This window comes from Bradyrhizobium sp. USDA 241 (assembly GCF_049739505.1).
In the GTDB taxonomy this organism is placed as follows: Bacteria; Pseudomonadota; Alphaproteobacteria; order Rhizobiales; family Xanthobacteraceae; genus Bradyrhizobium; species Bradyrhizobium liaoningense.
Map to the genome: position 1 here is coordinate 57672 of NZ_JBMGPZ010000004.1, position 57349 is coordinate 115020.

At 60.4% G+C, this 57349-nt stretch carries 53 protein-coding genes, 1 tRNA gene and 4 pseudogenes (2 of these 58 only partly in view); 31 read left to right on the top strand and 27 right to left on the bottom strand.

Translation table 11 applies throughout. The features are described 5' to 3' along the window. The 4 genes and pseudogenes from istB (ABIF91_RS09935) to ABIF91_RS09950 form a co-directional block, all read left to right on the top strand. Window positions 1-344, top strand: the final stretch of a protein-coding gene (gene istB / locus ABIF91_RS09935; protein ID WP_011090937.1) for an IS21-like element ISFK1 family helper ATPase IstB. The gene continues 418 nt to the left of window position 1, outside the view; only the last 344 of its 762 coding nucleotides appear in the window; its start codon lies beyond the left edge, outside the window; it ends in the stop codon at window positions 342-344. 92 nt (window positions 345-436) lie between these two features. Continuing rightward, window positions 437-889 (top strand): annotated as a pseudogene (locus ABIF91_RS09940) (IS21 family transposase); the annotation flags it as partial. A 4-nt stretch (window positions 890-893) separates the two neighbouring features. After that, window positions 894-1661, top strand: coding sequence for an IS21-like element IS1631 family helper ATPase IstB (gene istB / locus ABIF91_RS09945; protein WP_038952109.1), 768 nt, complete (start codon window positions 894-896; stop codon window positions 1659-1661). A 194-nt stretch (window positions 1662-1855) separates the two neighbouring features. Continuing rightward, a pseudogene (locus tag ABIF91_RS09950) lies at window positions 1856-2050 on the top strand (IS5/IS1182 family transposase); the annotation flags it as partial. 391 nt (window positions 2051-2441) lie between these two features. Here the strand turns inward: ABIF91_RS09950 and ABIF91_RS09955 are convergent. The 3 genes from ABIF91_RS09955 to ABIF91_RS09965 all read right to left on the bottom strand — a co-directional run bounded on the left by ABIF91_RS09955 (window position 2442) and on the right by ABIF91_RS09965 (window position 7099). Further along, on the bottom strand, window positions 2442-2648 hold the full coding sequence (locus ABIF91_RS09955; protein ID WP_018645234.1) for a cold-shock protein: 207 nt from the start codon (window positions 2646-2648) through the stop codon (window positions 2442-2444). 740 nt (window positions 2649-3388) lie between these two features. Then, window positions 3389-5512 (bottom strand): prolyl oligopeptidase family serine peptidase, encoded by a 2124-nt coding sequence (locus ABIF91_RS09960; RefSeq protein WP_424579125.1) that lies wholly within the window; start codon window positions 5510-5512, stop codon window positions 3389-3391. A gap of 457 nt (window positions 5513-5969) precedes the next feature. After that, window positions 5970-7099 (bottom strand): IS3-like element ISRj2 family transposase gene (locus ABIF91_RS09965; RefSeq protein ID WP_129557670.1). Its coding sequence is split into 2 segments (ribosomal slippage): window positions 5970-6847 and window positions 6847-7099, totalling 1131 coding nucleotides; the frame shifts between segments, so codons are not numbered across the junction. Between the two features lie 70 nt (window positions 7100-7169). Between ABIF91_RS09965 and ABIF91_RS09970 the strand changes: the two genes are divergently transcribed. The 4 genes and pseudogenes from ABIF91_RS09970 to ABIF91_RS09985 all read left to right on the top strand — a co-directional run bounded on the left by ABIF91_RS09970 (window position 7170) and on the right by ABIF91_RS09985 (window position 11294). Further along, window positions 7170-8435 (top strand): IS256 family transposase, encoded by a 1266-nt coding sequence (locus ABIF91_RS09970; protein WP_424579355.1) that lies wholly within the window; start codon window positions 7170-7172, stop codon window positions 8433-8435. Between the two features lie 30 nt (window positions 8436-8465). Further along, window positions 8466-9068 (top strand): annotated as a pseudogene (locus ABIF91_RS09975) (IS630 family transposase); the annotation flags it as partial. A 63-nt stretch (window positions 9069-9131) separates the two neighbouring features. After that, complete coding sequence (locus tag ABIF91_RS09980; protein ID WP_038952271.1) at window positions 9132-10400, top strand: IS256 family transposase; 1269 nt, start codon at window positions 9132-9134, stop codon at window positions 10398-10400. Between the two features lie 372 nt (window positions 10401-10772). Then, entirely contained in the window at window positions 10773-11294 is a 522-nt protein-coding gene (locus tag ABIF91_RS09985; protein WP_424579126.1) for a hypothetical protein, read from the top strand. A gap of 10 nt (window positions 11295-11304) precedes the next feature. On the opposite strand, the gene ABIF91_RS09990 is transcribed toward ABIF91_RS09985, so the two are convergent. Together ABIF91_RS09990 and ABIF91_RS09995 are read right to left on the bottom strand one after the other, a co-directional pair. Further along, window positions 11305-12573, bottom strand: a complete 1269-nt coding sequence (locus ABIF91_RS09990) for an IS256 family transposase (protein WP_038952271.1) — start codon at window positions 12571-12573, stop codon at window positions 11305-11307. Window positions 12574-12669: 96 nt separating this feature from the next. Continuing rightward, window positions 12670-12993: pseudogene (locus ABIF91_RS09995) on the bottom strand (transposase); the annotation flags it as partial. 654 nt (window positions 12994-13647) lie between these two features. Between ABIF91_RS09995 and ABIF91_RS10000 the strand changes: the two are divergent. Then, window positions 13648-14408, top strand: a protein-coding gene (locus tag ABIF91_RS10000) for an IS5 family transposase (protein WP_110115998.1) whose coding sequence is annotated in 2 segments (ribosomal slippage) — window positions 13648-13987 and window positions 13987-14408 — 762 coding nt in all. Because the reading frame shifts where the segments join, the coding sequence is not laid out codon by codon here. 607 nt (window positions 14409-15015) lie between these two features. Here the strand turns inward: ABIF91_RS10000 and ABIF91_RS10005 are convergent. Together ABIF91_RS10005 and ABIF91_RS10010 are read right to left on the bottom strand one after the other, a co-directional pair. After that, window positions 15016-15942 carry an ArdC family protein gene (locus ABIF91_RS10005; protein ID WP_424579127.1) on the bottom strand — a complete coding sequence of 309 codons (927 nt, stop codon included), beginning with the start codon at window positions 15940-15942 and terminating at the stop codon, window positions 15016-15018. Between the two features lie 10 nt (window positions 15943-15952). Then, on the bottom strand, window positions 15953-16339 hold the full coding sequence (locus tag ABIF91_RS10010; protein ID WP_424579128.1) for a DUF2958 domain-containing protein: 387 nt from the start codon (window positions 16337-16339) through the stop codon (window positions 15953-15955). Between the two features lie 407 nt (window positions 16340-16746). Between ABIF91_RS10010 and ABIF91_RS10015 the strand changes: the two genes are divergently transcribed. Then, entirely contained in the window at window positions 16747-17289 is a 543-nt protein-coding gene (locus tag ABIF91_RS10015) for a hypothetical protein (RefSeq protein WP_424579129.1), read from the top strand. After that, entirely contained in the window at window positions 17276-17581 is a 306-nt protein-coding gene (locus tag ABIF91_RS10020) for a hypothetical protein (RefSeq protein WP_424579130.1), read from the top strand. The genes ABIF91_RS10015 and ABIF91_RS10020 overlap by 14 nt, the downstream gene beginning before the upstream one ends. Before the next feature lie 12 nt (window positions 17582-17593). On the opposite strand, the gene ABIF91_RS10025 is transcribed toward ABIF91_RS10020, so the two are convergent. From ABIF91_RS10025 to ABIF91_RS10035, 3 genes are all read right to left on the bottom strand, one after another. Next, window positions 17594-18535 carry a hypothetical protein gene (locus tag ABIF91_RS10025; RefSeq protein WP_424579131.1) on the bottom strand — a complete coding sequence of 314 codons (942 nt, stop codon included), beginning with the start codon at window positions 18533-18535 and terminating at the stop codon, window positions 17594-17596. Between the two features lie 166 nt (window positions 18536-18701). Continuing rightward, window positions 18702-19007 (bottom strand): hypothetical protein, encoded by a 306-nt coding sequence (locus ABIF91_RS10030; protein ID WP_424579132.1) that lies wholly within the window; start codon window positions 19005-19007, stop codon window positions 18702-18704. Between the two features lie 44 nt (window positions 19008-19051). Beyond that, complete coding sequence (locus ABIF91_RS10035; protein ID WP_028181452.1) at window positions 19052-19624, bottom strand: hypothetical protein; 573 nt, start codon at window positions 19622-19624, stop codon at window positions 19052-19054. A 398-nt stretch (window positions 19625-20022) separates the two neighbouring features. Here ABIF91_RS10035 and ABIF91_RS10040 point away from each other — a divergent pair, with 398 nt between their 5' ends. Beyond that, the gene (locus ABIF91_RS10040) at window positions 20023-21240 is read left to right on the top strand and encodes a hypothetical protein (RefSeq protein WP_155252054.1); all 1218 of its coding nucleotides are present in this window, start codon (window positions 20023-20025) and stop codon (window positions 21238-21240) included. A gap of 546 nt (window positions 21241-21786) precedes the next feature. Then, window positions 21787-21990, top strand: coding sequence for a cold-shock protein (locus ABIF91_RS10045; RefSeq protein WP_028181454.1), 204 nt, complete (start codon window positions 21787-21789; stop codon window positions 21988-21990). 746 nt (window positions 21991-22736) lie between these two features. Here ABIF91_RS10045 and ABIF91_RS10050 read toward each other — a convergent pair. Beyond that, window positions 22737-23021: a DUF3892 domain-containing protein gene (locus ABIF91_RS10050; protein WP_028181455.1), complete on the bottom strand. Its 285-nt coding sequence runs from the start codon at window positions 23019-23021 to the stop codon at window positions 22737-22739. A gap of 179 nt (window positions 23022-23200) precedes the next feature. On the opposite strand from ABIF91_RS10050, the gene ABIF91_RS10055 reads away from it, so the two are divergent. Both ABIF91_RS10055 and ABIF91_RS10060 read left to right on the top strand, forming a co-directional pair. After that, window positions 23201-23584, top strand: a complete 384-nt coding sequence (locus tag ABIF91_RS10055; protein WP_050995255.1) for a hypothetical protein — start codon at window positions 23201-23203, stop codon at window positions 23582-23584. A gap of 469 nt (window positions 23585-24053) precedes the next feature. After that, window positions 24054-25183, top strand: a protein-coding gene (locus ABIF91_RS10060) for an IS3-like element ISRj2 family transposase (RefSeq protein WP_424579356.1) whose coding sequence is annotated in 2 segments (ribosomal slippage) — window positions 24054-24312 and window positions 24312-25183 — 1131 coding nt in all. Because the reading frame shifts where the segments join, the coding sequence is not laid out codon by codon here. 302 nt (window positions 25184-25485) lie between these two features. On the opposite strand, the gene ABIF91_RS10065 is transcribed toward ABIF91_RS10060, so the two are convergent. Continuing rightward, window positions 25486-25875: a DUF3892 domain-containing protein gene (locus ABIF91_RS10065; RefSeq protein WP_155252151.1), complete on the bottom strand. Its 390-nt coding sequence runs from the start codon at window positions 25873-25875 to the stop codon at window positions 25486-25488. Between the two features lie 119 nt (window positions 25876-25994). On the opposite strand from ABIF91_RS10065, the gene ABIF91_RS10070 reads away from it, so the two are divergent. The 4 genes from ABIF91_RS10070 (at window position 25995) to ABIF91_RS10085 (ending at window position 29352) form a co-directional block, all read left to right on the top strand. Beyond that, window positions 25995-26726 (top strand): hypothetical protein, encoded by a 732-nt coding sequence (locus tag ABIF91_RS10070; RefSeq protein WP_245285587.1) that lies wholly within the window; start codon window positions 25995-25997, stop codon window positions 26724-26726. 416 nt (window positions 26727-27142) lie between these two features. Then, entirely contained in the window at window positions 27143-27841 is a 699-nt protein-coding gene (locus ABIF91_RS10075) for a hypothetical protein (RefSeq protein ID WP_155252150.1), read from the top strand. 96 nt (window positions 27842-27937) lie between these two features. Beyond that, window positions 27938-29119, top strand: a complete 1182-nt coding sequence (locus ABIF91_RS10080; RefSeq protein ID WP_424579133.1) for a hypothetical protein — start codon at window positions 27938-27940, stop codon at window positions 29117-29119. Continuing rightward, window positions 29080-29352 (top strand): hypothetical protein, encoded by a 273-nt coding sequence (locus ABIF91_RS10085; RefSeq protein ID WP_424579134.1) that lies wholly within the window; start codon window positions 29080-29082, stop codon window positions 29350-29352. The genes ABIF91_RS10080 and ABIF91_RS10085 overlap by 40 nt, the downstream gene beginning before the upstream one ends. 20 nt (window positions 29353-29372) lie before the next feature. Here ABIF91_RS10085 and ABIF91_RS10090 read toward each other — a convergent pair whose 3' ends face one another. Beyond that, window positions 29373-30641: an IS256 family transposase gene (locus tag ABIF91_RS10090; RefSeq protein WP_038952271.1), complete on the bottom strand. Its 1269-nt coding sequence runs from the start codon at window positions 30639-30641 to the stop codon at window positions 29373-29375. A gap of 122 nt (window positions 30642-30763) precedes the next feature. On the opposite strand from ABIF91_RS10090, the gene ABIF91_RS10095 reads away from it, so the two are divergent. After that, window positions 30764-30892, top strand: a complete 129-nt coding sequence (locus ABIF91_RS10095; RefSeq protein WP_283805434.1) for a hypothetical protein — start codon at window positions 30764-30766, stop codon at window positions 30890-30892. 395 nt (window positions 30893-31287) lie between these two features. Then, window positions 31288-31674 (top strand): hypothetical protein, encoded by a 387-nt coding sequence (locus ABIF91_RS10100; protein ID WP_028182182.1) that lies wholly within the window; start codon window positions 31288-31290, stop codon window positions 31672-31674. On the opposite strand, the gene ABIF91_RS10105 is transcribed toward ABIF91_RS10100, so the two are convergent. The 7 genes from ABIF91_RS10105 to ABIF91_RS10135 all read right to left on the bottom strand — a co-directional run bounded on the left by ABIF91_RS10105 (window position 31595) and on the right by ABIF91_RS10135 (window position 38707). After that, entirely contained in the window at window positions 31595-32935 is a 1341-nt protein-coding gene (locus tag ABIF91_RS10105; RefSeq protein ID WP_080660114.1) for a type II toxin-antitoxin system HipA family toxin, read from the bottom strand. The two genes, ABIF91_RS10100 and ABIF91_RS10105, sit on opposite strands and share 80 nt — an antisense overlap. Beyond that, a complete protein-coding gene (locus ABIF91_RS10110) occupies window positions 32925-33260 on the bottom strand; it encodes a helix-turn-helix transcriptional regulator (protein ID WP_028182183.1) in 336 nt (111 codons plus the stop codon). Before ABIF91_RS10110 ends, ABIF91_RS10105 begins: the two co-directional genes overlap by 11 nt. Window positions 33261-33415: 155 nt before the next feature. Next, entirely contained in the window at window positions 33416-34603 is a 1188-nt protein-coding gene (locus tag ABIF91_RS10115; protein WP_424579135.1) for a hypothetical protein, read from the bottom strand. A gap of 37 nt (window positions 34604-34640) precedes the next feature. After that, window positions 34641-35024 carry a hypothetical protein gene (locus tag ABIF91_RS10120; protein ID WP_051394045.1) on the bottom strand — a complete coding sequence of 128 codons (384 nt, stop codon included), beginning with the start codon at window positions 35022-35024 and terminating at the stop codon, window positions 34641-34643. Between the two features lie 68 nt (window positions 35025-35092). Beyond that, on the bottom strand, window positions 35093-36361 hold the full coding sequence (locus tag ABIF91_RS10125; protein WP_424579136.1) for an IS256 family transposase: 1269 nt from the start codon (window positions 36359-36361) through the stop codon (window positions 35093-35095). Between the two features lie 74 nt (window positions 36362-36435). After that, window positions 36436-37122 carry a UvrD-helicase domain-containing protein gene (locus ABIF91_RS10130; RefSeq protein ID WP_051394019.1) on the bottom strand — a complete coding sequence of 229 codons (687 nt, stop codon included), beginning with the start codon at window positions 37120-37122 and terminating at the stop codon, window positions 36436-36438. Window positions 37123-37159: 37 nt separating this feature from the next. Continuing rightward, window positions 37160-38707, bottom strand: a complete 1548-nt coding sequence (locus ABIF91_RS10135; protein WP_424579137.1) for an ATP-dependent nuclease — start codon at window positions 38705-38707, stop codon at window positions 37160-37162. A gap of 294 nt (window positions 38708-39001) precedes the next feature. Here ABIF91_RS10135 and ABIF91_RS10140 point away from each other — a divergent pair, with 294 nt between their 5' ends. The 3 genes from ABIF91_RS10140 (at window position 39002) to ABIF91_RS10150 (ending at window position 40874) form a co-directional block, all read left to right on the top strand. After that, window positions 39002-39763, top strand: coding sequence for a hypothetical protein (locus tag ABIF91_RS10140; protein ID WP_028181861.1), 762 nt, complete (start codon window positions 39002-39004; stop codon window positions 39761-39763). 9 nt (window positions 39764-39772) lie between these two features. Further along, on the top strand, window positions 39773-40429 hold the full coding sequence (gene mauJ, locus ABIF91_RS10145; RefSeq protein ID WP_155252102.1) for a methylamine utilization protein MauJ: 657 nt from the start codon (window positions 39773-39775) through the stop codon (window positions 40427-40429). 190 nt (window positions 40430-40619) lie between these two features. After that, complete coding sequence (locus ABIF91_RS10150; protein ID WP_155252103.1) at window positions 40620-40874, top strand: hypothetical protein; 255 nt, start codon at window positions 40620-40622, stop codon at window positions 40872-40874. A gap of 59 nt (window positions 40875-40933) precedes the next feature. Here the strand turns inward: ABIF91_RS10150 and ABIF91_RS10155 are convergent, their stop codons facing one another. Beyond that, window positions 40934-41194, bottom strand: coding sequence for a hypothetical protein (locus tag ABIF91_RS10155; protein ID WP_424579138.1), 261 nt, complete (start codon window positions 41192-41194; stop codon window positions 40934-40936). Window positions 41195-41707: 513 nt separating this feature from the next. Between ABIF91_RS10155 and ABIF91_RS10160 the strand changes: the two genes are divergently transcribed. Further along, entirely contained in the window at window positions 41708-43051 is a 1344-nt protein-coding gene (locus ABIF91_RS10160) for an IS1380-like element ISBdi2 family transposase (protein WP_208086440.1), read from the top strand. Between the two features lie 125 nt (window positions 43052-43176). Here ABIF91_RS10160 and ABIF91_RS10165 read toward each other — a convergent pair whose 3' ends face one another. Together ABIF91_RS10165 and ABIF91_RS10170 are read right to left on the bottom strand one after the other, a co-directional pair. Beyond that, on the bottom strand, window positions 43177-45291 hold the full coding sequence (locus ABIF91_RS10165; RefSeq protein ID WP_424579139.1) for a hypothetical protein: 2115 nt from the start codon (window positions 45289-45291) through the stop codon (window positions 43177-43179). Window positions 45292-46219: 928 nt separating this feature from the next. Next, a protein-coding gene (locus tag ABIF91_RS10170; protein WP_424578689.1) for an IS3-like element ISRj2 family transposase occupies window positions 46220-47349 on the bottom strand; the annotation gives its coding sequence in 2 pieces (ribosomal slippage) (window positions 46220-47097 and window positions 47097-47349; 1131 coding nt in all). Window positions 47350-47602: 253 nt separating this feature from the next. Here ABIF91_RS10170 and ABIF91_RS10175 point away from each other — a divergent pair. Beyond that, window positions 47603-48363 (top strand): IS5 family transposase gene (locus ABIF91_RS10175; protein ID WP_110115998.1). Its coding sequence is split into 2 segments (ribosomal slippage): window positions 47603-47942 and window positions 47942-48363, totalling 762 coding nucleotides; the frame shifts between segments, so codons are not numbered across the junction. Window positions 48364-48493: 130 nt separating this feature from the next. Beyond that, on the top strand, window positions 48494-49762 hold the full coding sequence (locus ABIF91_RS10180; protein WP_038952271.1) for an IS256 family transposase: 1269 nt from the start codon (window positions 48494-48496) through the stop codon (window positions 49760-49762). Window positions 49763-49782: 20 nt separating this feature from the next. Here the strand turns inward: ABIF91_RS10180 and ABIF91_RS10185 are convergent, their stop codons facing one another. Further along, window positions 49783-50592 carry a hypothetical protein gene (locus ABIF91_RS10185; RefSeq protein ID WP_424579140.1) on the bottom strand — a complete coding sequence of 270 codons (810 nt, stop codon included), beginning with the start codon at window positions 50590-50592 and terminating at the stop codon, window positions 49783-49785. Window positions 50593-50670: 78 nt separating this feature from the next. On the opposite strand from ABIF91_RS10185, the gene istA reads away from it, so the two are divergent. Next, the gene (gene istA, locus ABIF91_RS10190) at window positions 50671-52212 is read left to right on the top strand and encodes an IS21-like element ISFK1 family transposase (protein ID WP_304495197.1); all 1542 of its coding nucleotides are present in this window, start codon (window positions 50671-50673) and stop codon (window positions 52210-52212) included. 18 nt (window positions 52213-52230) lie between these two features. Continuing rightward, entirely contained in the window at window positions 52231-52992 is a 762-nt protein-coding gene (istB, locus tag ABIF91_RS10195) for an IS21-like element ISFK1 family helper ATPase IstB (RefSeq protein WP_011090937.1), read from the top strand. A 30-nt stretch (window positions 52993-53022) separates the two neighbouring features. Here istB (ABIF91_RS10195) and ABIF91_RS10200 read toward each other — a convergent pair whose 3' ends face one another. From ABIF91_RS10200 to ABIF91_RS10210, 3 genes are all read right to left on the bottom strand, one after another. Beyond that, window positions 53023-53811, bottom strand: coding sequence for a hypothetical protein (locus tag ABIF91_RS10200; RefSeq protein WP_035718142.1), 789 nt, complete (start codon window positions 53809-53811; stop codon window positions 53023-53025). A 96-nt stretch (window positions 53812-53907) separates the two neighbouring features. After that, window positions 53908-53984, bottom strand: a tRNA-His gene (locus ABIF91_RS10205). A 393-nt stretch (window positions 53985-54377) separates the two neighbouring features. Beyond that, window positions 54378-54812, bottom strand: a complete 435-nt coding sequence (locus tag ABIF91_RS10210; protein ID WP_424579141.1) for a phasin — start codon at window positions 54810-54812, stop codon at window positions 54378-54380. A gap of 412 nt (window positions 54813-55224) precedes the next feature. Here ABIF91_RS10210 and ABIF91_RS10215 point away from each other — a divergent pair. Further along, window positions 55225-56354 (top strand): IS3-like element ISRj2 family transposase gene (locus ABIF91_RS10215; RefSeq protein WP_129557670.1). Its coding sequence is split into 2 segments (ribosomal slippage): window positions 55225-55477 and window positions 55477-56354, totalling 1131 coding nucleotides; the frame shifts between segments, so codons are not numbered across the junction. Window positions 56355-56849: 495 nt separating this feature from the next. After that, a protein-coding gene (locus ABIF91_RS10220) for a PAS domain S-box protein (protein WP_028180062.1) crosses the window boundary here: on the top strand, window positions 56850-57349 show its 5' end (the start). The gene runs 3004 nt beyond the window's last position; 500 of the gene's 3504 nt are visible here — the first part of the coding sequence; the start codon lies at window positions 56850-56852; its stop codon lies off the right edge, out of view.

The following is a 57349-nucleotide window of genomic DNA, read 5'->3' on the forward strand; positions in this document are numbered from 1 at the left end:
AGGCGCTCGCGCTCGCGCGCGGAGACGGACGTTACGCCCGGCTCCTCAAAAGCCTCGGCCGCGCTCAGCTTCTGATTTTGGATGATTGGGGACTATCGGTGCTCACCGCCGCGGAACGCCGCGATCTGCTCGAAATCCTCGAGGACCGCCATGGCCGCGCATCCACCATCGTCACAAGTCAGCTCCCCGTGGACACCTGGCATGGAGCCATTGGGGACCCCACGGTCGCCGACGCCATTCTCGATCGCCTCGTCCACAACGCCCACCGCCTCCAGCTCACCGGAGAAAGCATGCGAAAACGCAGCGCCAAAACCATCACCCTTGACGGCCAACCAGAACACTGACTCTATCTCCCATCGGCCGTAGCGGGCTGCTCACGATCGTCTGAATTCAGTGCTCACGATCGCGCGAAATCGATGCTCACGATCCGTGAAATCCGCAGACCAGGGCCTTGTGCCAGCAGGTGTTCGACACCGAAGGGCGCCCCGGACAGCGCGCGATGTGGGGCATTGTCGGGCTGGGCCGGAAGTATCCGGCGCGGCTGATCGAGCAGGCCTGCGCGCACGCCATCGACAACCGCATCTACCGCTACAAGCACGTGCGTGCGACCGTCGAGCGGTTGTTCGAACAGGCGATCGAGCAGGTTGGAGTGACGCCACAGCCGGCATCGCCGCTCACCCAGGATCATCCGCTGATCCGTACCCCCGCGGAATACGGCGACCTCTTCAGCCGCGCTGTGCGGCGCGACGCCGACGACAATGGTCGGCAGGCCGAGGCTCACGACGATCACGCCACGGCAATCCGCGCTCGTGTCGCCTGCGCAACCCCGGCCAACTCCGGCGCCACGAGCGCTCCCGCTGCACCTTCTCACCTTAAACTGGAGACCTAGCCACATGATGACCATGCCGGAAATTGAGCGTTGCCTACGACAGCTGCGCCTGTCGGGTGTCCGCGACACGCTGCAGACGCGCGTGCTCCAGGCGCAGGGCGCCAACCAGCCCTTCCTCGAGACCTTCTCCCTTATCCTGCAGGATGAACTGGACCGTCGTCAGTCCCGTCTTATCGAGCGGCGATACCAGCAATCCGGGCTCGACGAAAAGCTGACGCTCGCCGAGTTCGACTGGTCCTTCAATCCCAAACTGCCACGTCAGACCTGCTTCCAGCTCCACACCCTGGCGTTCATTGCCGCTGGCGAGAACGCTCTGCTTGTTGGCAAACCTGGCACCGGGAAGTCGCACATCGCCAAGGCGATTGCCTATCAGGCGATCCTGCAAAGCCACAAGGTCCAGTATCTTGAGACCGACGACTTCTTCCACCGCTACGCCCTGAACTCTCCGGCACAACGCGAGGTCCGGCTGCGAACCATCATCGACTGCGATCTCCTCGTGCTGGACGATCTATTCCTCGCACGCGCCATCCCCGACGACGCCGGCACTTTGCTGCAGACCCTGATCCATCAGCGTTACAAACTGCGCCGCAGCGTCATCGTCACCTCCAATCGCGTCGTGCAGGATTGGGGGGCATACCTTGGGGACAACACTATGAGCACGACGATCCTCGATCGCCTTATGCATCATTGCCATCTGCTTGAGTTCGACGGACGCAGCTATCGGCTCAAAGAAGCCGCTGAAGCTCTTGCCCGGGAAACAAACTCAAACTAACAGTCCCTTGTCCTGCCTCGCGGGTGGAGGAATTTGACTGACCACACCCGGAGGAATTTGAAGTGACCCGCGGGGTAACGTTCATCCTCGAAAGTCTTTGTGCGAGGTACGCCTCTAGCACGCAGTTGAAAAACGTGCTCGCCGCCGACCAGCGACCGTGATTCATTGGCTCCGACGAGATTCGGAAATGATGCGTGCGCGGCGGCGACAATCGAACGGGCGAGCTGTTCAGCTACGTCGATCTCGAGGCTCGGGTGCGGCGTGACCATCCGCTGCGAGCGATCCGGACGATCGTGAACGAGGCGCTGTCGACGCTGGAGCGCGAGTTTGCCGCGCTCTATTCGCCGATTGGGCGGCCGTCGATCCCGCCGGAGAAGCTGCTGCGGGCGTGCTGTTGCCTCAGCGCAGCCGGCCAGTATGGTCCATAACGGACGAACCCGGTTGTGCGAGCACCTTCATGAGCTGCATGCATTACGCCTGGACAGGGGAGCACCAGCCCGGCGGCGTGCACTTCCCGGCGCGTTGGTCACGAGCGTACGGTTCGGGGCGCAGGAATATCTTGCCACGCCCACACTGCGATCCGCTCGCAACTCTTGTAACTCTGACGGCAGTGATCGGTGGACGGCCTCGGGAGATCAACGCTGTCATGCGGTTTGCGAGACAGCCTCATGGCTGGAAGAGACCGTCGAAAAGCCAAACGCACGGCGCGCCCCGACAAGGCATCGCCGGACAGGTGCGAGAACACGCTTTGCAGAGAGCAGTTTCCGGAGGCGAGTCGGATCAGCCAACCCGAAGATCCTCAGCTGACATCTTGCCCGAACGCCCGGCCTTGAGCTGATAACTTACCCGAGCCCCCTCTTCGAGAGTGGTGTAACCGGCCCTTTCGACGGCACCGATGTGCACGAAGACATCGGGACCTCCGTCCTCAGGCCTGATGAACCCATAACCTTTGGTCGAGTTGAACCACTTCACAATACCCATTGCCACGGCGGCATCTCCATAGTGAACCGTTGTGATCTAGCGAAGAGTCTGCCGGCCATCAAGATGGTCGGCAAGACGCCAGCGTCGCTGCGCTGGTCACGTGCTCGTTTTTTTATCGCATGGTCTATCTGCGGCCGCATTGTGCAAACGACAGAAAGCGCCGTGACGTCGACCACACTTCGATTCAAGGCTTCAGGATCCGGATGACGTTTTGACCTTCGCTTCACTCGTCGCGCGCTAGCGGCCTACAGAAGAGTTGCAGAGCCTCGAACACGCCGCGCTCATCCGGAGCCGAGCTAAAGCGAATGGGATTGATCGTCGTTGAACAACAGGGCGGCCGTGAACTCCTTCGCGCAGCCTGGATCAGGATAATCAATCCGCGCCATGCCTGCATTGAGCTACGTGACATGCTTTCTCAAGCACGAAGACAGTCCCAGAGCTGCGCTTTAGCTGTTCGCGTTTAGATATTAGCCGCACGCCGGCCATGTCGGACGAACAGGGGTCTGCGAGACAATCCTCAAGGAAGCGCATCTGGCAACTTACCGCCCGCTCGTCATGTTGTGGTTGGACGCCAGGAAACCCGCTCGCCAGCGGTGGAGGCTGTTCAAACCGGTAATTTTCGCATCTGACGACCTTCATCGCGTCTGCCGGCGGCTCATCAGCTCTCTCGCCTTGGGTTCGATGAATTCAGCTGAGCACCGTGAAGACGTTGAGATAACCAATGGTCTCAGCCCGCTGACCGAATTTTACTCAGAACAAAGCCGCCTCGATGCATAGGTGTATTCAAGGGCCAGTTGACGCGCATATTCCCTGAGGTTGGCGGCGGCGCTGTGCCCCCCGTCGATGTTCTCGTAATAGAAGTAAGGCTGGCCCAGCGCGGCGAGCTTCGCGGCAGCTTTGCGGCCGTGCGCTGGATGCACGCGGTCGTCTTTGGTGGAGGTAAGAATTAGGGGAGCGGGATAAGTCTTGCCCGCCATCAGCTTCTGGTAGGGCGAGTAGCCTTCGATCCACGCACGCTGCTCGGCAATGGCAGGGTCACCGTACTCGCCGATCCAGGAGGCGCCTGCGCCCAGTCTGGTGTATCGAAGCATGTCAAACAGCGGGACCTTGATGATGGCCGCGTTGAAGAGTTCGGGACGTTGGGTGATTGCGGCGCCAACGAGCAGGCCGCCCTGGCTGCCGCCAATGATTCCGAGCCGGCTCGGACTTGTGATCTTCCGGCGGATCAGGTCCTCGGCAACGGCAATGAAATCATCCCATGTCGTCTGCTTCGTTGCCGTCTGGGCCGCTTGATGCCATTGTGGGCCAAACTCGCCGCCCCCACGCAGGTTCGCCACGACATAGGCATTGCCCTGTTCGAGCCAGAGCCGTCCCACCGGTCCCAGATAAGAGGGCAGAAGCGAAGCCTGGAAACCGCCATAGCCATAAAGAAGTGTCGGGATCGTCCCGTCAAACCTTGCGTTCTTCGGCCGCACCAGAAAATAGGGAATTGACGTGCCATCACGCGAAGTGGCTTCGAGCTGCTCCACGATATGATTGGACGCATCGAAGGCAGCCGGTGTCGTCTTCAACTCCTCAAGGCTTTTGCTTTCGGCATCAAAATACCAGACTGAGGTTGGTCTGAGATAGCTCGAGACCGCGAACATGGCTCGGTCCGTTTCATCGGAGGTGGCTAACAGGCTGACATTTGCATGTTCTGGCAGCGGGATCGGCGTCGCGGACCAAGCTCCGTGATCGTACTTATAAGCGAACGCTCTGCTCTGAACGTTCTCAAGGATCGTCAGGATCAACAAATTCTTTGTGGCGCCTAACCCGCTCAGGGCCTGGCGGGGCCCAGGTTGGAAGACGAGCGAGGCTTTGGCACGCATCGGATCCTGTTTCCATTCGGCCAGATCATACGAAATCAGCGATCCGGCGGCGAAGCTGATATCGCCTGGCGGCCTCCAATCTTCATCAAGCCTTACAAGCAGGTGACCACCCACTAGACCGATCATCGCGGCCTTCTTCGGCAGATTGAGCTTGACGGGCCCACCGGGGCGGAAGACCACATACTCGGACTCGAAAGAGCTGATTGCGCGGATCGCGCCGGTCTCATGAATGTTGCCCTCGCTGTCACGAAGCATGAAGGGGGACATCGAAACGTCGGTGGGCTCGCCACGAAAGATCTCGCGAGCCTCACTGAGCGGCTGAGCGCGTTTGAGCTCCTTCACCACAAAGGGGTAGCCGGCTTGCGTCAAAGTCCCCTCGCCCCAGTCACGTGCAACAAGGAGTGTGTCACGATCGACCCAGCTGACGTGCTGCTTGCCCTCTGGGAGATAAAAGCCATCCGCAACGAAGGTCTTGGCGTCGCAGTCGAACTCTCGTATGGACGCGGCATCCTTGCCGCCATCGGAAAGACTAATCAGGCAGAGGCGCTCTTCGGGCGGAAGGCAGCTGCTACCTTGAAAGATCCAATTCCTGTTCTCGGCGACCGCCAAGGCGTCCACGTCGAGAATGGTTTCCCACTGTGGGTCTTTGCTACGATAGCTCTCGAGCGTGGCGCGTCGCCAGACGCCGCGCACCTGGTTCTCATCTTGCCAGAAATTCTCCAAGCCGCGCCGTTTCAATGAAACATATGCGATCCGATCCTTGGCCTGCAGGATGGAGAGCGCCTGTCCGTAGAAGTGCCCATAGCGAGGATCTGACTGGAGCACCCCGAGCGTCTTCTCGTTCTCGGCGCGAGCCCAAGCCACTGCGCTTGGCCCTTCGATCTCCTCGAGCCAAAGGAATGGGTCATCAGTCACCGCCGCATCCGTTCGCTCCTGTGAAAGTGCCGTGGAGGTGATGCAGGCAATCGAAAGCAGCGTGGCGGAGAAGAGTAATGTATTCATGGATTTGCTCCGGCTGAGGTCGAGCGGTCAGGCTCGCGGGCCCTGCGGGTCAAGCAGAAGCGGCGGAAAGCACGCAAGCGCATGACATAGCGCGGCTTGCGCTATGTCGCGGGCCGTTCATTGCAAGTTGCGTGCCGGCTAAAGGGCCGCAAGTTTCAGCCGCTCCGGCAGCAGCACCATGTCCGCTTCCCGACACCGCTTGCCAAGCAGACCCGACAGCGTGTCGGCCGGACAGCTCGTCAGACGGCACCGGTTTTTCGGTTTCAGCGGCCAAGAACGGAACACGCCCCAGCTCCAATGGCAACGCGCACAGAGCTGGCCCCGGTTGTTTGGACAGCGCCCCGCTGGATTTAAGTGAATTCCTGCCGGGTTATGCTGAACGCGGGGCTTTACGGTTTTGTCGTTGCGTCGGGAGGGCGTAGCCCGACCAGAGCGACGACAAAACCGTCGGCGACGGTCATGCGGCCATCACCATAGCTTGCGTGCCGAAGTAAGCCTCGTCGGGCGTGCGCCCGTCAAGGCTCGAGTGAGGGCGTCCCTGATTGTAGAAGGCCAGATACTTGGCAATTGACGCTCGCGCCTCGGACACGCTGTCGTAGGCGCGGAGATATACTTCTTCGTATTTGACCGTGCGCCAGAGCCGCTCGACAAACACGTTGTCGCGCCAGGCGCCCTTGCCGTCCATGCTGATGGCGATCTTCGCGTCCAGCAGCACATCGGTGAACTCGAGGCTGGTGAACTGGCTGCCCTGATCCGTGTTGAAAATCTCGGGCCTGCCGTGCTTCGCCAACGCCTCCTGGACCGCTTCGACGCAGAAGGCCGCCTCCATTGTGATCGAGACGCGATGGGCCAGGACCCGTCGGCTGAACACATCGACGACCGCCGCGAGATAGACGAAGCCACGCCGCATCGGAATGTAGGTGATGTCCATTGCCCACGCATGGTCGGGCCGCTCGATCTTCAATCCGCGCAACAGGTACGGGTAGATCTTGTGACCCGGAGCCGGCTTGCTCGTGTTCGGGCGACGATAGACCGCCTCGATCCCCATGCGCTTCATCAGCGTCGCGATGTGGCGGCGACCGGCGTATACGCCCTCCCGCCGCAGCAACGATCGCAGCATACGCGCTCCCGCGAAGGGATAATCGAGATGCAGCTCATCGAGCCGACGCATCAAGGCAAGGTCCTCGGCCGAAACTGGCCGAGGTTCATAGTAGACCGTGCTGCGAGCCAGCTTCAGGACCTTCGCCTGGCGCACGATAGAAAGATCATGATCGCGGTCGATCATCGCTTTGCGCTCAGCAGGCCCGCCTTGGTGAGCGCGCCGGACAAAAAATCGTTTTCCAACGCCAGCTCGCCGATCTTGGCATGTAACGCCTTCAAATCGACCGGCGTCTCGGCCGATGTCTTGTCATGCCCAAACACGCCGGCGGCGCCTTCCAGGAGCTGGTTTTTCCAGATCGTGATCTGGTTCGGATGAACATCAAACAGTTGCGCCAGCTCCGCCAGTGTCTTGTCGCCTTTGACCGCAGCCAAAGCAACCTTCGCCTTGAATGCCGGAGAATGCGTCCGGCGGCTCTTCTTCGTCATCTTCGCTCCTGATTCGCAGCAAGAATCCTCGCCGCTGTCAGGCAGAAAATCCACTCAAGCTACTGTCCGAATTTGCGGGGCCAGCTCTGTCCCACTGCGTCAGCCCGATGAGATCGACGATCCACTGACGAATATTTTGCGATCTGGAGCTCGGCAGCTGCTTGCGCAGGCTGTCGAGATGGAAGCCGAGGCGTTTCTCGCCGCGATGAAGGGCTTGAAGCTTCCCGATGGCCGCGACCGCCTCGTGCGACACGGCCATGGTCCAGTGCGGACGATCCAGACGGGGATCGGCGCCGTCGAAGTCGCCCGGGTAAAGATTCGCGATCGCGCGGTGACCAGCGATGGCGAGCGGATCCGCTTCACCTCGGCGATCCTGCCGTTGTGGGCACGGCGCACGAAGAGCTTGGATGCACTTTTGCCGGTTCTGTACCTGCGAGGCATCTCGACGGGCGACTTCCAGGAGGCGCTGGCGGCGCTCTTGGGCAAGGATGCGCCGAATCTTTCTCCGGCGGTGGTTTCCAGACTGACGACGGAGTGGCAGCTCGAGTACGAGCGTTGGCAGAAGCGCGATCTGTCGGCGCGCCGGTACGTATACGTGTGGGCGGACGGCGTCTTCCTGCAGGCTCGCATGGAAGACCACAGCGAATGCATGCTGGTGCTGATCGGCGCGACGCCGGAAGGCAAGAAGGAACTCATCGGCTTCCAGGTCGGCGTGCGCGAGAGCACGCAGAGCTGGCACGAACTGCTCGTCGAGGCGAAAACCCGAGGGCTGAAGATCGCCCCGGAAATCGCCGTCGGTGACGGCGCGCTCGGCTTCTGGAAGGCGCTCGACGAGGTCTTTCCCGCCACGCGACATCAGCGGTGCTGGGTGCACAAAACCGCGAATATCTTGAACAAAGTCGCAGTGTCGGTACAGGCCAGCATGAAGAAGGATCTGCGCGAGGTCTATTTGGCGTCCAACCGAGCTTCGGCCGAAGTGGCGATCGATGTCTTTGCCGAGAAATACGGAGCGAAGTACGACAAGGCGGTCGAGTGCCTGACGAAAGATCGCGACGCAATGCTTGCGTTCTACGAATTCCCCGCCGAGCATTGGGACCACTTGCGGACGACGAATCCCATCGAAAGCGTGTTCGCGACGGTCCGGCACAGAACGGTGCGCACGAAAGGTTCGTTATCGTCAACGACTGCCAAGTTGATGGTGTTCAAGCTGCTCTGCGCCGCATCAAAGACCTGGCGGCGGCTGAAAGGCACAAATCAGTTGCCGAAGGTCAGCGCAGGTGTCAGATTCGAAAACGGCATCGAGGTCATCCAAGTGCCGGAAAACCACGCCGCCTGATCGCCTCGTCACCCAAAATCCCGCATAGCTCAGTCCTGGTGCGAGAGCAACGACCCGAACTTTACGGCCAAAGCCGCCGATGTTGTCGGCCTCTATGTCGCGCCGCCGGCGAAGGCCATTGTGCTGTGCGTGGACGAGAAGCCCTCGATCCAGGCTTTGGAGCGAGCGCAGGGTTATCTGAAGTTGCCCAATGGCCGCGCCTTAACCGGCCAAAGCCACGATTACAAGCGGCATGGCACCACAACATTGTTTGCGGCGCTCGAAGTCGCCACCGGAAAGATCATCGCGACCCATTCAAAACGCCGGCGCCGCGTCGAGTTTCTCGATTTCATGAACAGCGTCACCGCGACTTTTCCGAACCGCAAGCTTCACGTCATCCTCGACAACCTCAACACCCATAAAAAGAACGAGGACTGGCTCAAGGCCCACCCCAACGTGCAATTTCATTTCACGCCGACAAGTGCGTCATGGCTCAATCAGGTCGAAGTATGGTTTTCCATCTTGCAGGGGCAGTCGCTCAGCGGCACCTCCTTCACGAGCCTCAAGCAGCTTCAGGAACACATCGATGCCTACGTCAACGCATACAACGACAGAGCCGAGAGCTATGGCGGAATCTGGGTGATGACGGTGTGAGGAAGGCGGCGTATCGAGGCGGGTGACGAGCCTGCCAGAACCTCTCGAGGAGAGCGATACGCCATGACCGAGACTACCAATGTTCTTGCTTTCCGTCAGCCGTCCGCGGTTGATGATCCACTGACCGATATCGTTCGTGCCGGCGCGCGGGACCTGCTTGCCAGGGCGATCGAGATCGAGGTTGGCGCGTTTCTGGCCAGCACGGCCAATCTGACGCTGCCCGACGGTCGAGCGCGCCTGGTCCGACATGGGCACGGTCCGGTGCGCGAGATTGCGACCGGCATCGGTCCGGTGGAGGTCGCTCGTCCCAAGGTCCGCGACCGCGGAGCGAGCGGGCCAGGCGACCGCCTCCGCTTCAGTTCGGCAATCCTGCCGCTATGGGCGCGGCGGACGAAGAGCCTGGATGCCTTGATCCCGGTCCTCTATTTGCGCGGCATCTCGACCGGCGACTTCCAGGAGGCGCTCTCGGCGCTGCTCGGCAAGGATGCGCCGAACCTGTCGCCTTCGGTGATCGCCGGCCTGAAGGCCGATTGGCAGGTCGAGTACGAACGCTGGCAGAGACGCGATCTGTCGGCGCGTCGCTATGTCTACATCTGGGCCGATGGCGTGTACCTGCAGGCCCGCATGGAAGATCACAGCGAATGCATGCTGGTGCTGATTGGCACCACGCCGGAAGGCAAGAAGGAGCTGATCGGCTTCCAGGTCGGCGTGCGCGAGAGCGCGCAGAGCTGGCGCGAACTCCTGATCGACCTGCGGCAACGCGGGTTACGGATTGCCCCGCAACTCGCCATCGGCGACGGCGCCCTCGGCTTCTGGAAGGCACTGGACGAGGCCTTTCCCGGCACGCGGCACCAACGATGCTGGTGCCATAAAGTGAGCAACGTACTCGACAAGGTCGCCAAATCCGTGCAGGGCCCCATGAAGAACGACCTGCGGAACATCTATCTGGCCCCACACCGGGCCGAAGCTGAAACCGCGATCGACGTCTTCGTCGAGAAATACCACGTCAAATACGGACGTGCGGTGGAGTGCCTGATCAAGGATCGCCATGCGCTGCTCGCCTTCTTCGACTTCCCTGCTGAGCACTGGATCCACCTACGCAGCTCGAACCCGATCGAGAGCGTCTTCGCCACGGTGCGCCACCGAACGGTGCGGACCAAGGGATCGCTGTCGCAACAAACTGCGAAGCTGATGGTGTTCAAGCTCATCGACGCCGCATCGAAGACCTGGCGGCGATTGAAGAGCACGAACCAGTTGCCGAAAGTCATCGCCGGTGTAAAGTTCATCGACGGAATCGAAGTCATTCCGAACACTGAAAGCCACGCCGCCTGATCAGGCCGCGTCACCCAAAATCAGCCATAGCTCCAGAGCCGAGCCCTTCGTCTGGACCAAGAAAAAGGTCCGTCAACGCCGTTTCAAAGGCCGCCGTATCACTCAGCTCTGATTCCGGGTACTAGACTTGAGACGACGAGAAGCCCGATCACCCGGAGATCGACATGAAGAGCGCAACTGCAGACACGCCTAAGCGGCCATCGCGGCCCGATACAACTGACCTCCCCCTACCGGTGCTGCCACCTCCCACTATTGAGGGAGAGAAGGCCCCCTTCCCTAACGACAGCGCTAACCAGGGCTACCTTTAAGATCATTCGTCACTCCGTTACCGCCTCTCACGCGAGAGGCGGTAACGTTTAAGTCCAGGAACAAATGCTCAAGGCCACTCTGAAAATAGCCGATCTGGAAAACTGCGATCCGGTTGCCAAAGGCAGTTCGATACAGTTTGGTGAAAGCTACATCTGGCCATTCCAACATAAGAGCCTTGAGAGCTCGTTGGTGACGAACTCTGAGCAATGGTTCTTCGTCATACGCGAGCGTCAAGGAGTGGCGGAGGGGGCCGGCGTCCATTCGGTCGCCATAGCCCATGCGTCCACGGATCAGTTTCGTCAGCACTACCAAGACTGCATGCACTGGCCGCTTGATTTTATTGTGATCGAGGGGGCTCGCCGGGGCCCTCGGTTGCGTGTACGGGCGGGGCATATAGGCAGCCTCCCAATTTACTTCCACGTGGAGGAACGCGCTCGTACGGTTACGCTTTCCTGGGATTTCGTGGATCTTTTGGATAAATCGCGAGTGATTGATGCAGAAATTATAGCCCATCATCTATCTATGAGAACGTTCTACTCTGCGCGACAGGCCTGCGTTGGCGGAGCTATGGCTGATTTTGGGTGACGCGGCCTGATCAGGCGGCGTGGCTTTCAGTGTTCGGAATGACTTCGATTCCGTCGATGAACTTTACACCGGCGATGACTTTCGGCAACTGGTTCGTGCTCTTCAATCGCCGCCAGGTCTTCGATGCGGCGTCGATGAGCTTGAACACCATCAGCTTCGCAGTTTGTTGCGACAGCGATCCCTTGGTCCGCACCGTTCGGTGGCGCACCGTGGCGAAGACGCTCTCGATCGGGTTCGAGCTGCGTAGGTGGATCCAGTGCTCAGCAGGGAAGTCGAAGAAGGCGAGCAGCGCATGGCGATCCTTGATCAGGCACTCCACCGCACGTCCGTATTTGACGTGGTATTTCTCGACGAAGACGTCGATCGCGGTTTCAGCTTCGGCCCGGTGTGGGGCCAGATAGATGTTCCGCAGGTCGTTCTTCATGGGGCCCTGCACGGATTTGGCGACCTTGTCGAGTACGTTGCTCACTTTATGGCACCAGCATCGTTGGTGCCGCGTGCCGGGAAAGGCCTCGTCCAGTGCCTTCCAGAAGCCGAGGGCGCCGTCGCCGATGGCGAGTTGCGGGGCAATCCGTAACCCGCGTTGCCGCAGGTCGATCAGGAGTTCGCGCCAGCTCTGCGCGCTCTCGCGCACGCCGACCTGGAAGCCGATCAGCTCCTTCTTGCCTTCCGGCGTGGTGCCAATCAGCACCAGCATGCATTCGCTGTGATCTTCCATGCGGGCCTGCAGGTACACGCCATCGGCCCAGATGTAGACATAGCGACGCGCCGACAGATCGCGTCTCTGCCAGCGTTCGTACTCGACCTGCCAATCGGCCTTCAGGCCGGCGATCACCGAAGGCGACAGGTTCGGCGCATCCTTGCCGAGCAGCGCCGAGAGCGCCTCCTGGAAGTCGCCGGTCGAGATGCCGCGCAAATAGAGGACCGGGATCAAGGCATCCAGGCTCTTCGTCCGCCGCGCCCATAGCGGCAGGATTGCCGAACTGAAGCGGAGGCGGTCGCCTGGCCCGCTCGCTCCGCGGTCGCGGACCTTGGGACGAGCGACCTCCACCGGACCGATGCCGGTCGCAATCTCGCGCACCGGACCGTGCCCATGTCGGACCAGGCGCGCTCGACCGTCGGGCAGCGTCAGATTGGCCGTGCTGGCCAGAAACGCGCCAACCTCGATCTCGATCGCCCTGGCAAGCAGGTCCCGCGCGCCGGCACGAACGATATCGGTCAGTGGATCATCAACCGCGGACGGCTGACGGAAAGCAAGAACATTGGTAGTCTCGGTCATGGCGTATCGCTCTCCTCGAGAGGTTCTGGCAGGCTCGTCACCCGCCTCGATACGCCGCCTTCCTCACACCGTCATCACCCAGATTCCGCCATAGCTCCCCGTGTCCGGTAGGCGACCGCAGGCCAGTTTGAATGCCGGATCGGACCTCAGATGATCGAGGTCGTCGGCGTCCTCGTAGCCGCAGCAGATCGCGAACATGCGAGCGCGGAACATATCGACCAGGCTGTGCACGACCCGCGTCGGATCGCGCCGATCCGGGAACACCCGGGCCAGATTGTTGGCCAAGCCGAGACGCCGCTCGGCCATCGCCAGAAGCATCACGCCCCCGTTCGAGGTTAGGCGCCCACCATCGAAGGCAGCTGTGACTTTCTTGGCGTGAACGGCTGGAAACGAGAAGGGCGGAATCGTATCGTCGGTCATGGCGGGCGTGGCGTTCGCGGTTGGAGGTGATGGGGTTGGCTTCGCAACCGAATCCTACGCCGCATCAGCGCTTTACCCCTCAGGCGCACTCTTACGAATAAGACGGGTTAAGTTGAAGAAAGATTGAGTGACTCCCGATCATTTCTGTGCCGAAACGTGGAGTCGCGGTCGTGCCGCGTCCAAAGAAACCGGCGCGAGCGGCCTATTAGACGCGGTAGGTGCTCAGCCTCCGAAACGAGACTATCAAGCATGAAGAGATCGAGCGCGAGGCAGAGGTTTTATTTGTGTTGAATTCTTGCTTCTCGATAGTGGTCTGAAATCGTATCATCGGTCATGGCGGGCGTGGCGTTCGCGGTTGAAGGTGATGGGGTGGCTTCGCAACCGAATCCTACGCCGCATCAGCGCTTTACACCACGCTCGCCAGCCTCTCAGGCGCCCTCTCGCGAATAAGACGGGCTAGCATGTGGCGGGATACTATTGGGCGACGGGAGTAGCCCCAAGCAGGTTGACCGCCGAGCGAGCATTTTGAGCGCACTGAATTGCCGTGATCACAAAGTTGAAATGCACGCCCACATGCCGGCGATTGATCTAGGGTCTGTACCTAAATAGCGCCACGTGATTCTCTTGCCTACGTGTTGATTCGGGGGCGAGAGAATGCGCGCTGGTTTGTTTTGGCTGAACGACAGGCAATGGGCGCGTATCGAACCGCATCTGCCGAGGGGACTGACGGGGCCGGATCGGGACGACGACCGACGCATCGTCAGCGGCATCATTCACATGCTGCAATCGGGTGCACGATGGCGTGATTGTCCACGTGAATACGGCCCTTACACGACGATCTACAATCGCTTCAATCGCTGGGCCAAGCGAGGACGATGGTGCGCAATCTTCGAAGCGCTGGCCAAGCCTGGCGAAGACGGCGTCGTACTGTCGCTCGACTCGACCTCGATTAAAGCTCACCGGTGTGCCTCCGGCGGAAAAGGGGGGAGCACAATCAAGCAATCGGCCGCTCGCGCGGAGGCCGCACGACAAAAATCCATGCGCTGAGCGATCCGCTCTGCCGGCCGGTCGTCCTGCATCTGACTCCAGGCCAGGATGCCGATATCGCTGCGGCTCCCGATGTCCTGGCGCTCGCGCCACCCATGAGCGTGCTCCTCGCCGACAAAGGGTATGATGGCGACAAGCTTCGCGGCGAAATCATTCGTCGTGGCGCCAAGCCCGTAATCCCCAATAAATCTAACCGTGTCGTCATCCATCGCTTCAACAAACGCGCCTACAAAGGACGAAATGTCATCGAACGCTGCTTTTGCAGGCTCAAGGACTTCCGGCGCATCGCCACGCGATATGACAAGCTCGCCCGTAATTTTTTGGCCGCTGTTCATCTCGCCGCTCTCGTCGCATATTGGCTCAATTGAGTCTGGACCCTAGATCTTGACCTGAAGGGACGTTTGCCACTCATTTCGGAGTATTACCTTGAGGCGTTCGGGTCACTCTGGGATCGGTTTCGCGGTGATGGTTGCGAAATAATCTGGAGCGGCATAGGAGGAGACGAGCTTTGCGCTCGCTTCAGCAGCGACGAGGGGGAACTCTCTCCGTCTTCACCCCACCTGGATATCGCGCTTGGGCTTGCAGAAGACCTGTTGACGAAACGCGGGCTCGACGCCGCTCATTCATCCTTCCTTTTTAGCGCCCCCATCAGCGCCACTCTATCCACAACTCTGCTGGCAAGTCTTTGTCATGCTCGCCCACTCGCGACGCGAGGACTTTGGCCCGTCCGCCCATTCGGCGATCCGAGATTGATCAATTTTGGAGCGAAGCTTCCGTTTGCACTTCGCTCGGGCAAGGAACTTCTCCGTTCCTACTTGCGTGAGCGCTTGGGCTCTGACGTATTTCCACGCGACTACGCAAAGGAGACTTTCGCGCTTGTACTGCCAAAGGCGATTGTGGCTCGTGCGGACATAATTTCATCACAGCTTGCTTCTTGCGCCTTAGCCGACTTCGGCTTGGTTTCGCAAGAGGCTGTCATGGCGCTCTTGAACAGGGTGATAACAACGCACGAATTTTCCGCAACGAGCATAAATCGGCGGCGGCCTGAGCATGCGCGGCGGCGGCGAAGATCGCCCGCTTGTCCTCTTTCAGGACTTTGAGCCAGTTCGCGATGTAGCTCGCGTGCTGCTCGCGAAGCGCCGGGTTGAGGTCCAGCGTGGCACACGTGAACGCGCTACCGAGTTCGGCGACCAGTTCCTCCATGGCGTAACCCGCGTCACCGAAACGCTTGCGGCCAAGGTCACGGTCAAGGCGCGACGGGTGCCGCGTCCAATGCGTCGCCTCATGGGCAAGGGTGGCGTAATAACTTTCTGCGTCCACGAACCCCTCGAAGGGCGGCATCTGGATATAGTCGGAGCCGATGACATAATATGCTTCCGTACCGCCGTGACGGATGTCGGCATTCAAGGCGGAGAAATAGCTTTCGGCACGTTCGATGCGGGGACGCGGCTCGGCAACAGGCTCGGGTGGCGCGTTGTAGTGAGCGGGAAGCCCATCGATCTGCTCGGTGTTGAACACCGAATAGCCTTTCATGTAGTGGATTTCGGACGCGTTCTCCTCGCCTGTGGCTTCATTGGTTTCGGTGCGAGTGATGGAATTGGCGTAGACGGTGAGGCTTGCACGCTCGCCCTTGCGCACGGCACCGCCGAGGTCAAGCGCCTGCTTGAAGGTCATCCAGAACGGCGAGCGGTAACCCTTGGCGAGGCTCGCCATCCAGAGCGCAATGATATTTACCCCGCGATAGGGAATGCCGTTATGGCGCAACGGAAACTGTACGCGGCCCGCCATGTGGTCGGTGCTCCACGGCTGCTGCCACGGGCGAACGCCGCGCTCCAGTTCTTCGATGATCTGGTCGGTGATGGCCTGATAGGCATTGCGCCGGGTGGGATTGGCCTGTTTCATGACCGCCCCCTCACGCGTTGATATGCCCGAGGCGGTGGGCCTCGTCGGCATATTCGGAAAGCGTCTTGGTCGCGACGAAACGCAAATCGCGCTCGACACCAATTCCACCGGGAAAGCGCACGCTTTCGATTTCTTCGAGGCTCACGTAACCGAGCTCAGGGCATCCCATGCCGAGGTCGCAAAGGCCAAACGCGATGTCAGGATTTTTGGGATCAAGCTCGGTGAGAAGCCACGTGGCCGCGCCCCACGGGAAGAACAGCTTAACGACGGGCTTGAAGTCGGTCGTTTCTTCGCGGTCCGCGTTGGCGCGTCCGTTTGCGAGCATCGCTTCGCGGATTTCATCGGTAAGTAATGTCAACTTCGCCTCCTGGCTTTTTGGGTGCAGCTGCTGCTGCACCCCTGCCCTCGTGGCGAGCAGGCGGTAGGCAAGTGCAAGGAGGGTCCGAACGCGGAGCGCCGAGGGTCCACACGAGGGCCCCGCCCTTGCGGGAGACGTGTGGAGGCGGCGCGTAGCGTTTGGATGCCTTGCGCGCGCCAAGGGCGCAGCCCTTTAGCAACAGGAAGAAGGGAAGTGAGCGGCGCGCCGCTCTCCATCGCGTGCGCTAGCGGGAGCGAAGCCGAATGGCCGAGACGCCCTTGCGGCTCGGTTTACGAGCGCCCCGGTGCAGCAAGGCCGCAAGCGCCCAAAATCTTTGGCTCGAAAGACGATCTTTGGTGGGGAAACCGAGAAATCGACTCACGGCCTGCGCCTAGACTCGCCTACAATGCGCGCCCGCTTGTTTGCCCTTCCTTTTTGAGCGCACTGTGGATTTTGCGAACCGCCCTCTCCCGCGTGAGACCCTTACCTTCGAGGTCGTCGACGATCTCGTAGGGGCCCATCTGCGCGGCAGGCTCAAGGGAACGCCCCAGGTTCGTTACGCCGCAACGGAAGTTTGTCCGCTCATCGAACTTATGATGGAATCCAACAACGGCCGAATGGGGCCGCTCCTGCAAACGCCCTGGCTGGATTCAACAACGCAACTTGATTTTCGGCGTGCGCTTGCCAGCAACCAGAACATCTGGCTCGACGAAGCGCGGCTCCGCGGTTTCATGCGCACAACCTTCGATCCGCGCGTCGAGGCCGACGATCTCCAACGCAATCGCTTTCTCATTGCGGCGCGAACGGCTGCGGAAACGTCCGGCCTTGTCAAGCCGGTCGCGCAAAGCCTGACGGCGGCGCTTCGTGAAATGGAGTCCAACATTCACGAGCATTCCGGCGCGTCGTCGACCGGCATTCTCGCGTTTCAGGCGCGGCCGTCCGCACGCGGATTCCGGATTCGGAATCCTTGCAACCTTGCGCGAGGATGAGGAATTTGCAGATCTCACCGATCACGGCCTTGCGATGCATGCGGCTTTGCAGGAAAACGTGTCGCGGTACGGGCGCATGTCAGGACACGGCAACGGTTTCCGTGATCTCTTCCTTGGCCTCGCGCATCTCAACGCCGACTTGCGCTTTCGGTCGGGCGATCACGCGTTGCTCATCAGCGGGCCGCAGCCCGAACTGAAAACCGCGCGCCTTGCGCAGAAGGCACCCTTCAAGGGCTTCCTCGCCGCCATCCGCTGCCAGCCGATGATGCCGGGATCGGACACGCGGCACTGAGCGCGGTTGTGCCTACGGCAACAGGCTCTCGATCCGCGCCTTCATGGTGGTGAGGTTTTCGACCAGGAGGCTGTCGATGGGCTGGCCGTTGAGGGTCAGCTCCGGGTATTTCTTCATCTTGCCGTCGTTGCCGAGATAGAGGCGCTGCCGGTAGACCGAGTTCATGAAGGCCGAGGTGTCGATGTAGGTCACGCGCGCGAAACCCGCGGCCAGCGCGGGCAGCACCGTGATGCCGCCGATCATGGTCAGGTTGAGGGGCCGCCTGACGCGAGCCGCGAGTTGGGTTAGCTCTTCAATATGGAAGCGAAGCCGCTTCCGCCACGACGCGCCGGTCTTGAATTCAAAGGCAACGTCGGTCACCTCCGGCCGCTCCGCGATGAACGCCGTTAATCGGGCGTAATCCGTCGGCGTGCGGGCATTGAGATGGTAGGCGCCCGGAACGCCGGCGGCGACAATTTCCTGCCACGCCTTGCCGATGCGCTTCATCGCGTGCATGTCGTTGTAGCGGACCTCGTCGGTGAACATGGAATAGTTCGGCCCGGTGATGGGGGCGACGCCGAGCGCGCGCAGGCCGGCGAGGATGGGAATGCGGCGTTCGCTCAGCTTCCACCAGGCTTCGATCGGCTTGTCCCGGCCGCTCCCGATCAGGACAATACGCGTATGCGGGCCGATGCCGAAGGTCGCCTCGACGGCGGCGCGGCTGGTGAACCGCAGCCGTCCATCCGGCGTGTGGAAGCGGCGCAGCGGCAGCGCCACGGCCTCAATGTCGAGCGGCACCGCGCGGCGGTTGCCGTGATAGATGTAGGGAACATAGACCGGGAGCGGCTTCGCGGGGCACGGCGCGGCCCGCGGAATGTTGTCGAGCTCGAGCCCGTTGACCTCGCGCCACCGTTCACGGAAGCCGACCGGGTTATTGGGGCACATGCCGTCGCACGTCGAGGGATTCCGCAGCAATCGTCGAGACAGGAAAACGCATCCTGCCGCTTGCGGATGCCGCCACAGGTGCCGAGATCGGGGCAACCGAGGCAACCCAGCGCCATCGGCAGGGCGTCGCCTTCGTCCCAGCGGCGGCGCTGGCGGCGGAGGTTCGGCGTGGCCGGCTGTTCGTGCGGACGGGCGTTCACTCGCAAATTCCGACCTCCAGGGTTTGGCTGAGGGGCTGCACCGACGTGATCTCGCCTTGGCAGATGCCGGCGCCGGAGCGCAGGACGGCGATGAACTCGGCAGGCGCGTTGGGGCACTCGGCAATCACGACATTGAGCCGCTGCACGATCACCTTGTTGTTCACCACGCGGAGCAAGACCTTCTCGCCAAGCTTCGCGGCAACATCGCCGCACATGTCGGCGCGCGCCGTGCGCGAGAGGATCGGCACGTCGCGGCTGAACAGCGTGGGCGAATGCATTTCGACCAAGCGGCGGTCGAGCACGCGATTGAAGGCCGGAGCCGCATTCCGGATGAAGTCGAGTCCCATCAGGCAACCTCCAGAACGGGCCGGTACCGTTTGGTCCGGCCCTGCAAGATCTCGACGACGAGGCTCTTTGCAGCCAGGGAGGCGAGACGGTTATTCCATGCCGTTGCGCCGACGGCATCGACGGTGCGCGTTTCCTCGTGCAGCTGCGCGGCTGTGGTTTCGCGCTTCGCGCTGACCATCTTCAACGTTTCCAGCAGCTTCTCATCGAGCCGGCCGCAGAGCTGGACGTCGGCGATGCTGCCCGAGGCATCGGTGACGCAAGTGAGGAACGCATCGGCCGAGCGGCGCAGCATCTCCTCGATTTCTTCGCGTACCTTTTCGTTGAGGTTGGCGGCGACGACGTAGCCCGGGTGGCGACGCATGCGCAGATGATCACGCAGCGGCACCAGCATCTCATTGAGATAGGAGGACGTGGCGAGGTCGACGCCCGCGAAGTCGAGCAGGACGATGGCCGGCGCGGTCAGTTCGGGAAACTGTTCGAGGGCTGTGACGAAGGCACGTTTCCCCGAAAGGCGACCCGCAAGGATGGGGTCGACGCCGGGGCGGATCATGGGAAGGGTGATGACGTTCATTTCTCTCACTGCATTGCCTGAGATATATATAGCAGGTCGCCACCGGTGCCGCAACAAGACTTTGTGTGACGAAGGAATCTCGGGGAGATTCAATGAGTTACGCCCAGCCCTGCACAGGCAGGGCCGCTGCGTGCGCGGTCCGGGCCTCTCGCGATATCTGCCCGGACAAAAACCGGCGGGCCTTTCAACTTCCACGGTCTGCATGATCCCGGCTCTTTGGGCACTGGCTCCGGTCGATACGCTGTAGGTCCCAGGACGTCGGCCATCCATGGATCGTTCAAGTGTCGCGTTCTATGGAAGACACCACGTCCGCGACCCGACGACATGAAGGTGATAAGAGGCCTTTATGCTACCCTTTGTTGTTGCCCAAAAGCTGGACCAGGGTCACGAATCCGATCGTGGCGCGCCTCACGCTGCAAAACTTCGAGATTTTGCAGAACTGCGCGATCGCAAAAGACAAGGCGGAGAAGATCCAGAGCCTTTACCTGAACGACCTCACGCCAAAGCTGCTGCGCCTCTCGCAAATCCAAGAAAAGCTTCGCGCGGAAACTGAAAAGCTGGCGGCCTCCTACAAGCCGCCCGGCAGGGGCGCGGTCTCCGTGACGCTGCCGCAGGTCATGCAGCTCGAGGAAGAATGCCGCAACTATCTTTATGAAGCGAAGAACTTCCTGCGCGATCTGCTCCAGGTCTTTAATCTCCTGTTCGGGACCAGCTTCGAGGAAGCGAGCGAATGGACGATGCCGAAGAAGCCACGTCCGTCCGTGATCGAGTATGCCGAGGCGAACTTCCAGGCCCAGCCCGATCACATCCGGTACTTGAAACAGCTTCCGGCGTGTATCGCGCCCTTTGTCGCGATGAGAAACGCGGTGGAGCATCCCGGCGGGCATAGCGGCATGCTTGTCATTCAGAACTTTCATTTCGAGCGGGACGGCACGCTCGCGGCGCCCGACTGGCGGCGCGACAAGAACGGACAGACCGAATACGGTCCGGTTTCCATCGTCGAGGACATGCGGGTTACTCTTGTGCCGGGACGCGCTGCCGATGCACGCCGGGAAGCTCTTTCCGTGGTTAGTGCGGCAGGGCTCCGGGTACTGACGGCCGCAGCCATGCGGCTAGGCCAACTTACGGAAGCCGAAATCGTCTCGGCTGCCGTGACTAGGTTGCAAGCCAACAGTGAGCCAGCCGTCCTCATCGGCGCGCTTGAGGGGCTTAAGTTATGTGCACTCGATCGAGACGCCGATACATTTAAAAGGATCGCCGACAAAAGTGGAATTGCGGCGCGTTTCTACTTCCTGATCGGCATCGTCATGCTGATCGATGATGAGAAGTATGAAGGGAGCAAGCTGGAGGTCCTTGCGAAGGTGCGGGACGAGTTTCAGGCCAATCGCGGCAGGGACTTCCGCCATGATCTCCTTTCCGCAATTGATGACGTCCTCTTTCAAAATATTCTTGCCGGCATTCATTCTTACGATTTTGCGTTTGCGTTGTTGCGGTCTCTGGCTGGGCTGTCGTACTTGGAGAACTCAGTGGGAACGCGGCGCACAAAGTGCCACGTGCCGTCCCTGCGGGTCAGAAAGTCAGGCATGACTTACCCCCGCTGTTGGACGGTTTGTTAGACGTTTTGTTGGACGCTTTCGAGTTCAGGGCTCTGCTCCAAGCCGGATGATCCGGATAGAGCCTACTGTCGCCACCCTGCGAAATGGCGGGAATATCCGAAGCCCACAGCGGAAATCGATACCTTCGGGCTGTGTTGACGCTGAACTCCGGGACTTCGCTCGCTGCTGGTGCGACCGTTGTGTTGGGCAATCCAAAGGTCGCGCCGGTCAATTAGCGGCGCACGATGGGCGCGCGCGAGCGGGGAACAGCAGCGCGCGCCCAGCCAATTTTTGCAACAAACGATTTGCCGGCCGATGTTGCGCTCGGAATGCGGGCGCAGCTGCTGAAGGAAATCGGACGCCACAAATGAAATTGAATCTCGGCAACCTACCGCCCGAACTCACCAGCCGGCGCCGGAGTGTCTACCTTCTTCCCCGGCACGGTTGCCGGCACCGCCGACAGCACCAGCTTCTTCGGCTAGGCCTGGCGCGTGCAAGGCGCGGCGTAAGCCATTCTTTTGTCGGAGTCGCGCACTACTTTTCATTTTTGAAAAATCGAGAAGTTAAGTGGCAATGGGCACCGTGAAGTGGTTCAACACCCAAAAGGGTTATGGTTTCATCCAGCCGGACGACGGCCAGAAGGACGTGTTCGTCCATATCTCGGCAGTCGAGAAGGCCGGTTTCACCTCTCTCGCCGAGGGAGCCAAGGTTAGCTTCGACGTCGTGAACAATCGCGGAAAAGACTCGGCGGAAAATCTACGAATCGGGTGATGCGCCCATTGTGTTGTTCAACAGAAAGGCCGCAGTGGTATGTCGCTGCAGGCGGCCGAGGAGATCGATCGGAATTGGCCGATGGATAAGGCGCTATTGCATCGGCTGGGCGTTCGGGCTTGCAGCCTTGGTACTGTTCGTCGCGCTGTACCTGGCTTGGTATAAGTTACCGATTGCGACTCGCACCTGCGCCGCCTGCAATCCCAGACTGATTGCCAAGACAGGTGAACGACCGGTTCAGGTAGTTGCGCTGTTGTGGCGTTGGCTGAAAGATACACACCCATCAGCTTCTTGCTGCCCGCTTGAAGCTGACCAGCGCGAAGTTAGCGGCACGTGATAGGGACAGCGCCTCCTCGGTTCACGTCAAGGCGCCGAGTCACGTTGCCGCGAACTTCACCGGCGGCGCGGGTGTGGCAGGGACAGCGGCGGTTACGCATTCCGACGCCGAGTCGCGCTCGCGCTGCTTCCATCGCGGGCTAAGCCCCGTTATGGTAGTTATGCTCGTTCTGCGAGCGATAAGATCCAGGTCAGCTTCTTTCCTGCCTGAGGCTGGCTGGCCCCAGTTAGCGGTGCGTGGCAGGGACAGCGCGTCCTCAGGGTAAACGCGAGGAACTTTTCAAGCGCCGAGTCATGTTGCCGCTAACTTCAAAGGGTAGTGCGGGCGTGGCGGGGACAGCGCCTGACGCCGCGCAGCCGAACGGCGCCGAGTTGCGCCCGCACTACCGGCGATCTGGGATCGACAAGCATCACGGACACTCAGCGAGTGAAAGAAGATTGTCTGGCTGAATGCCGTCTGCCGTCGTCTTGATGTACTTGTGCCCTTCGTGTTTGGCCACGATCAAACCAGCAGTGAGCCCGCCTTCCTGGACATAGAATTCCCGCGCGCCGCTTTCGATGTCTCTGATCTTCTGAACGACAGATTGCTTCCAGTGACTTCCGTTCGAATATACCCCGCCGATGCTGCTAATTCTCTCGTGTGGATTCGTCCTGTCGGTCTTCCTGATGCAACGAACGCGTGCGAGTCTGGCCACGGGAGTCTCTTCTTTCGGATGCAAAAGGAGCAACAAGGTTAGCGTTCAGTGGCGGACCATGCCGCCGACCAATTCAGGTAGGTGCCTTGCGCGAGCTCCCAGCGATACAATTTGCGCTCGCGCGGCCTCCGCTTTTGATCGCAATCAATTCATCGGACGCGACAGGGATAGCCTGTAGTATGCTCACCGCTCAACAAATCTCAGAGGCCAAAAAACGCGTCCGATATCAACAACCGAATAATGTGCACGAACATGACGACTGCATCAGGATCGCGTTTGAGTGGTTTGATGCGCAAAGTACGACAAAGAGACTCGCAAAGCCAACCTACCCCTTAAAGAACATCATCGAGATGTGGGGTGGCAGATACATTGCGACGTCAGACGTGGAAGTTGCGGCTGAACTACATCCCCGGATCAAGGGCAAGTATCCTCACTTCAACATCAGTTCTCGACTCACACTACCCTCTGATCGTCGGTTGGCGGATATTCCGGAGGCGAGGACGCAGGGCTACCAGCTTACGGTGGCGCACGTCACGGAAACCTATTCCCGAATCGAGGAATGACCGCGCATAAGACACACCGACTTGCCGTCGGCAGTCGCTTCAAGATGAGCCGACTTGGGAATATGTCCGGTGCTCGGACTTGCTGCACAAAACCGGGACGGTAGTCGAAATCAGCCCGCGAACTACCGGCATCACTGTGCTCTTTGACGGTGCTGCAAGGCCAACCGTCCTTCACCGGGACTACATACCGCAGTCGGAGAAATAGAATTCGCGACGCGGGCAGCTTCGACATCGGCCTTGCCCCCAGGCAGCCCAACCAATCCAGGTAGGTGCCCCACGAGCGATCTTGGCGCTACAACTTGGCGCCCGTGGAGCTTGACGACCCTCCCGGGAAAGCGAGGTGGTTGGCGTTGTCCTGGCAAGGCTGGCCACCGAAGTTAGAGAGCTGGCCCCGCAAATTCGGACAGTAGCTTGAGTGGATTTTCTGCCTGACAGCGGCGAGGATTCTTGCTGCGAATCAGGAGCGAAGATGACGAAGAAGAGCCGCCGGACGCATTCTCCGGCATTCAAGGCGAAGATTGCTTTGGCTGCGGTCAAAGGCGACAAGACACTGGCGGAGCTGGCGCAACTGTTTGATGTTCATCCGAACCAGATCACGATCTGGAAAAACCAGCTCCTGGAAGGCGCCGCCGGCGTGTTTGGGCATGACAAGACATCGGCCGAGACGCCGGTCGATTTGAAGGCGTTACATGCCAAGATCGGCGAGCTGGCGTTGGAAAACGATTTTGTGTCCGGCGCGATCACCAAGGCGGGCCTGCTGAGCGCAAAGCGATGATCGACCGCGATCATGATCTTTCTATCGTGCGCCAGGCGAAGGTCCTGAAGCTGGCTCGCAGCACGGTCTACTATGAACCTCGGCCAGTTTCGGCCGAGGACCTTGCCTTGATGCGTCGGCTCGATGAGCTGCATCTCGATTATCCCTTCGCGGGAGCGCGTATGCTGCGATCGTTGCTGCGGCGGGAGGGCGTATACGCCGGTCGCCGCCACATCGCGACGCTGATGAAGCGCATGGGGATCGAGGCGGTCTATCGTCGCCCGAACACGAGCAAGCCGGCTCCGGGTCACAAGATCTACCCGTACCTGTTGCGCGGATTGAAGATCGAGCGGCCCGACCATGCGTGGGCAATGGACATCACCTACATTCCGATGCGGCGTGGCTTCGTCTATCTCGCGGCGGTCGTCGATGTGTTCAGCCGACGGGTCCTGGCCCATCGCGTCTCGATCACAATGGAGGCGGCCTTCTGCGTCGAAGCGGTCCAGGAGGCGTTGGCGAAGCACGGCAGGCCCGAGATTTTCAACACGGATCAGGGCAGCCAGTTCACCAGCCTCGAGTTCACCGATGTGCTGCTGGACGCGAAGATCGCCATCAGCATGGACGGCAAGGGCGCCTGGCGCGACAACGTGTTTGTCGAGCGGCTCTGGCGCACGGTCAAATACGAAGAAGTATATCTCCGCGCCTACGACAGCGTGTCCGAGGCGCGAGCGTCAATTGCCAAGTATCTGGCCTTCTACAATCAGGGACGCCCTCACTCGAGCCTTGACGGGCGCACGCCCGACGAGGCTTACTTCGGCACGCAAGCTATGGTGATGGCCGCATGACCGTCGCCGACGGTTTTGTCGTCGCTCTGGTCGGGCTACGCCCTCCCGACGCAACGACAAAACCGTAAAGCCCCGCGTTCAGCATAACCCGGCAGGAATCCACTTAAATCCAGCGGGGCGCTGTCCAAACAACCGGGGCCAGCTCTTTAGCGTGATAGGGACGGCGCTTCATCGCTCCATCGCGAAGCGCCGAGTCATGTCGCCTTAACACTGGGGCAGCGCGGGCGTGGTAGGGACAGCGTCGTTTCGCATTCCCGACGCCGAGTCGCGCTCGCGCTGCCACGATCTGGGATCGATAAGCATCACGGACACTCAGGGAGGGAAAGGAGATTGTCCGGTTGAATTCCGTCAACTGTTGTCTTGATGTACTTATGTCGGCCATCGGTGGCGACGATGACCTCGACAGTGACGCCTGATTCTTCGACGTAGTACTCCCACTCGCGGCTTTCGAGGTCTCGGATAGTCTTCTCAACGGATAGCTTCCATCGCGTTCCGTCTGAATTTACCCCGCCGACATTTTTGATTCTCTCGTGTGAGCTTCGCCTGTCAGTCTTGTTTATGCAACGAATGCGCACGCGTTTGGGCATGCTGGTGTCTCCCGTTTCTGCAAGCTGTCGGACCAGCTTAGAGACTGGTCGAGGAGGAGGGACCCGCCGATTCTGATAGGTGCCCCGGTTACTTGTCTGCGCCATTATCTGGGGCGCCTGGAGAATGTGACCCTCTCAGGAGCAGGGTGGCCAGCCTTTCCAATCCAAGGGCGAAGGCTGGCCACCATCGCTTGCGACGTCACCACACAGGTAGCTACAGGCCAATGGATGCACATATTCGAGCACAAATCACAGCCCTACGGTCGCAAGCGCTTGAGGTGCTTGCGACCAATCAGGCCCGCGCGGCCGATCAGTCTTTGAGCCTGGCAGATCGCCAAGTCGCGACGTTTAATGCCGAGGAGGCTCAGGCAGTGCTAGCAGGGAGTGACGAAAATGGTACGCATCTACGATGTACAAAGCGCAGTGATGATGTACAAAGCGCAGTGATAAAGATACTCAAAAGCGATCCTCCGCAAATTGTCGTTTCGGCATCCGGGAGGACGAGTTCAACAGGATGGACAAATCCGAAGCTCGGAGCCTGGTACTATTTTGACGTACCAAAGGATGGGATCCAGGACTTCGATTTCACTGCGGACGAGCCTGCTGGAATATCTCTCCCCGTCTTGGCGCCAGTGAGTGCCGACGCCGCGATCACCCGAGATCCGGCCAACTATTGGGGCAAGGGAAAACCACTCCAGGGCGTGCGAATTCACGCTCGCACAAACACGATAGAACAGGATCTTGAAGAACGTTCTGAACTATTTGATCCCTTGGGAGAGGGCTTGCCACTGCCATGGCCATTCCCATGGAGAAGTTTGCAAAAGCTCAGTGGACCTGGGACCGGAGGGCTGGCGGTCTCAGACAACCCTGTAGGAAGCCTATTGCGGGTCTACAACTCCGGCGACGGTCTGACCAAGGACTATCGACCCGATCGATACAATGTGGAGAACGTCTGACGAGTTCGCGATCTTGACAATTTATCCATGGGAACAAAAACAGAACTTAGGCGCTTGGCAATCAATACTCACAAAGGCTTTTTCCAGATCGATAGGCCACTTCCCAAGAAAGAAAAGTTGAGGCTGCGCCGGGTTGGAATTCCAGAAGGGTGGGATCAGATGTGGCTCGAGAAGATTCAGCCCGATTTCGTCGCCGCGAAAGGCACCTTGCCGGTACGCCTGCGCGAGGAAGGCCTTGCGCGCGGAAGGACTGATGCGGACTGCGATGGCTTGCTCGCGATCCTTCCGCCCAAGCTTGCCGCCTGCGAATGCTTTCTCGAGAAGCTGATTTTTTTTGGCGTTATGAGTTCGGAGAGCCGCACAAGGTTGACGGATCGCTTGTGTGGGGCGTCCATATGTGGCCGCCTGTCAAAGTCTTGTTCGACGTGCTCGATTGTGCACGCCGGCGCTTGCCGGAGCAGAAGAGGACGGCTTATCTCCCCTTGCTCGCAGACGAGGCGAAGCATCAAGAATATCTGGCCGAGATGCTCCCCATGTTGCGCGTAAGCGATGCCATTCCGGCGGAACATGAGGTCACGGGACTTGGTGCCGGCAACCGAACTGTCGATTGGGTATTGGGCGCGGCAGGAACGCGGCGCATCCTGTTTGACGTGAAGCGGCGGTTTGCCGACTTTTATTCGCAGATGACTGATGCTGTCTTAACGAGCGGTGCGCCCCCGGCGCACGACGTGCAGCTGCTGTTCAGGAGTGTCGAGCCGAAGTTCTTGGCCGCAGATCCTGACAATAGACTACAGGGCGCCTGGATCGTGACGGACATCAAGCAGGACGAGACAGAGCTGCGAACCGGTTTCGATGCGCTTGACCCAGCGAAAGTGCATTTCGCGATTCTGGGAGACGCCCAAAGCGATATGTACATCTTAACTAGGCGGCCGGAGGACATTCCTCATCTGCTCTCGGTGTTCGGTGCGAGCCAAAGCAATCGGTTTGTTTTCGATCGTAGGACATGCCGACCCCAGACGCAGCCGAGCAAAAGCGAGGCGGTTAGGATCACTTGCGACAAATTCGGTGTGACATCAGGCTTTTCTGATCTCAAAAACTGCCTCGTAACATATTGATATACAATATTCTTTTGTGATGCTCGGGAAGTTCAAAAAAGACGGCCGCCGTACAGACAACCTATTATAAATAGAGCAGTGTGACATACTGAAGCTATGGCCAGTATTGAAGACCTCCTGCGGCGGATCGGCCCCGCCCTGACCACCGATCTTATCGCCGAAATGGCGAAGGACGGCGTCTCGCCCGACGCCGCGCGTCAGCGCATCGCGCGTGCGGACGACTTCACCATCAAACGGCTCGCCGGGCTTCGCTTTCCCCACAACGCGCGCTTTCTCTATCTCGATGACCAGTTTGGCGACAAGACTTACTGGCAGGCGATGGAGCGCGTCTTCCGCGAGCACGGCAAATCGTATTGGGGTGCGATCGCTGGATTAAAAGCACGCGGCGGCATCTGTCCGCGCCATCTGTTCGACGGAGTCTGCGGCGGTCCCGCAGCCCGCTCGCGGCAATTGTCCCCGCAGCGCATCTTCGATCGCCTGTCGGCGATTCATCTGCTTGAGGAATTTCACGACGACGCAACCAACGAAACCTACGTGAAGTTTCGCCCGCATGAATACCGAACCGACCCAATTGCTCAGATTAGAGCGCGAATGGTCGCCGAAAACGTCGTGCTGCACGGCATGAAGGAATGGTTCCGGCGAACGGGGTTCGGCAGCTTTGATAAAGTGAGGGTTAGAGGCGACGGCGAGGCGCCTGTCGTTTCGAGCGTCACGTGGGACTTGAGCGCGCCTTCTTACGCGAGGCCGCTTGTCGCGCCGTCCGGCAAGGGGCTGAAACCCGGTTTTATCGTGTGCGATGTCAACCTGCGCGATGTGCTCAGCGAAGACTCCGTCGCGACCTTTGTTCGAAAACACGATCTAGCGTCGGCGCCAGCCAATGTCGGGCCGATCATGCCGTTCTTGGTGGCGGATGGCTTCTCAAGCAAGGCATGGGGGCTCGCGCGATCGCGAGGGATTCTTGCGACGACGACATCTCATCTGTTCGGAGAGGATGTCGCTAAGGCTTTGCGCGATTTGATTTCGCTTTTGACGGATACCGGCGCGACAGCTTCGGTCAATCCGGATCATGTCGAGCGGGTACTGAACAGCCTGACCCGCATCGAGGGTGCGGCAAACAATCTGCGCGGCGCGCTGTTCGAGATCATCGTCGGCTCGCTCGTCAAGGATGTCGAGGGCGGATACTTGCGGGCTGGTGAAAAATGGAAGGATTATGATCCGGCCGATCCGCCGAAACCGACGTGCTGCTCGACAAGCCCGATAACAAAGGCGTGCTTGTGATCGAATGCAAGGCGAAGATCCCTGGAGCCCGCGTAACCCTGGAGGAAGCGACGAAGTGGCGGGACGACCGTGTGCCGCTGCTGCATAAAATTCTCAGACGTGAATCTCGGATCGCGGGAAAGCCGTTTACTTTCGAGCTATGGACGAACGGGCCGATCGATCCAGAGGCCCTGAAATATCTAAAGGCGTATCCCCCATCGCCGGATTACGCTGTCGCATGGAGCTATGGCTGATTTTGGGTGACGCGGCCTGATCAGGCGGCGTGGCTTTCAGTGTTCGGAATGACTTCGATTCCGTCGATGAACTTTACACCGGCGATGACTTTCGGCAACTGGTTCGTGCTCTTCAATCGCCGCCAGGTCTTCGATGCGGCGTCGATGAGCTTGAACACCATCAGCTTCGCAGTTTGTTGCGACAGCGATCCCTTGGTCCGCACCGTTCGGTGGCGCACCGTGGCGAAGACGCTCTCGATCGGGTTCGAGCTGCGTAGGTGGATCCAGTGCTCAGCAGGGAAGTCGAAGAAGGCGAGCAGCGCATGGCGATCCTTGATCAGGCACTCCACCGCACGTCCGTATTTGACGTGGTATTTCTCGACGAAGACGTCGATCGCGGTTTCAGCTTCGGCCCGGTGTGGGGCCAGATAGATGTTCCGCAGGTCGTTCTTCATGGGGCCCTGCACGGATTTGGCGACCTTGTCGAGTACGTTGCTCACTTTATGGCACCAGCATCGTTGGTGCCGCGTGCCGGGAAAGGCCTCGTCCAGTGCCTTCCAGAAGCCGAGGGCGCCGTCGCCGATGGCGAGTTGCGGGGCAATCCGTAACCCGCGTTGCCGCAGGTCGATCAGGAGTTCGCGCCAGCTCTGCGCGCTCTCGCGCACGCCGACCTGGAAGCCGATCAGCTCCTTCTTGCCTTCCGGCGTGGTGCCAATCAGCACCAGCATGCATTCGCTGTGATCTTCCATGCGGGCCTGCAGGTACACGCCATCGGCCCAGATGTAGACATAGCGACGCGCCGACAGATCGCGTCTCTGCCAGCGTTCGTACTCGACCTGCCAATCGGCCTTCAGGCCGGCGATCACCGAAGGCGACAGGTTCGGCGCATCCTTGCCGAGCAGCGCCGAGAGCGCCTCCTGGAAGTCGCCGGTCGAGATGCCGCGCAAATAGAGGACCGGGATCAAGGCATCCAGGCTCTTCGTCCGCCGCGCCCATAGCGGCAGGATTGCCGAACTGAAGCGGAGGCGGTCGCCTGGCCCGCTCGCTCCGCGGTCGCGGACCTTGGGACGAGCGACCTCCACCGGACCGATGCCGGTCGCAATCTCGCGCACCGGACCGTGCCCATGTCGGACCAGGCGCGCTCGACCGTCGGGCAGCGTCAGATTGGCCGTGCTGGCCAGAAACGCGCCAACCTCGATCTCGATCGCCCTGGCAAGCAGGTCCCGCGCGCCGGCACGAACGATATCGGTCAGTGGATCATCAACCGCGGACGGCTGACGGAAAGCAAGAACATTGGTAGTCTCGGTCATGGCGTATCGCTCTCCTCGAGAGGTTCTGGCAGGCTCGTCACCCGCCTCGATACGCCGCCTTCCTCACACCGTCATCACCCAGATTCCGCCATAGCTCTGTCGCATGGAAGGACGGCGCGGCGATGAAGCCCTACGTCGATAAAGCACCGTCGCCGGCCATCCGCCGCGCGATGAGCGAGCATTATTTTCATCACCCTCTCGCGAAGATTGCGGCGCAAGCGGAGCGGGAGGCGACTGCCGTTTCAGCATGACCGCGATCAGCCCCGTCTATTTTCATCCCTACCGGGACTTCGTGCCAAAGATGGTTACGCTAGAGTTCCAATTCACTTCGACCACAGTGGCATAATAAATAAAATATATTATATTACAATGGCTTAGACTACAATGACGTATATCCAGCCGCTTAGACGTGGCCTTCCATCTGCTTCACTTCTTAAATGCGGTAGGCCTTGCAGCAAAAATAAGGTCGTAGGCAATCAACGCCGCGGCGGTCGCCGCGAACGGGACCAATGTGCAAGACCCGTCCAAGGAGCACGCTTGTGTCGGTTTTGCTGCCTAGCCTATAAGTTGTACGAGCGGCGGCCACACCTTCCTAGGAGCCAATTCTCGTGGTCTAACCCAAGTCGAGGCTTAAGTTCGTTCCGCCATGATCCACACCTCACGCGTAGACCTGACCGAGCGGGGCATCCTGTTGCCGCATGATCGCGTGGGCATGGTGATCGCCCAACCCCATCTGACATTGACACAGCAGGAGCCGTATAGGACCCCCCTTGCCGGCAAGCTCGAACTTCTGAGGAACCTGACCGCGACACTGGCTGTCTCGCGGACCGCGCCGCATCACGCCGAGAAAACGCACTTCACGATCTTCCCGGAATACAGCATCCCCGGCCTGGATGGGATCGACCTGATCGACGCGGCGCTCGCGGACCAGCAGTGGCCGACGGGAACGATCGTCATCGGCGGGGTGGATGCGCTCTCGAAGGCCGATTTCGAAAATCTGGCGGGTCGCGCGGGTAACCGACGAGGCGCGTGATAGCTTCCGGCGCGTCGATGAACGCATAGGGATTGAAGAACTGGCGGCGCCACAGGAAATTCCGGTCGACCTCGCTGAGCGTGGCCTCGTCGCATACCTGCGTCCAGCGTTCCTTGATGGTCTTGATTTGCGCGGTCGCGATAAGGATCGCCTCCCCCTCATTAAGCAGGAACGAGGGCGCGGCTTTCAGGCAAAGTGCGATCTGGCTCGCACGCTCCTGCCCCATGATGAGCATGGCCTGCGATGCCTCCCCACCCGTGCGGTTCTGCGGACAGACATCGTAGGCGGGCGTGAGCGTAAGCTCCGTACCATTCCAGAACGCAGCATGGTTTCGAGCGTGATCATCGGTGTTGCCGGACAGGATATTGAACACGAGCCTGCCGAAAAGCTCCTTCAACGTTTCCTTCGGTGACGTGAAACGATGACGGATCGCGGTGGCAAGCTGTTCGTAGCTCGCATAGCGGGCCATCATTTCGTCGAGCTCCAGCAGCGTGAGCGCCGAGACCATGGCTTTGCGGCGCCAGCCTTCCGGGGCTTTTTCACGGTCGAAGCGCTCGATGAGCAGCACGTCCTTTCCGGCGGCGCGCTTGAGGGCCACGGGCGCGGCGGTGAGACCGACGAGGGACGCGAGGCGCATGGCGACGAATTCGGCTTTCACCACGCCAAAGAGGTCGTTCTGGGACGAGAACTTCGCCACGAATTTCTTGTTGCCGGACGTAATCATGGCCTTTGGCCGCGCGCCGCCGATGGAGCTCCCGTGGAGAAGCGCACGGTCGAGTTCGGCCGTCAGCGGCACGCCTTGTTCAACCAGCGTGGCGGCGTTCAGGAGTTCATCGAGCGACACTTCCGCGCTCTCGCGCGGTACATAGTTCGACGCCGACGCCTGAAAATCGAGCGCGCCGATACGGTCCGATCCGGACTCCAGGAGATAGGTCAGTTCGTCAAGGCTGCCGGGGTCGACATCTTTTCCGCCTGAGCCGAATTTGCGGTTGATGATGATGCGGCGGCCCCACGCGTCGGGTGCCGCGTCGCGAATACAGCTGGGCATGTTGAGCCCGTTCAGGAGCGGAAGGACGCCGGTCTTGAGCGGCAATTCCGGCTCATAAAGCGGGATGGCATTGTTGCGGCGAAGATAGCTCTGCCCGTAATTGTAGACGAGTTGCTTCCCGCTCACGGACAAGAGACCCGCGACGACAGGTTGCGTGCTGTCCGGCAGCCAAACCCATACATAGGCTTGGGTATGTTTTTGCTCAGAAGTCATCGTCGGGCTCGGTTCGGTGGCTGCGGATTGCTTTGGGAAGTAAGGCCATCACTTCGCGGCTGGATTCGACGTCGCGCGACAGCGTCACCTGGCCTGCATCGAACAGGCGCACGCCGACAATCGCCGCGGCCTCGAACACGGCGCCAATGGTGCAACCGGGGTCACCCGCCTCGATGCGTTGCATGAGGCCACGCGAGACCCCAGCGCGTTCCGCCAAGGCAGCCACCGTCATGCGGCGGTCAATGCGTCCCCGGCGGATGAGCTGCCCCAGCCGGATCGCGGCATCCGCAGCATAGGGCGAGACAGGGCGGTTGGTCTTGGGCACGTCTGATCCATAAATAGGCCATAAGTAGCCTTGTGATCTATTTATAGACCAAAACGGAACCGACGTCAAGTATACGATCTATAAATAGATCATTTAAGCCTTTGTGACCTATTTATAGCTCACTTAGCACGCCTTTCCTCTCACAAAGGGGCGCTTCACGTGTAAAAAGCCAATTGATCGAGGGTAAGCAGGGCCTGAAGCGCCCGCACCATCGTATAGGTTTCAGGTGCTGCCGCACCGTGACCGACGGCATGGCGCGAGCTGGCATTGCCGGTCCGAGCCGGGGGGGCGAAGTCAGCAAAGGTATGCGATCTCAAATAATGAGCGAAAGCGGCCGGGAACAAGAGTGTATCCGGGTGCCCCGCCTTTGCCTCCGCCGACGCGACCGCGAATTCCAGCAGCTTCTTGATCCGCGCGCCCTTCCCATAAACCTTGCGATAGGCGTCACCCAAAATTCCTTCGATCTCAGTCAAGGCAATTTTCAGCACGGGCACGGCGTCGCCTTCCGCGAAGGATTTCAGCGCCGAGCGCAAAAGCCGTTCCTTGCCGGCAAAATGCGCCTTCGCCATCCACCGGCTGAACATCCGCTCGATCCGCTCAGAGTCGAACTTCGCAAGGATCTTCGCTTCCACTTCATCGAGCTCAAATCCGGCTTCGCTGAACTTTAGGAGCTCCCCAAATTCGGGACCGAGAATTTCTACGAATGGAAACCAGCCCGCGGCGATGAGCCGTGAAAACACGGCCTGGTCGGCGATCGCATCGTAAAGGTCTCGGTACTTCAGCCTGCGATGCAGCGTGCCAAGGTCGCGCTGCATTTCCTCTACGGAAAAATCGGCATCAGGGTTGAAATCGAAGAACAAGCCAAAGCGCCAGCCTTCGCGAAACATGCAGACGACACGATCTTCCTGGCCGATCGGGACAAGAGGGAAACCCATGCCGATAACGTCGGCAATATCCTGCTCGAACACCACCGCCCCGGCGACCATGTCTCGCTTGGTCATGATCTGAAGCGCAACCGCTGCCGTATCGAGCCACAAGTCGCCCGTGTCATCCGGATGCACGACGAGGAGCACGACGTCGGCGCGCTTAAGGTTGACGGCTCCTCCGGACTGCCGCGCGATGTGCTCGATGTGATTACACAGGCCCTCCGCTACGCGGTGAAAGAACTTGTCATCCGAAGTGAGACTCAGCCTTGTGTAGACCTTGATGGCATCCCCTCCGCGGGCTGTTTCCGCGGACACGCCGTGCAGCTGGAGGCCGGACAGCTTTATAGGATCGGCGATGTTTCGTGCCATGATCCCGGGTGGGCGAGGCTGGTCCTGTTCGGGCGGGGATTCGATCATCGCGCTACTGTACCACGAACCGCATCGACCCTTGAGCCTATGGCTCAAAGATAGAGATTCCCGGCACGGCCACATCACCATCGTGGATAAAAGCGACGCTCTGATAGGCACGGGTAATACCGACATAGACCTCGTCTGCCGACCCGGCAACGTGCTCCGGCTTGCCTGTGCGGAGCCATTTGGTGATCCCTCCGTAAGGAATGATCAGGACGCGCTCGAAACCTAGGCCTTTCACCATGCCAAAGTTCTCGGCCGGGAGACCGGCGCCAAATCGCCGGTCGAGCCGAAGTACCTGTGGCTGGTACTGCCTCCGGTATTCCTCGACGTGGATCGTCCGCACCACGAAGACCCCGTCGTGTGCGGTTTGGCTCTCATTCTTCGATTGAGCTTTGGGGAGATCGGGAAAAATGAGGTCCGCCACATCACAGATCGGTTGGATGCAACGGCGGCTTTGCGGAGCTATGGCTGATTTTGGGTGACGCGGCCTGATCAGGCGGCGTGGCTTTCAGTGTTCGGAATGACTTCGATTCCGTCGATGAACTTTACACCGGCGATGACTTTCGGCAACTGGTTCCTGCTCTTCAATCGCCGCCAGGTCTTCGATGCGGCGTCGATGAGCTTGAACACCATCAGCTTCGCAGTTTGTTGCGACAGCGATCCCTTGGTCCGCACCGTTCGGTGGCGCACCGTGGCGAAGACGCTCTCGATCGGGTTCGAGCTGCGTAGGTGGATCCAGTGCTCAGCAGGGAAGTCGAAGAAGGCGAGCAGCGCATGGCGATCCTTGATCAGGCACTCCACCGCACGTCCGTATTTGACGTGGTATTTCTCGACGAAGACGTCGATCGCGGTTTCAGCTTCGGCCCGGTGTGGGGCCAGATAGATGTTCCGCAGGTCGTTCTTCATGGGGCCCTGCACGGATTTGGCGACCTTGTCGAGTACGTTGCTCACTTTATGGCACCAGCATCGTTGGTGCCGCGTGCCGGGAAAGGCCTCGTCCAGTGCCTTCCAGAAGCCGAGGGCGCCGTCGCCGATGGCGAGTTGCGGGGCAATCCGTAACCCGCGTTGCCGCAGGTCGATCAGGAGTTCGCGCCAGCTCTGCGCGCTCTCGCGCACGCCGACCTGGAAGCCGATCAGCTCCTTCTTGCCTTCCGGCGTGGTGCCAATCAGCACCAGCATGCATTCGCTGTGATCTTCCATGCGGGCCTGCAGGTACACGCCATCGGCCCAGATGTAGACATAGCGACGCGCCGACAGATCGCGTCTCTGCCAGCGTTCGTACTCGACCTGCCAATCGGCCTTCAGGCCGGCGATCACCGAAGGCGACAGGTTCGGCGCATCCTTGCCGAGCAGCGCCGAGAGCGCCTCCTGGAAGTCGCCGGTCGAGATGCCGCGCAAATAGAGGACCGGGATCAAGGCATCCAGGCTCTTCGTCCGCCGCGCCCATAGCGGCAGGATTGCCGAACTGAAGCGGAGGCGGTCGCCTGGCCCGCTCGCTCCGCGGTCGCGGACCTTGGGACGAGCGACCTCCACCGGACCGATGCCGGTCGCAATCTCGCGCACCGGACCGTGCCCATGTCGGACCAGGCGCGCTCGACCGTCGGGCAGCGTCAGATTGGCCGTGCTGGCCAGAAACGCGCCAACCTCGATCTCGATCGCCCTGGCAAGCAGGTCCCGCGCGCCGGCACGAACGATATCGGTCAGTGGATCATCAACCGCGGACGGCTGACGGAAAGCAAGAACATTGGTAGTCTCGGTCATGGCGTATCGCTCTCCTCGAGAGGTTCTGGCAGGCTCGTCACCCGCCTCGATACGCCGCCTTCCTCACACCGTCATCACCCAGATTCCGCCATAGCTCGGCTTTGCGCCATGTAAGTCACTTCACACAGCCCAGCTTTCTTCCAGGCTTCGGCCTTCAGAATGAAGCCGCGTCCGCAAAACTTCTTATTCTTTGTCGCGTAGCTGGTGCGGTAGGTCGACTGGCGAATATCGCCGACAAGCGACATGGCGATGGGAGAGCGGAGCAGCAGCTCAAGGACATCGATGTCAAATCCGGCAAGGTCCTGCACTTCATCAACGAAGATGTGGGCAAACATATCGTTCAACCGGCGAATGACCTTCCCATCGCTCGCCTCGTTACACAGCAAGGCAAAATCGCCAAGGCGATCGGAGTAGGCCTGGTTCTCACGGTCGCAATAATACCGGGCGACATCTGCCTTCGGGACATAGGTCCGGGTGGCGCCCTTGGCGAAATGAACGCCCCCGACCCGCTCTTGATGAACGCAACCTTGATAAGGGCGCACCATCTCGTGAAGGACGAAGGTGTACCACGGATAGACCGTGATCTCCGGCGGCACGCATCCGTTTAGCTCGATCAGCTTGCGCCTGATCTCCTCCACGTTCTTGAGCGTGAACGTAGTAATCGCAACTTTACGCGGACGCATCGAAAGCGCCTGCGTCACGACTTCCGTTGTTTTGCCCGCGCCGGCGGACGCAAAGACAATCTTATTCGACGGCGGCATTGATATAGCCGGGGAACGTTATCGCCTCCGTCGTGTCTTAAATCTTAAGGGCGACGTCGGTCTTGTTGGCGGGCTTCGTCATGTATTCGGTCAGCGCATCTGGGTCGTCGTAGTCGGTGCCGAGCACGCTGTTCAGGCGCTCAAGGCTATTGGCCTTGAGCATCTGGGGCTCAAGCGTTGGGAACGCCTCGTCATCATCATAACGGACGTTTATCTTACCATCCGCAGGGTAATCGGCGTATTTGGCTTTCAACGCTTCAACGTCGCCGTCGTTGTCCGTAACCACGTCGGTCTTGATACCGAGAAGTTTCGCGATTTCGAGAAACCGTTTGAACGCCAGCCCTTTCACCGAGATCACGTCGACGCCCTTTTCGAGAGGGCTTACGCCGTGCTTTGCGATGAAGGCTTTCTGAACAACAAGCTCATCCGACGGGCCTTCGACAAGTATGCTTCTGCTGCTCAACAGCAGCCGAAGCGTGTCGTGACCGGGCAGCTTCTTGAAGTACTCGTAGGTGTCCGCAGTCAGTGCATCGAGCCTCATCGAGGCGCCATCCCTGAACAGAATGACGTTGTTGATGCCGAGCTTGTTGAGGACAAAGCTTGAATGCGTCGTGATGATGAGCTGGCGGGCGCCCGCCTTCTTCGTTATCGCATTGATGAGACCGTGCAAGCGGGAAAAGGAAAGATGGTTCTCAGGCTCTTCGATAAGGAAGACGTTCGCATCGGAGCTATTCTCAAGCGCCAGCTTGATCTTGACGGCGTTCTGTTCGCCCTTGCCAACGAGGGTGATGGGAACATCATCGAGGCTCGGCATGACGGCGGTTTCCCAGCCCCCTCGCGCCGTAGGATCGAGCGTCATCGAGAGCGTCTTCTCGGAGATTTCCCCGTGCCGCTCCGCAAACTTTGCATTGATCTGCTTGATGCTGTCGTCGGCGAGAAAAATCTCCCTGAGCTTCCGATAGGCGACGGACAACTGAACCTGTTCTTTGGGCGGCAATGCCTCCCGGATGAGACCGGTCACATAGCGGTTCGCACCCGTGATCGTGGTAATGCGGCTGGCATCCACGATGACGGGAGATAGCGGAATTTGACGCGGCAAGACGGATTTCCGCGCGAAGGACTGACATACCGCCTGATAATACTCAACCGGGATCGAGCGAACGTCGTCGCGCTTGGCAATGTATTGCTCGTAGGCGTCCTTGTACGCATCGTTGAATTCGATCGAATAGATAATGCCCGGGAGATCCCCCGGCTTCTCCGAATGGTTATCGCCCCTGAACTCGGCGAGCTCCGGAATATCGCTAAAGAACAGCTCGATCGTGATTGCCGGAAGAGTTGCGGGCTTTCCGCCATGCAGCGCCGCAAGGTAGTTGCGTGTTGCCTGCACCGAAAAAAGAAACGGGTGCAACTCCTGGGCAAGAGGCCGTCCGTTCAAGGAGCCCGTCAACGCTAGGCTTACGGCTTCGAGGAGCGTTGATTTTCCGGCTTCGTTGTCGCCGACGAGAATGTTCAGGCCGTCACGGAATTCAATATCGCAATGTGCAAGTGATCTATAATTTCTGATCTTCGCTTTCGTGATGTGCATGCGAATCGCCAATTCCTCACATAGTGGGGCTGGCCGAGATTGTAGCAGGAGGAGCGGTCTTGCAACCGGGGAGCGAATATGAAGTCGATGGTCAACGAGAATAACATCGCGGTCGCTCGACAAGAGACAGCCCATAGAGCCACAGCCAAGAATTTTCGTAATTTCAACGACTTACACCAACGTCAAGCACTGTATAAACGAGCGTCGTTTGCTCGACAAATCGCGCCGCTTTGGTGATGCTGTCCCCCGTGCTTTGATCGCGGCGAGCCCATACCCCGACAGAAGCGAATTGCGATGTATGCAAAGAACCTGGCCCGTATTCTCGGACTACAGCTTCAGAACAGCGACGTGTCACACAGCGCGCCGCAGGAAATGGATCAGCGATTTGAGTCCTTGCGTCGATACGGCCGGCTGCCGCGCGGACGGGAGCGGCGCGAGGAGAAGTTGTCTCCACAGCATATTGCCGCTGCCGTATTCGGCCTTATCCCGTTGCATCCGGGATGGGCCGGGCATGTGGCCACCGTGCTTAATGGGCTACGCCCGGTCGGGGGAGCCGATGCGTCATTCTTCCAAGCGGAAACCATTAGTGACGTTGTCGTCATGCTTCTGGCAAATGAAGAAGCCCGAAAGAGCTTCATCCGTATGAGGCTGACCGTCGCCGAGACTGGCATCAACAGTAATGGCGGCGCTGAAGTAACGTATCTACGCGACGGGCAAAAGCAGCGGGCACATTTCGTGCAAAAGGAAGCGGTTTCGCTGCTCTCGGCCGGGAGCGAGGTCGATTTCGATCCGGATCGCCAAATGAACGCGGCAGCAATGCGTGAAATGTCGTTTACAAATGAGTTTTTCCATCGCCTCGCGCGCGAATGTGAACTAGCCGAGCGCTTCCCTGCCCCTCCCGAAGGCGATGGCTCGGAATACGATGCCGAGGAAGTGGAGCGGGAGCGTTACCGAAAGCTCGGCGTTCGCAATAATTCTCGCTTCCTTCATATCGGCGTGGATAACCAGGTCACGTGGCCAAAGGAGGAGCAGCTTATCACGTTCGACCAATACTAGTTGGTCCTCATGCCGAAGACGAAGGAGCACGTGCAATCGGTGCACATCGACCTTGCAGCCAATCGGGTTGATGAGCGAACCGCCATGACGGTCATCAATCGCTTCCTGAGCGTGATGGTATGGTGCGACGACAATTTTGCGATCGCCGGGTTTGGGTGGTCGGGAAATCCCGTCCCGGTTCCGGTGACCAAGCGCGACCTCGCCTTCACAACGGCACACCATTACATCTTCGACCGGAAGATCCCGGGTTCCGAGGAAGCACGGCGCGCGCTCGCGCTGTTCCGGGAGGCGCGCAACGCCCAGCAGAACGGCTTCGTGAGCTATGCCGTGCTGAACTATTACAAGATCATCGAAATCCGGAATCACGGCAAGGAAGCGGCGCGTAAATGGTTTCTTGCCAATTTCGAGGCCTTGCGCGCCACGTCCACGAAGAACGACGATATCAGCCGTTTCCTCGCACTGTGCGGCAGCGAACCGCCGCACAAATACATTCACGATTCCTGCCGTATTGCAGTAGCGCATGCAGGTAAGCACTCAAAGTCCGATCCCGATGATGCTCACGAGATCGTTCGCTTGCACACGGCCGCCCGCGTCATGCACCTGCTGGCAAGGCGGTTCATAGAGGCGGAATTTGCGATTTCGGATGTGATGTACTCGGGAGGATAAATCGGAAGAACGGATCGACCGGGAACGAACAGCGACGTATGCGATGCGAGGTCGCATCGAACACGCGGTGACGAGGCAACGCACCCTGCCCCACGCGCCGAAACGGATGCGACCGGCGTCCAGGCTTCCTAACGTTCGAATTCTGCGATAATGGTTGGCGCGTGTGAGCAGCACAAGTCAGGAATGTTCGATGGCAGGATGGATGGTCACCGTTGCGATCATGAAAGCCGATGGCGGGGTCGGCCATGAGATGTACGCCGTTGCGATTGAAGATCCCGCGCAGGCCATCGATGCTGCCCTGAAGTTTTCCGCAGGCTGCGCGGCAGTGGTCAACGGCTCGATGGACGGTGGCGCGGTGGAAGCCGCCGGTTTGAGAACAGGCGAGGTATCGAGAATCCTCGACGACCAATGCGACCCCATACTAGGACGAGCTACACGGCACTAGAAATGTCGCGTGTGCCTGCGCCCATCGCGCCGTCGAGCCAGCTCTCGTTTCCAGAGGTTCTATGACAACCCGAGGGAACGAAGCAGCCGGGGCCCATAGTTGTTGACCGCATGACCGGCTTGCCTTGCACAGGCAATCGCTTGCGGCAGGTCTTTGTCGGTCCCGATCCCCCACGCTTTCACATAGGCGAGGTCGGCGTTCAACATACGGCTAACCGGCCCATGCAGATCGGTCTGCTGCGCGATCTGCACACCGTACTTCAACAGCTTTGCGCCAGCCGCGATCGAGGCCGCATCGCGCTGCGGTGCGTTGAGCATCACGTAAGAGGCTTCTTTGCAGAACAGGCACATTGCTTTCGGGGATGCGGATGTCGCTAGCCCGTCTTATTCGCGAGAGGGCGCCTGAGAGGCTGGCGAGCGTGGTGTAAAGCGCTGATGCGGCGTAGGATTCGGTTGCGAAGCCACCCCATCACCTTCAACCGCGAACGCCACGCCCGCCATGACCGATGATACGATTTCAGACCACTATCGAGAAGCAAGAATTCAACACAAATAAAACCTCTGCCTCGCGCTCGATCTCTTCATGCTTGATAGTCTCGTTTCGGAGGCTGAGCACCTACCGCGTCTAATAGGCCGCTCGCGCCGGTTTCTTTGGACGCGGCACGACCGCGACTCCACGTTTCGGCACAGAAATGATCGGGAGTCACTCAATCTTTCTTCAACTTAACCCGTCTTATTCGTAAGAGTGCGCCTGAGGGGTAAAGCGCTGATGCGGCGTAGGATTCGGTTGCGAAGCCAACCCCATCACCTCCAACCGCGAACGCCACGCCCGCCATGACCGACGATACGATTCCGCCCTTCTCGTTTCCAGCCGTTCACGCCAAGAAAGTCACAGCTGCCTTCGATGGTGGGCGCCTAACCTCGAACGGGGGCGTGATGCTTCTGGCGATGGCCGAGCGGCGTCTCGGTTTGGCCAACAATCTGGCCCGGGTGTTCCCGGATCGGCGCGATCCGACGCGGGTCGTGCACAGCCTGGTCGATATGTTCCGCGCTCGCATGTTCGCGATCTGCTGCGGCTACGAGGACGCCGACGACCTCGATCATCTGAGGTCCGATCCGGCATTCAAGCTGGCCTGCGGTCGCCTACCGGACACGGGCCGGGATTTGTGTTCCCAGCCGACGCTGTCGCGGCTGGAGAATGCTCCGCGCCTGCGCGACGTGATCCGGCTGACCTACACTTTGGTCGACGCATGGATGGATAGCTACCCGCGCGAGCCGGCATCCGTCACGCTCGACATCGATGATACCTGCGACGTCGTCCACGGCCATCAGCAGCTCTCGCTGTTCAACGCTCATTATGACGAACGCTGCTTCCTGCCGATCCACGTCTACGACACGGAGAAGAGCCGGCCCGTGGCCGTCGTGCTGCGGCCCGGCAAGACGCCGGGCGGCGTCGAGGTGCGTGCCCATCTGCGCCGCCTGGTACGGCATATCCGGACGCGATGGCACAACACGCAAATTACGTTCCGTGGCGACGGGCACTATGCCCGGCCGGAGGCAATGGCGTGGTGCGAGACCAACGGCATCGACTACATCTTCGGTCTGTCCGGCACCAAGCCTCTCGCCAGAAAAGTCGACGAGGTCGCCGACGACATCCGCACGCGACGCGCCATCGAGAACCTGCCGGTTCTGCGTGGCTATACCGAGACGCGCCACAAGGCAAAGTCCTGGGATCGCGAACGGCGCACTGTCGCCCGTATTGAGGCGACGATGCTCGGCCTCGACATCCGCTTCGTCGTCACCAGCCTCGATGTCGGCTCGGCCGAGTGGATCTACGACAGCCTGTATTGCGCGCGCGGCCAAGCCGAGAATCTGATCAAGCTGCATAAGACGCAGCTCGCCTCCGATCGCACCAGCTGCCGTTCGGCGCTCGCCAACCAGGTCCGTCTCGTGCTCCATACGGCCGCTTATTGGCTGATGCTGACCGTGCGCGACGCCATTCCCAAAGCCCGGGAATTGGCCGCTGCCGAGTTCGCGACGCTGCGTCTTCGGCTCTTGAAAATCGCCGCCCGTGTCGTCGAGACCACGAGCCGCATTCGCCTTGCGTTTGCCGCGGCATGTCCCGAAGCCGACCTGATCTGCGGCTTGCCCGGCGCGCTGCTGCCGCTCGGTCCTTGACCGGCGGGGCGTCCGCCCCCGTTCGCCCAACCCATCCCTCAAGCGCGTTGCAAAGTACCGGTCGTCAGGCGGCGAAAAGCCGAAGGCAATCCTGTGCGCCTCGTCAGACAAGATGTGCGGCCGCATCAATCGGGCCCAAAAGCCGCACTCTCACGAATAGGACGGGCTAGATGGCGAACGTTATCAGGCAGCAATGCGAATTGATCGGGGGTAAGCGAGCCGCGTAACTGCGTTGAAGGGACGTCAAGTGCTCCCGGTGCGTTCGGCACGCGCGAGCCGGTTTGATCTGCTGGTACGGTGACGTCGGGTGGCGAGGGAGTGGCTCGCGGTGCCGGGACATCGGCAGACGGCAACACGGGGCCGCTCGGAGGTGTGGGCCCCGGTACCGGAGGGCCTCCAGCCGCAGGTGAATCGCTGACCGGCGGCGGCACGTTTGGCGGTGCAGGCGGCGTCGAGCTGGCCGGAGGATGGCCTAACCAGCTTTGCAGATAATCATGCGCGAAATGCATGGCGCTCGCGCCCAGCGCACCACCAAGCGCACCCATCAGCGCGCCTTCGATAAGCGCCTTTCGTTGCCAGCCTTGTTCCTGCTTCTTGGCACCGCCGAATGCAGCCGTGACCGCCAGGCGCGAGGACGCACCCGCTGCTGCGCCCGCGACCATCGCCGAGCCGATGACAACGGCGATACCGGGTGTCGTCGCGACAAAGGCCGCCATGGCAAACTGTGCGCCGATACGAACGGCCGCGCCGGTTGCTGCGCCGAGAAGGAGCGCAGGCGCTTTGTCCTTCGCTAAAGCGAAGATGGTTTTGGCGTATTTCCATTCATCGCGAACGGAAGGCGGCTGGTGTGGCTGCGGTTGCGCGCGCGGAGGGATCGGGCGTGGCGTGCCTGCGGAAAATGGCGGCGCAGAAGCAGTAGGCTGCGTCTGCGGCCCAACATTTTGCGGCGCAGGTGCCGTGGATATGGTTGGCGCGGGCCCTGCCGGTGCTGGAGACGGCGTTGGCGTCGGTGCAACGCTTGGTTCCCGTTCAGTTATTTCAGGCGCGACCACGGATTCATTATCTGCTTCCGCGGGAGGAGTGACCACGATAGGACCGGTTTGCTCGTCTCTGGCCTCGGGCGCGGCCGACGGTTTTACGGCGGCGATCTTGGCAACGACATCATCCTCGGAATCGTCCGGCGCATAGCCGATCTCGGTTACGCCGCTGTTCATCAACGCATCAAGATCGCGCACGACATTACGCGCGCGCTTTAGATTCTGCGTGTGCGAATTGGCCACGTTCGTGCCGTTTTTATCCTGGAATTCACGCGCGGCCTTGAGGTACCCCTCCCAGCGCTCTTTCATGAAGGCCTTGGCCTTCTCGATATTCGATACCTGCGGCTCAGTTTCTTCCGGCTTCGATTGCGTTCTCCGGAAGACCAGGGGAAAGCCCATGTCGTCACCTGCGAAGGGCACGCTTGGCATGTGACTATTTCGTATTTCAGCGATCTGCTTGACCGCTTCTTCATAGGCCTCAGGGCGTGCCTTTGCGAAGATGATTTTGTGCACGCCGCGGCTTTTAAGCATATCGAGAGCCGTACGTATCAATATGCACGCCTGACTGGATTCCGCTTCCCATTTTCGTTTGGCTTCCTCGTCCCGGACGGCATGCTCGTAGCCCCGATCGGTGTGTAGATCGACACGGCGACTGTAATAGTCGTGAAGCTCATCCGTAAAATAGGGCTTGAGGTCGAAGTCTCCCGCCGTAGCCTCGGCCTGTTCCTGGGCGGCGCGGATATCTTTTTCGAGTTCGGTCGCAAGCGTGAAGTAAGGTGGTTCTTGGTCGGGCGCGAGCGTTTCCCGGATTTCCATGTTCTGCCGTTGCAGGGCGTCCACCCATCCGGCGGCGGACAGCAACGGCTCCATCATCACCTTCAGGAAAGCATCGCCTTTATCGAACGGGTAGAGAAAGGCCCGCTTCAGCGGCGTCGACATCAGGATGTAACCGGCGTGGGTCTTGATCTCCAGGAATCCGGCGTCCGGCAAGTCTCCCTTGGTATGGACAATGGCCCGTCCATCCTTCTGCGCGAGAAAGGCTTCACGGTAAGCGATCCCGCGCACGCGATTGAAAAGGGAATCTGCATGGCCGTCCCGCAACCGCGTAAGCTTGGCAAAGCCAGGGAGAAGATCGACGAGATCGCTCCACAGCGGCTCCTTGTGGGCGTTCTCGTTATTCTCGTCGTTTGCAGGTTCAGTCATGGCCGTCTCTCGTCAAAGTCATTTTTGGTTATGGAGTGTTTTGTTGAAATCGAATGCTCTTGGCCTTCGCGGCAGGTGCGACAGAAGGCACGCGCTCTGGTGAAAGCGCTTCTAGCTCGCTGGCGCGGAAAAAGCCGGAGTAGCGCCCCGTCCTGGGATCAAGCGCCGATGCCCAGCGCTCGCCGTTTCCTTCGAGATAATGCTCGCCAACAAGCAGCGGCGTGACGAATTACGCCTCGGGTGTCCAGGTTGCAGTATTCTTTTGGGACGCGGCGAACAAAATGCCACATGCCGTTCCGCCGCGTGAGGAAGTCAGGCATGACTCACCCCGCTGTTGGACGGTTTGTTGGACGCTTTCGGGTGCAAGGCTTGGCTCCAAGCCGGGTGAACCGGAAAGAGCCTATCGTCGCCATCCTGTGAAATGGCGGGAATATTTTGTATCTTCAATTTTTTGCCTCCGATTGGAGGCTCTTAAGGACGCCACACGCTTCAAAGAACTGGCGGACGGGAGAAGCGTTAGGTGGCGCTCCCCCTAGGGGAATCGAACCCCTGTTTCAGCCTTGAGCGAGCATTGGTGTCAGCGCTCGTTACAAGTTGAGTTCGATCGACCGGCGGATCCGAGACTATGTCGGTGCGAGTCCCTTCATTTTCATTCACACCGACCGCAACCCACAGGCCGGACTAAGCGGCATCTGGGCAACGTGCATTGCGCTCGCTTGAGCGCGACCGAAATTCACGTGCCTGGCACACTAGCGCTCTCGTGGTAGCTATCTGGTAGCTACAGAGCTGGCCCCGGTTGTTTGGACAGCGCCCCGCTGGATTTAAGTGGATTCCTGCCGGGTTATGCTGAACGCGGGGCTTTACGGTTTTGTCGTTGCGTCGGGAGGGCGTAGCCCGACCAGAGCGACGACAAAACCGTCGGCGACGGTCATGCGGCCATCACCATAGCTTGCGTGCCGAAGTAAGCCTCGTCGGGCGTGCGCCCGTCAAGGCTCGAGTGAGGGCGTCCCTGATTGTAGAAGGCCAGATACTTGGCAATTGACGCTCGCGCCTCGGACACGCTGTCGTAGGCGCGGAGATATACTTCTTCGTATTTGACCGTGCGCCAGAGCCGCTCGACAAACACGTTGTCGCGCCAGGCGCCCTTGCCGTCCATGCTGATGGCGATCTTCGCGTCCAGCAGCACATCGGTGAACTCGAGGCTGGTGAACTGGCTGCCCTGATCCGTGTTGAAAATCTCGGGCCTGCCGTGCTTCGCCAACGCCTCCTGGACCGCTTCGACGCAGAAGGCCGCCTCCATTGTGATCGAGACGCGATGGGCCAGGACCCGTCGGCTGAACACATCGACGACCGCCGCGAGATAGACGAAGCCACGCCGCATCGGAATGTAGGTGATGTCCATTGCCCACGCATGGTCGGGCCGCTCGATCTTCAATCCGCGCAACAGGTACGGGTAGATCTTGTGACCCGGAGCCGGCTTGCTCGTGTTCGGGCGACGATAGACCGCCTCGATCCCCATGCGCTTCATCAGCGTCGCGATGTGGCGGCGACCGGCGTATACGCCCTCCCGCCGCAGCAACGATCGCAGCATACGCGCTCCCGCGAAGGGATAATCGAGATGCAGCTCATCGAGCCGACGCATCAAGGCAAGGTCCTCGGCCGAAACTGGCCGAGGTTCATAGTAGACCGTGCTGCGAGCCAGCTTCAGGACCTTCGCCTGGCGCACGATAGAAAGATCATGATCGCGGTCGATCATCCCTTTGCGCTCAGCAGGCCCGCCTTGGTGAGCGCGCCGGACAAAAAATCGTTTTCCAACGCCAGCTCGCCGATCTTGGCATGTAACGCCTTCAAATCGACCGGCGTCTCGGCCGATGTCTTGTCATGCCCAAACACGCCGGCGGCGCCTTCCAGGAGCTGGTTTTTCCAGATCGTGATCTGGTTCGGATGAACATCAAACAGTTGCGCCAGCTCCGCCAGTGTCTTGTCGCCTTTGACCGCAGCCAAAGCAACCTTCGCCTTGAATGCCGGAGAATGCGTCCGGCGGCTCTTCTTCGTCATCTTCGCTCCTGATTCGCAGCAAGAATCCTCGCCGCTGTCAGGCAGAAAATCCACTCAAGCTACTGTCCGAATTTGCGGGGCCAGCTCTGTGGCTTGAGTGTGCCCGGTTATCGCGTCGTTCATCTTCTCCGGCATCCCAATTTCGTCAGCCCGCCTCTTAAAAGTATGGCGCCAAGCATGGTTCGGACTAGGGTCTGTACCTAAATAGCGCCACGTGATTCTCTTGCCTACGTGTTGATTCGGGGGCGAGAGAATGCGCGCTGGTTTGTTTTGGCTGAACGACAGGCAATGGGCGCGTATCGAACCGCATCTGCCGAGGGGACTGACGGGGCCGGATCGGGACGACGACCGACGCATCGTCAGCGGCATCATTCACATGCTGCAATCGGGTGCACGATGGCGTGATTGTCCACGTGAATACGGCCCTTACACGACGATCTACAATCGCTTCAATCGCTGGGCCAAGCGAGGACGATGGTGCGCAATCTTCGAAGCGCTGGCCAAGCCTGGCGAAGACGGCGTCGTACTGTCGCTCGACTCGACCTCGATTAAAGCTCACCGGTGTGCCTCCGGCGGAAAAGGGGGGAGCACAATCAAGCAATCGGCCGCTCGCGCGGAGGCCGCACGACAAAAATCCATGCGCTGAGCGATCCGCTCTGCCGGCCGGTCGTCCTGCATCTGACTCCAGGCCAGGATGCCGATATCGCTGCGGCTCCCGATGTCCTGGCGCTCGCGCCACCCATGAGCGTGCTCCTCGCCGACAAAGGGTATGATGGCGACAAGCTTCGCGGCGAAATCATTCGTCGTGGCGCCAAGCCCGTAATCCCCAATAAATCTAACCGTGTCGTCATCCATCGCTTCAACAAACGCGCCTACAAAGGACGAAATGTCATCGAACGCTGCTTTTGCAGGCTCAAGGACTTCCGGCGCATCGCCACGCGATATGACAAGCTCGCCCGTAATTTTTTGGCCGCTGTTCATCTCGCCGCTCTCGTCGCATATTGGCTCAATTGAGTCTGGACCCTAAGTCCGGGGTCCTTGACGCCTGAGCTATGGCGGAATCTGGGTGATGACGGTGTGAGGAAGGCGGCGTATCGAGGCGGGTGACGAGCCTGCCAGAACCTCTCGAGGAGAGCGATACGCCATGACCGAGACTACCAATGTTCTTGCTTTCCGTCAGCCGTCCGCGGTTGATGATCCACTGACCGATATCGTTCGTGCCGGCGCGCGGGACCTGCTTGCCAGGGCGATCGAGATCGAGGTTGGCGCGTTTCTGGCCAGCACGGCCAATCTGACGCTGCCCGACGGTCGAGCGCGCCTGGTCCGACATGGGCACGGTCCGGTGCGCGAGATTGCGACCGGCATCGGTCCGGTGGAGGTCGCTCGTCCCAAGGTCCGCGACCGCGGAGCGAGCGGGCCAGGCGACCGCCTCCGCTTCAGTTCGGCAATCCTGCCGCTATGGGCGCGGCGGACGAAGAGCCTGGATGCCTTGATCCCGGTCCTCTATTTGCGCGGCATCTCGACCGGCGACTTCCAGGAGGCGCTCTCGGCGCTGCTCGGCAAGGATGCGCCGAACCTGTCGCCTTCGGTGATCGCCGGCCTGAAGGCCGATTGGCAGGTCGAGTACGAACGCTGGCAGAGACGCGATCTGTCGGCGCGTCGCTATGTCTACATCTGGGCCGATGGCGTGTACCTGCAGGCCCGCATGGAAGATCACAGCGAATGCATGCTGGTGCTGATTGGCACCACGCCGGAAGGCAAGAAGGAGCTGATCGGCTTCCAGGTCGGCGTGCGCGAGAGCGCGCAGAGCTGGCGCGAACTCCTGATCGACCTGCGGCAACGCGGGTTACGGATTGCCCCGCAACTCGCCATCGGCGACGGCGCCCTCGGCTTCTGGAAGGCACTGGACGAGGCCTTTCCCGGCACGCGGCACCAACGATGCTGGTGCCATAAAGTGAGCAACGTACTCGACAAGGTCGCCAAATCCGTGCAGGGCCCCATGAAGAACGACCTGCGGAACATCTATCTGGCCCCACACCGGGCCGAAGCTGAAACCGCGATCGACGTCTTCGTCGAGAAATACCACGTCAAATACGGACGTGCGGTGGAGTGCCTGATCAAGGATCGCCATGCGCTGCTCGCCTTCTTCGACTTCCCTGCTGAGCACTGGATCCACCTACGCAGCTCGAACCCGATCGAGAGCGTCTTCGCCACGGTGCGCCACCGAACGGTGCGGACCAAGGGATCGCTGTCGCAACAAACTGCGAAGCTGATGGTGTTCAAGCTCATCGACGCCGCATCGAAGACCTGGCGGCGATTGAAGAGCACGAACCAGTTGCCGAAAGTCATCGCCGGTGTAAAGTTCATCGACGGAATCGAAGTCATTCCGAACACTGAAAGCCACGCCGCCTGATCAGGCCGCGTCACCCAAAATCAGCCATAGCTCTTGACGCCTAACCCCCGGACCCATTCTCCGAGGTGCGCCCGGGCAGTATCGGCACGCGACCGCGTCGGCTTCAATGGATCAGCGCTCAAACGCTGCGCTGTCTTGTCGTTGTAGAACAGCGCGCCCTTCCCCACCTGCCTCACCATCTCAATGAAGCCTTCGGCAATGAGGTGCTCGTGGATAGGCACAGTGCGCGGCTTTGCTGTCTTGATCGTGCCCGCGTCCGGCGTGAGCTTCATCACGAACAGCCCCTTGCGATCCTCCACGTCGATGCCCCGCAGCTGCGTGATCTCCCCAGGCCGCGCCCCCGAGTAGGCACATAGCCACGGCACCCAACGGCGCGTCCGCTCAGTAGGCGTGGCGGGCTTCTGAACGGCTAAGCTCGCTTTCAGTATGGTGCTTGCTTCAGCGTCGGTGAAGCTCCGGCCCTCCTCACGCGTCTGCACCCTCCGCGGCACGTCCACCCGCACTTCCTTGAATGGGTTTTGCGCAATGCGCTTGTGCTCGCGAGCCCAGCCGAAGACGCGCCGAGAGGACGATAGCCACACTTCGCGCACAGTTACTGCCTGCCGCTCCTTTGTAATCAGGCCATGCACCCACTTACGCGCGGCGTCCTCCGTGATCCCGTTTGCTCCTACCTCTGCAAACTCCCGCTGCATCTCAAGGAAAACGGCACGCCAACGGGTCACCGTCTTGGATGCATGCGCGTTTCGCGGGATCGTGAGCGCGGATTTCAGGGGATCGTGAGCAGAGATTTCAGACGATCGTGAGCAACGATTTCGCGGGATCGTGAGCAAGGCTTTCGGAGCCTTGCAGCGCTTCGGCCGACAACTCAACCGGCTTAGGGATGACCTCGTGGTTAACGAGGAAGTCCAATGCCTACCCAGAGATTGTCGATGCGCCGGATCAAGGAAGTCCTTCGGTTAAAACATTTTCAAGGCCTGCCAGAGCGGGCCATCGCGCGGAGCGTGGGCGTCAGCAACGGCGTTGTGCACAGCTACCTGAGCCGCGCCCGCTCTGCTGGGTTGAGCTGGCCGCTTCCGGAGGGAATGACCGATGAAGACCTGGAGCTTTTGCTTTTCCCGGCCCCACGACCAGCGTCTCAGAGCCCGCAGCGGCCGGTGCCCGACTGGAGCTACATCGATAAAGAGCTCCGCCGGCGCGGCGTAACCCGTCGCCTGCTCTGGGAGGAGTATCGCGCCGTTAATCCCGACGGTTTCGGGTACACGTGGTTCTGCACTACCTACGAGGCCTGGAAGGGGCGGGTCCGACCTTCGATGCGGCAGATTCATCTGGGCGGCGAGAAGGTGTTCGTGGATTTCGCCGGCGACACCATCGACATCGTCGATCCCCTGACCGGGGAAGTGCAGCCGATGAAGCTGTTCGTCGCGGCGATGGGCGCTTCGAACTACACCTACGCCGAGGCCTGCCCCAGCGAGAGCTTGGCCGACTGGATCCGGGCCCACGTCAACTTGTTCACGTTTTTGAGCGGAACGCCGACGTTCGTGGTCTGCGACAACCTCAAAGCCGCCGTCAGCAACCCCGACCGCTACGATCCCGGCCTCAATCGCACTTATGCCGAGATGGCGAGCCATTACGGCACGGCCATTCTCGCCGCACGGCCGCGGCGCCCAAAAGACAAGGCGAAGGTCGAGGTCGCGGTGCAAATCGCCCAGCGCTGGATTCTGGCCCGGCTGCGCAATCAGCGCTTCTTTTCCCGGGCCGAGCTCAACGCCGCCATCAAGACACTCGTCGACGAACTCAATGCTCGTCAAATGCGTGGCTTCGGCTCAAGCCGCGCCGAACTGTTTGCCGAACTCGACAAACCCAAGCTAACCCCGCTGCCAGATCAGCCTTATGCCTTCGCACGCTGGAAGCGCTGCCGCCTCGCTCCCGATTATCATGTCGAGGTCGACGGCCATTGGTACTCCGCGCCGTATCGTCTGATTGGCGAGCTGGTCGATGCCCGTATCGACGATCGGACGGTCGAGATCTTCCACAAGGGCCAGCGGATCGCCAGCCATGCCCGCGCGCCCAACCGACGCGGACACACCACCATCGCCGACCACATGCCCAGCGCCCATCGCCGCTACGGCAAATGGACCCCCGCCGCGGTGATCGCCGCCGGCGAGCGGATCGGTCCTTCGACAGCAGCGTTTTTCCAGGCCGTGATCGACGCCCGCCCCCATCCAGAACAAGGCTTTCGAACCTGCCTTGGCATTCTGGCGCTCGTCAAAAGCTACGGCGCCGAACGCCTCGACGCAGCCTGCCGGAGGGGCATCCTCATCAAGGCGCGCTCCGTCGCCTCGATTAGATCGATCCTCCAGAACGGCCTCGATCGCACGTTCTTCGACGAATCTTTCGAGCACCAGCCCCTGCGCCACGGCAACATCCGCGGACGCGACTACTTCCACTGAAGCAAGGAGAGACCCGGCATGCTTAACCACCCAACCCACGAACGGCTGATCGAGCTTGGCCTGACCGGAATGGCCAAGGCCTTCGAGGAGCAGCGCCGATCGCCCGATCTCGAAGCCCTGCCGTTCGAAGATCGCATCGGCCTGTTGGTCGACCGCGAAGCCGCCGAACGCGACACCAGGCGGCTCACCACGCGCCTCAAGATCGCCGCACTGCGCCAGACTGCTTGCGTCGAGGACGTCGATCTGCGCACCCCGCGGGGCATCGACCGCGCCGTTTTCGCCAAACTCGTCGAAGGTCGCTGGATCGATCGCCACGAGAATTTGCTCGTCACCGGGGCAACCGGCCTGGGCAAAAGTTGGTTAGCCTGCGCGCTCGGCCACAAGGCCTGCCGCGACAACCGATCAGTCCTCTATCATCGCGTTCCAAGGCTGTTCGAGGCGCTCGCGCTCGCGCGCGGAGACGGACGTTACGCCCGGCTCCTCAAAAGCCTCGGCCGCGCTCAGCTTCTGATTTTGGATGATTGGGGACTATCGGTGCTCACCGCCGCGGAACGCCGCGATCTGCTCGAAATCCTCGAGGACCGCCATGGCCGCGCATCCACCATCGTCACAAGTCAGCTCCCCGTGGACACCTGGCATGGAGCCATTGGGGACCCCACGGTCGCCGACGCCATTCTCGATCGCCTCGTCCACAACGCCCACCGCCTCCAGCTCACCGGAGAAAGCATGCGAAAACGCAGCGCCAAAACCATCACCCTTGACGGCCAACCAGAACACTGACTCTATCTCCCATCGGCCGTAGCGGGCTGCTCACGATCGTCTGAATTCAGTGCTCACGATCGCGCGAAATCGATGCTCACGATCCGTGAAATCCGCAGATGCAGGCTTCGTTGCAAGAACGAAGGCCTCGAAAAGATCCCAGCAGCTCACACTTGGCGAGCGCGCGGTCCCATCTGTGAACGGCGGAAAGGTGTCGGGGGTATTGTCGCGCGAGTAATCACCTTTCGCCCGTCTCTCAAGCACCGACAAAGCGGGCAACAGGTTGTCGCTAACCGCGTCTACGAACAGCGCGTAGGCGGTAGCGTTCAAGGCCTTACCCTCGCCGGCAAGGAAGGTCGCTGTGCGCGCCAGCTCAGCCACATGCGGTCGCACCGCCTCACGAACCTCGGGCGCCCTCTCCCAATCGGAGTGCGGATCTGAGCTGGGGTCCTCTTCGTAACTGTCAGGGGCCTCATCCCGCAGCACATCCCAAACGAAGTAGTCGGCCGTTTCTCGCCAACGTTTCGCCGGCCCGGGGTCATCCTCATGCTGCTTTACGAACCAGTTGTACCAGCGGCCCGCTAGCGCGATTGCGTTGAGCTTGGTGAGCGGCTGGCCCTCGCCGTTCCTTTGGGCACGCAGGGTGGCGACGCGCGTTTCCACCTCGGCCTCCCACTCTCCGAGGCGGGCCTTGGCTTCATGCTTGGGAGTGCCGGCTGGGAGCTTGAGGTGCGCCTCGCGCTTGTGCCCATAGAGCCGTTGGTAGTCCTCGCGGACGTCCTCGGGGATGCCCTTCCGGGCGAACCACCGACCATCCGGTGCTCGGTTCAACGCGACCATACGCAATGCCATTTGTAACGCCTTTTGTATTTTAGGCGGCACAAATCCACTTGGTCTATCAATAAGATGCTGAGAATGCGGGGTTATCCGCAACGGTGGTACAGTTGGGTGGGCTCGAACCACCGACCTCCTGTTCCACAGACAGGCGCTCTAACCAACTGAGCTACAACTGCATCCTGGCGAGCCGCGCCTTGGGACGCCCTTGGACAAGGGCCGGTGCCGAGGGGGCTGGACGGGGCGGAAACTAGGTGCAACGGGCGTTTTTGGCAAGGCCGCAATGGGGCGAAAAACCTGCGGAAATCACGTTCGGTGCGGGGAAATCCCCTGCTCCGCTTGCGGGCACCGCATCTGATGCCCGCGCTTAGGGCGCTTACGCTTCCACAGCGTCATGGCCGGGCTTGTCCCGGCCATCCACGCCTTTGCGCGAGCTACCCAAGAACGTGGATGCCCGGGACAAGCCCGGGCATGACGACGTTTCCGGATTTCCATGTGCACAAGCGGGAGAGGCAAGAAAAAACCCGGGCGTTTCGGCCCGGGTTTCCTGAAGTTCAAACCAGCCTCGCCGCTCAGGCGGCGGACGGATAGTACTTCGAGGCGGAGGCCTTGATCGGCTCGGCGGTCTCGGCGGCGACGCGCTGGCTGAGCTCGACCAGCTTCTTGGCCTGCGACTGCAGGGTCTCGAACTGCTTGCGGGTGTGGCCGGTCCACAGCTCGAGCGCTTCGGCCGGCGACTTCAGGCCGAACAGCTGCTGGGCGAAGTCCAGCTGGGCGCTGGTGTTGGCCTTCATGAACTCGACCAGCTTGGCGGTGTATTCGCTCGCGCCCTTGCTGGCGCAGGTGAAGACAGCCTCGACGGTGCCGTTGTGGGTCTCGGCGGCGTCCTTGAACTTGGCGTAGTTTTCGCGGGCCTGCGCCGCGCCCTTTTCGGCGAACGCACGCATCTGCTCGGGAACCTCGAACGGAATGATCGAGGCAGAAAACGGATCAGTCGCACCTGTCATGGTTGTCCCTCACGCTAAATGAAAAAATCGAGTGAGCCTTCTGGCGCGCCCGCCGGCCCCGATCTTGGGGCATTCAGCGGGTACGAAGTCTGGAAACGCGAAACGAATGAGATGGCTCGCCCAGCGCCCAGCACCATATGTGCCTATCATGTCAACATTGTGCATCGCAACGCGCCACGAAGGTGCGCTGCGAAATTTAATCTCGGGGAGGGTGAGGTTCCGGTACGGGGGAACCGGGGGTTGAGGTAATGGGGTGCGTTGAGCGCGCGATGACGAGCGGCTTTCTTACCCTCCCCTGGGAGGGGGAGGGTCGATCGCGCGCAGAGAGCTGGCCCCGCAAATTCGGACAGTAGCTTGAGTGGATTTTCTGCCTGACAGCGGCGAGGATTCTTGCTGCGAATCAGGAGCGAAGATGACGAAGAAGAGCCGCCGGACGCATTCTCCGGCATTCAAGGCGAAGGTTGCTTTGGCTGCGGTCAAAGGCGACAAGACACTGGCGGAGCTGGCGCAACTGTTTGATGTTCATCCGAACCAGATCACGATCTGGAAAAACCAGCTCCTGGAAGGCGCCGCCGGCGTGTTTGGGCATGACAAGACATCGGCCGAGACGCCGGTCGATTTGAAGGCGTTACATGCCAAGATCGGCGAGCTGGCGTTGGAAAACGATTTTTTGTCCGGCGCGCTCACCAAGGCGGGCCTGCTGAGCGCAAAGCGATGATCGACCGCGATCATGATCTTTCTATCGTGCGCCAGGCGAAGGTCCTGAAGCTGGCTCGCAGCACGGTCTACTATGAACCTCGGCCAGTTTCGGCCGAGGACCTTGCCTTGATGCGTCGGCTCGATGAGCTGCATCTCGATTATCCCTTCGCGGGAGCGCGTATGCTGCGATCGTTGCTGCGGCGGGAGGGCGTATACGCCGGTCGCCGCCACATCGCGACGCTGATGAAGCGCATGGGGATCGAGGCGGTCTATCGTCGCCCGAACACGAGCAAGCCGGCTCCGGGTCACAAGATCTACCCGTACCTGTTGCGCGGATTGAAGATCGAGCGGCCCGACCATGCGTGGGCAATGGACATCACCTACATTCCGATGCGGCGTGGCTTCGTCTATCTCGCGGCGGTCGTCGATGTGTTCAGCCGACGGGTCCTGGCCCATCGCGTCTCGATCACAATGGAGGCGGCCTTCTGCGTCGAAGCGGTCCAGGAGGCGTTGGCGAAGCACGGCAGGCCCGAGATTTTCAACACGGATCAGGGCAGCCAGTTCACCAGCCTCGAGTTCACCGATGTGCTGCTGGACGCGAAGATCGCCATCAGCATGGACGGCAAGGGCGCCTGGCGCGACAACGTGTTTGTCGAGCGGCTCTGGCGCACGGTCAAATACGAAGAAGTATATCTCCGCGCCTACGACAGCGTGTCCGAGGCGCGAGCGTCAATTGCCAAGTATCTGGCCTTCTACAATCAGGGACGCCCTCACTCGAGCCTTGACGGGCGCACGCCCGACGAGGCTTACTTCGGCACGCAAGCTATGGTGATGGCCGCATGACCGTCGCCGACGGTTTTGTCGTCGCTCTGGTCGGGCTACGCCCTCCCGACGCAACGACAAAACCGTAAAGCCCCGCGTTCAGCATAACCCGGCAGGAATCCACTTAAATCCAGCGGGGCGCTGTCCAAACAACCGGGGCCAGCTCTCAGCGCGAGCGGGGTGGGGTGATCTTTCCACTCGGGCACCGCCTGGGTGGAGAGCCTGTCATCCCACCTCGGTTCGCATTTCGCTTCGCTGCATGCGAACCGATCCTCCCCCCTCCAGGGGAGGATGGGCACCTCTTGTGCGGCATGGGCTTTGAACCGCCCCACCCGCGAATCCCTTGGATGCAACGGCGCTGCGGCTTGCGGGGTTGGCACCATTAAGGTTATCGCCGCTTGGGGCGCCCTTTCGGGCTTGCGGCCGTGGACCTGCCCGCGCCTCTCGGGCGATAACTCTTTCTTAAGGCTGCCATTCCGGCAGCCGCCACCTGATGCGTGAGCGACAGCCGGCCTTATGACGCGTTCGGATTTCCAGTTGCGAGGTGAGGGCGATCCGCGGCTGGCCGTGCATGCGACTTCGCCGCTGGCCACCTGGCTATGGTCGGTCGACGGCTCGCGCGTGCTGTGGGCCAATCCGGTCGGCGCAAACCTGTTCGGCGCGGTGAATAGCGCTGGCCTCACGGACAAGGTGTTCGGCCCGGCGGATCGCCATCGCCGCCAGGTGGCGCGGCTCGCGGGCCAATTGCCGGCGAACGGCACGGTGCGGCTCGAACGGCTGCGCGGCTTCGGCGCCCGGCTCGGCACGCTGATGACCTGCGCCTGCGCGCGGCTCGACTTTGCCGACGGCGGCCATGCTGTGCTGGTCACCGCCATGGATCCCACCTCGCGCCCGATGCCGCTGGTCGAGCGGCTGTCTCGCCTGGTCGCGGGCGCCAAGGTGCCGATGGCCGCGTTCGCGCCGGACGGATTGTTCGTCGGCGCCAGCGAGGCCGCCCGCTCCCTGCTCGGCTTCCG

Bases quoted from the DNA above. Each gene is read 5' to 3' on its own strand.
- istB (WP_038952109.1), top strand. From the start codon at position 894: ATGATGACCATGCCGGAAATTGAGCGTTGCCTACGACAGCTGCGCCTG.
- ABIF91_RS09960 (WP_424579125.1), bottom strand. From the start codon at position 5,512: ATGAATACATTACTCTTCTCCGCCACGCTGCTTTCGATTGCCTGCATC.
- ABIF91_RS09980 (WP_038952271.1), top strand. From the start codon at position 9,132: ATGACCGAGACTACCAATGTTCTTGCTTTCCGTCAGCCGTCCGCGGTT.
- ABIF91_RS09985 (WP_424579126.1), top strand. From the start codon at position 10,773: ATGCTCAAGGCCACTCTGAAAATAGCCGATCTGGAAAACTGCGATCCG.
- ABIF91_RS09990 (WP_038952271.1), bottom strand. From the start codon at position 12,573: ATGACCGAGACTACCAATGTTCTTGCTTTCCGTCAGCCGTCCGCGGTT.
- ABIF91_RS10005 (WP_424579127.1), bottom strand. From the start codon at position 15,942: ATGAAACAGGCCAATCCCACCCGGCGCAATGCCTATCAGGCCATCACC.
- ABIF91_RS10035 (WP_028181452.1), bottom strand. From the start codon at position 19,624: ATGAACGTCATCACCCTTCCCATGATCCGCCCCGGCGTCGACCCCATC.
- ABIF91_RS10055 (WP_050995255.1), top strand. From the start codon at position 23,201: ATGCTCACCGCTCAACAAATCTCAGAGGCCAAAAAACGCGTCCGATAT.
- ABIF91_RS10065 (WP_155252151.1), bottom strand. From the start codon at position 25,875: ATGGCGCAGACAAGTAACCGGGGCACCTATCAGAATCGGCGGGTCCCT.
- ABIF91_RS10070 (WP_245285587.1), top strand. From the start codon at position 25,995: ATGGATGCACATATTCGAGCACAAATCACAGCCCTACGGTCGCAAGCG.
- ABIF91_RS10080 (WP_424579133.1), top strand. From the start codon at position 27,938: ATGGCCAGTATTGAAGACCTCCTGCGGCGGATCGGCCCCGCCCTGACC.
- ABIF91_RS10090 (WP_038952271.1), bottom strand. From the start codon at position 30,641: ATGACCGAGACTACCAATGTTCTTGCTTTCCGTCAGCCGTCCGCGGTT.
- ABIF91_RS10095 (WP_283805434.1), top strand. From the start codon at position 30,764: ATGAAGCCCTACGTCGATAAAGCACCGTCGCCGGCCATCCGCCGCGCG.
- ABIF91_RS10100 (WP_028182182.1), top strand. From the start codon at position 31,288: ATGATCCACACCTCACGCGTAGACCTGACCGAGCGGGGCATCCTGTTG.
- ABIF91_RS10105 (WP_080660114.1), bottom strand. From the start codon at position 32,935: ATGACTTCTGAGCAAAAACATACCCAAGCCTATGTATGGGTTTGGCTG.
- ABIF91_RS10115 (WP_424579135.1), bottom strand. From the start codon at position 34,603: ATGATCGAATCCCCGCCCGAACAGGACCAGCCTCGCCCACCCGGGATC.
- ABIF91_RS10125 (WP_424579136.1), bottom strand. From the start codon at position 36,361: ATGACCGAGACTACCAATGTTCTTGCTTTCCGTCAGCCGTCCGCGGTT.
- ABIF91_RS10130 (WP_051394019.1), bottom strand. From the start codon at position 37,122: ATGCCGCCGTCGAATAAGATTGTCTTTGCGTCCGCCGGCGCGGGCAAA.
- ABIF91_RS10135 (WP_424579137.1), bottom strand. From the start codon at position 38,707: ATGCACATCACGAAAGCGAAGATCAGAAATTATAGATCACTTGCACAT.
- ABIF91_RS10140 (WP_028181861.1), top strand. From the start codon at position 39,002: ATGTATGCAAAGAACCTGGCCCGTATTCTCGGACTACAGCTTCAGAAC.
- mauJ (WP_155252102.1), top strand. From the start codon at position 39,773: ATGCCGAAGACGAAGGAGCACGTGCAATCGGTGCACATCGACCTTGCA.
- ABIF91_RS10150 (WP_155252103.1), top strand. From the start codon at position 40,620: ATGGCAGGATGGATGGTCACCGTTGCGATCATGAAAGCCGATGGCGGG.
- ABIF91_RS10160 (WP_208086440.1), top strand. From the start codon at position 41,708: ATGACCGACGATACGATTCCGCCCTTCTCGTTTCCAGCCGTTCACGCC.
- ABIF91_RS10165 (WP_424579139.1), bottom strand. From the start codon at position 45,291: ATGACTGAACCTGCAAACGACGAGAATAACGAGAACGCCCACAAGGAG.
- ABIF91_RS10180 (WP_038952271.1), top strand. From the start codon at position 48,494: ATGACCGAGACTACCAATGTTCTTGCTTTCCGTCAGCCGTCCGCGGTT.
- istA (WP_304495197.1), top strand. From the start codon at position 50,671: ATGCCTACCCAGAGATTGTCGATGCGCCGGATCAAGGAAGTCCTTCGG.
- istB (WP_011090937.1), top strand. From the start codon at position 52,231: ATGCTTAACCACCCAACCCACGAACGGCTGATCGAGCTTGGCCTGACC.
- ABIF91_RS10200 (WP_035718142.1), bottom strand. From the start codon at position 53,811: ATGGTCGCGTTGAACCGAGCACCGGATGGTCGGTGGTTCGCCCGGAAG.
- ABIF91_RS10210 (WP_424579141.1), bottom strand. From the start codon at position 54,812: ATGACAGGTGCGACTGATCCGTTTTCTGCCTCGATCATTCCGTTCGAG.